This window comes from Kutzneria chonburiensis (assembly GCF_028622115.1).
GTDB lineage: Bacteria > Actinomycetota > Actinomycetes > Mycobacteriales > Pseudonocardiaceae > Kutzneria > Kutzneria chonburiensis.
The window spans coordinates 8,739,030-8,796,700 of sequence record NZ_CP097263.1; the positions used below are offsets into that span (position 1 = coordinate 8,739,030).

Genomic DNA, 57,671 nt, shown 5'->3' on the forward strand with positions numbered 1-57,671 from the left:
TCACCGTGCCCAACCACGAGCTGACCAGCGTGCACAACCTGCGCTCCCTGGTCGCGGCCATCCAGGCGCACGTGTGATGACCGGCCTCGATCGCGTGCTGCTGACCTCGGCGGCGGTGCTCTGCCCGCTCGCCGAGGACCTGGCCGGCTTCGCGGACGCCCTGCTCGCCGGCCGGCGCGGGGCGGCCCCGCTGACCGGCTTCGGCCTGGCGGACTGGACCGCCCGGCACCTGCCCGACGACCCGGACGCGGCCGCGCGGCTGCGCAAGGTCGTCTGGCGGGCGGCGACGCCGGCCCAGACTGCCGCCTGCGTCGCGGTCGAGGCCGTCACCCGCTCCGGCGCCAAGCTCGGTGACCGCAGCGGGCTGATCGTGGCCGGCGGCAACCTGGCGCTGGCCCACCAAGCTCGTACGGCGCTGGACTTCGACGCCAAGCCGGGCGGCCTGCGCGCGTCGTATGCCTTGACCCATATGGATGTCGACGTGGTCGGGGCGGTCAGCGAGCTGACCGGGATCCGCGGCGAGGGCTGGGTTCTGGGCGGTGGATCGGCCAGCGGCACGCTCGCGGTCGTGCAGGCGGCGCGGATGCTCGCGGCCGGGTGGCTCGACCATTGCCTCGTGGTCGCGCCGTTGGCCGAGCTGTCCGCCGCCGAGATCGAGGCGTTCCGGCGTACGGGCGCGATGTCGCCGACTGGCGAGTGTCGGCCGTTCGACGTTGCGCGGCAAGGATTTGTGTACGGCCAGGCGGCCGCTGCCGTATTGTTGGAGCGGGCGAGCGTCGCCGACAAGCGTGGCGCGACGGTGTTGGCCGAGATCGCCGGTTACGGCCAGTGCCTGGATGCCAAGCGTGGCACCGAACCCGACAGCGCGGGCCAGGTGACCGCGATGCGGGCGGCGCTGCGTGTCGCCGGAGTCGAGGCTTCGGCGGTCGACTACGTCAACGCGCATGGCACTGGCTCGGTGCTCGGTGACGAAACCGAGGCACGCTCGATTCGAACGGTGTTCGGGCTGCGGCCGTCGCTGCGCGTCAACTCGACCAAACCCCTTGTCGGGCACTGCCTTTCCGCCGCCGGACTGATCGAGCTGATCGCCACCGTCGCGCAGCAGAAGGCCGGCTCCTGCCACCCCAACCCCAACCTCGACACCCCGCTCGACCCCGAACTGGCCCTGGTCGGCCGGTCGGCCGAGGCCCATCCCATCCGCACCGCGCTGTCCAACAGTTTCGCATTCGGCGGCATCAACGCGTCGGTCCTGGTCCGGGCCGCGTGACCTGGAGGAGAGAAGTCATGAAGCACGTCGGGATCGAAGCCATCAACGCCTACTGCGGCGAGACCTATGTGGACGTGCCGACCCTGTTCGCGGCACGCGGCCTTGACACCAGCCGGCTGGACAACCTGATGATGAGCCGCAAGAGCGTGGCGCTGCACTGCGAGGACGCGGTGTCGTTCGCTGTGAACGCGGCCAAACCCATCGTGGACGCGCTCACGCCGGAGCAGCGGGACTCCATCGAGCTGCTGATCGTCGGCACCGAGTCCGGTGTGGACTTCGGCAAGTCGCTGGCCACCTACGTGCACGACGCGTTGGGACTGAGCCGAAACTGCCGGCTGTTCGAGACCAAGCAGGCCTGCTACAGCGGCACCGCCGCCATGCAGATGGCCGCCGCGGTCGTCGCGGCCAGCCCGTTCGAGGGCGTGCGGGCCCTGGTGATCTCCAGTGACGTCGCCCGCCCGGTGCCGCACACCTACGTCGAGCCCAGCCAGGGCGCCGGCGCGATGGCCATGCTGATCAGCGACAACCCCGTGGTGGCAGCGTTCGACCACGGCGCCAACGGCTACTTCAGCTACGAGGTCATGGACACCTGCCGGCCGACGCCGGAGGCCGAGGCCGGCGACGTCGACCTCTCGCTGCTGACCTACATCGACTGCCTGCGCGGCTCGTTCACCGACTACGCCAGCAAGGTCGACGGCGCCGACATCGTCGACTCCTTCGACCTGCTGGCCATGCACACCCCGTTCCCGGGCATGGTCAAGGGCGCGCACCGCACGGTGCTGCGCCGGCTCAAGAAGATGTCGCCGCAGGCGCTGGAGGACGACTTCAACCGCCGCCTCGGCCCGGCCATCACCTACCCGCGCGAGGTCGGCAACATCTACGCCGGCACGGTTTTCCTGGCCCTGGCCAGCACTATCGACAACGCGCGCATCGACCGCGAGACGCGGCTGGGCATCTTCTCCTATGGTTCCGGCTGCGCCTCGGAGTTCTACAGCGCGGTCGTCACGCCGGAGTCGCAGCGCGCGGTGGCGCAGATGGGCATCACCCAGCGGCTCAACGGCCGCTACCAGCTGGCCATGGAGGAGTACGACGAGCTGCTGGCCGCCACCGCCGAGCTGAAGTTCGGCACCCCTGACTTCACCTTCGACCTCGACCGCTTCCCGCAGATCATGAAGTCACAGCTGGTCAACCGGAAGCTGCTGGTGCTGTCCGAGGTTCGCGGCCACCACCGCGAGTACGTGTGGCTCGGCGGTGAGGGCTGATGCCGCCGTACGCGGGGTATGTGCTGGACCGGCCGGGCCGGCGCAACACTATCGACGAGGCCATGCTGGCCGCCATCGACCGTGCCCTGACCGCCGCCGAGTCCTCTTCGGACAATCGAGTCTTCGTGATCTCGGCTGCGGGCGAGGACTTCTGCGCCGGGATGGACCTGGACACCGCGCCGCCGGCCGGCCCGGTGGTCGGCGAGCTGCCGTACTGGAAGTTGCTGCGACGCCTGACCACCTCGCCGCTCGTCACTGTGTCTGTTGTGGACGGTGCTGCGACCGCCGGCGGCGTGGGACTGGCGGCGGCCTGTGATGTGGTGCTCGCCGGGCGCGACGCCCGTTTCCGGCTCACCGAAACGCTTCTCGGACTGGTGCCGGCGATGGCGCTGCCGTTCGTCGCGCGCCGGACCGGAGAGCAGCGGGCGTTCAACGCCGCCCTGCTTGCTGACGACATCGACGCCGAGGCCGCACTGGGGCTCGGCCTCGTCGATCGGGTCGGCGCGAGCGGGCAGGAGCTGCTGCGCCCGCTGCTCGTCGGTCTGCGTCGCGTGCAACGGGAAACCGTTGCCGCACTGAAGAACTACCGCAACACGGCGTTCGGGTGGCGGGATGATCTCGGCACCGTTGCCGGGCAGGCGTTCCTGGACCGTATGGACTCCGATCTGGTGCGGACGATGGTGAAGGCGGTGGCGTCGTGAGCTCCGTGGTGCACCTGGAGTTCGAGGGTCCGGTGGCCGTGGTCCGGATGGCGGACACGGGCCGTCGCAACACGTTCAGCGCCGACCTCGCCGCTGGTCTGGTGGCGAGGTTCGACGAGGCGGTGGCCCGCGAGGACACCCGGGTCGTGCTCGTCGAGGGTCTGCCGGAGCTGTTCTGTGCCGGCGGTTCGCAGACCGAGCTGCTCAACTTTGCCGAGGGCAATGGGACTTTCGACACCGACGACTTCTTCCGCGTGTTCGCGCACTGCCCGCTTCCGGTCGTCGCGGCCGTGCAGGGGCACGCCATCGGCGGGGGTCTTGTGCTCGCGCTGTACGCGGATATGCTTGTGCTGTCGGAACGTTCCGTCTACGCCGCGAACTTCATGCGGTACGGCTTCACGCCCGGCATGGGCGCGACGCACCTGCTGCCGACTCGGTTCGGGCCGGTGCTGGGGCAGGAGATGCTCTACAGCGCGAAGAACTACCGCGGCGCCGAGCTGGCCGCCCGCGGCGTCAGCGTTCCAGTCGTCCCACACGCCGAAGTCCCTTCGGTGGCAAGGGAACTGGCCGCATCGGTGGCTCGCGCCCCGCGCGTTTCGCTGGAACTGCTCAAGCGGGAACTGTCCCGGCCGCTGCTGGTCGCCAGCGAGGGCGCCATTGCCCGCGAGGTCGACATGCACGGTGTCTCCTTTCATCTGCCGGAAGTGCGCGATCGCATCACCGCCGCCTACGCGAAGGGCGGCGCAGCCCGATGACCACCCCGAACCACGACAGGGCCGAGGAAAAATGGACGCACGCGAGATCCTGAACCGCGTCCGCAGCGGTGAACTGGACCTGGGGTCCGCGTCCGCCCAGCTGCGCGGCACGGAGACCGAGGCGCCGACACGCGAGCCGATCGCCGTGATCGGTTGCAGCGCACGGTTTCCCGGTGCCGAGGATGCCGAGCAGTTCTGGAACCTGCTGCTGGACGGCGCCGACCTGGTCACCGAGGTGCCGGCCGACCGTTGGTCCGCCTCGAGCTACTTCGACGCCGACCCGGCCGCCGCCGGCAAGTCCACGTCCAAGTGGGGCGCTTTCGTGTCCGATGCGGACGCTTTCGACGCCGACTTCTTCCGCATGACGCCGCGCGAGGCCGAGCTCACCGACCCGCAGGCTCGACTGTTCCTTCAGGAGTCCTGGCGGGCCTTGGAGAACGCCGGCCTCGCTCCGGCAACGCTGGCCGGTGCGCGCTGCGGCGTCTACGCCGGCGTGATGCTCAACGACTACCTCCAGCGGATCGAGCGGGGGAGCGAGCACTCTCGGCTGCCGCAGGTGATGCAGGGCAACTCCAACTCGATGCTGGCCGCCCGGCTGGCGTACGAGCTGGACCTGCGCGGGCCGACGGCCACTGTGGACACTGCCTGTTCGTCGTCGCTCGTCGCCCTGCACCTGGCCTGCCAGTCGCTGTGGCTCGGCGAGGCCGACCTGATGGTCGCCGGCGGCGTCACGCTGTACCTGACTGAACTCCCGTATGTTTACATGAGTAAGGCTGGCATGCTGTCGGCGCACGGCCAGGAGCGCGCTTTCGACGCCGCCGCCGACGGCATCGTGCCCGGCGAGGGCTGCGCCGTCGTTGTGCTCAAGCCGTTGGCCAAGGCCCTGGCCGACGGTGACCCCGTGCAGGCGATAATCCGGGCGACCGGTATCAATTCCGACGGGCGCACCAACGGCATCACGGCGCCCAGTGGCCGTTCGCAGGCCGCGCTGATCTCCGACACGTACCAGCGTTTCGGCATCGATCCGTCTACTGTGGACTACGTCGAGTGTCACGGCACCGGCACCCCGCTCGGTGACCCGATCGAGGTCGCCGCGCTGAACGAGGTGTTCGCGCCGGCCGGTCTCGCCGCCGGCAGCGTGCCCATCGGCTCCGTGAAGACCAACGTCGGCCACACCTCGGCCGCGGCCGGGCTGGCCGGCTTGATCAAGGCCATCGGTGTCGTCAGCACCGGTGACGTGCCGCCGACCCTGCATCTGACGTCGCCCAACCCGCGGATTCCCTTCGCCGAGGGGCCTTTCACTCCCGTCACCTCTCGTCGGCGGCTGCCGGCCACCGGCCGTCAGCGTCGGGCTGCCGTCAGTGCCTTCGGTTTCAGTGGTACCAACGCGCACGTTGTCGTCGAGGCCCCGCCGGCCCGTCCGGCTTCGCCTCGGCAGACCGGTCCCTTTGTCGTTGCCCTGTCCGGTCGTCGTCCCGACCGTATTGCCGCCATCGCTCGCGATCTTCGTCGTTGGCTCGATGGTGCCGGCGCCACCAGCTCCGTCGCCGATGTCGCCTACACCCTGGCCGTCGCTCGTAGCCACTACCAGCACCGCGCCGCCCTTGTGGTCAGCGATCTGGCCGAGCTTCGTGCCGGTCTGGACCGCCTGATCGCCGGTTCGCCCGTCGAGGAATCTCATGACGTCGCGCGCCAATACCTTTCCGGTGCGCAGGTCGACTGGGCTTCGGTGTTCGCCGACGGCGGTTTCCGCCGGCTGGCGATGCCCGGTTATGTCTTCGCCAAGGACCGCCACTTCGTGTCCGTTGCGCCGCAGGCAACTCCCGACATCGACGCCCTCGACCTGAACCGCCCGGTATGGGTTCCCGCTTCGCCTTCCTCAGAGGCCTTCGAGGCCGGTATGGTCCGCATTTTCGACCCTTCTGGCGAGCTGACCGGCCTCGGCGTCGAGTCGGATCACCCCGACACTCTCGTGCTCCGCTTCGACCAGGGCACTGTCGCCGAGGCCTTTGAGCTCGCCGCCGCCGTGCTGCGGGCCGCTCCTCGCGACCAGTTGATTCGCGTTGTCGCCGTGTCGACCGACCTGCCCAATGCGTTCGCCGGCAACGCTTTCATCCGTTCCCTCGCTCAGGAGAACCCTCGCGTCTCCGGCGCTTCCCTCTTGGTCGACTCGGGCCCTGCCGGCTTGGCCCAGCTTCGCGCCGAGCTCTCCGTCCGCTCTTCCGGTCTCCTTGACCTCCGTGGCGGCGGGCGTTCCTCTCTCGTGTTGGAGTCTTTCCGCCCCGCCGCTCCCGTTTCGCTGCGTGACGGCGGCGTTTATCTCATCACCGGCGGCATGGGTGGCATCGGCTCCGTTCTCGCCGAGCACCTTGTCTCACAGCACAACGCCCGCGTCGTTCTTTGCGGACGCAGTGCCGTTTCCCTTCCCGACGGCCCCATTCGTTACGTACAGGCCGACGTTTCCGACCCTGCGCAGGTTTCGGCTTTGGTGCGTTCCGTTCTCGCCACCGAGGGCTCGCTGCACGGCGTTTTCCACGCCGCCGGCGTCGTTCGGGACGCTTTCCTCACCCGGAAGCGGGCCTCCGATGTCGAAGCAGTGTTGGCACCCAAGACTTCCGGCGTCGTCGCACTCGATGCCGCCACCGCCGACCTTCCCCTCGACCTGTTCGTGCTGTTCTCTTCCGTCGCCGCCGTGACCGGCAATATCGGGCAGACCGATTACGCCTTCGGCAACGGCTTCCTCGACGGTTTCGCTTTGCAGCGCGCTGAGCTCGTTTCCGCCGGCCGTCGTCATGGCGTCACCCTTTCCGTGGATTGGCCGCTGTGGGACGGCACCGGCATGACCGTGCCCGAGCCGGTGCTGCGGGTTGTCGAGGAGCAGGTCGGCATGACCCCGCTCCCCGCCCCGCTCGCCCTCGCTTCCCTGCCGCACCTGCTCGGCGCCGGCGCCCCCGTCGTCTCTGTCTTCCACGGCAACCGCGACACCTGGCATCGCCACCTGACATCGCACGGCCTGCTCACCGCCGAGGTTGATTCGCCGGCTGCCGCTCAGCCTGATTCGCCGGGCGGCGCTTCGACCAAGGCTGATTCGCCCGGCGGCGCTTCGCTCGCGGCGGCTCAGGCTGGCCCGCTCAGCGGCGCGTCACCCACCACCGCCCCGGCTCGGACTCACTCCACTTCGCCGTCGGTCACCGCTGCGGTCCTGGCTGCCGTCGCTTCCGCTCTCGGTCGATCCGCCGACGAGCTCAGCCTCGGCACTTCGCTCGAGTCCCTCGGCCTCGACTCGCTCATGATCCGGACGCTCGCCGCCGAGCTCAGCCGCCGCGTCGCCCCCGTCGGTCCCGAGGAGCTCTTCGGCCTCCGCGACCTCGCGGAGCTGGCCACACTCCTGGCCCAACGCTCCGCACCTTCACCAGCGCCACACACCCCCGCCGACGCCGCGCCCACCGCCGAACCGCAGCCCCACCTCGGCACAAAAAACGCATCCCCCTCCGCTCCCAGGGGGGCGACCCCGGAGCCATCGTATCGCCGGGAGGGGCGGGTTGATCTTGGTGGCGGGGTGGCTGTGGATAAGTCGGGGGATGTGGACAACGCGGTGTGGGAGGGGGAGCTGAGGGGGAGCGCGGGGGACGTTGCGGTGATCGGGGTGTCGGGGCGGTATCCCGGCGCGTCGGATCTGGATGCCTTCTGGCGCAACCTTTCCGGGCGGGCCGACACCGTGTCGGAGCTGCCTACGGATCGGTGGGCGGATGCGGGCGGGGTGGAGGCAAGGGGTCATTTCCTGCTGGGGATAGACCGCTTCGACCCGGAGTTCTTCGGTCTCTCGGCGCACGACGCGGCGATGACGGACCCGCAGGAACGGCTGTTCCTGGAAGTGGCCTGGGAGGCGCTGGAAGACGCGGGCTACGCGGGCGATCGCCTGAACGAACTGGTGGCCCCGGACGGGGAGAAGCGCAGCCTCGGGGTGTTCGTGGGGGTGACGTCGGGGGACTACCAGCTGCTGGGTGCGCAACAGTGGGCGCACGGAAGCAGGACGATGCCGGCGGCGCACCAGTGGAGCGTGGCGAACCGGCTGTCGTACCTGCTGGACCTGCGAGGCCCGAGCCAACCGGTGGACACGGCGTGCTCGTCGTCGCTGGTGGCGCTGCACCTGGCGGCGGAGAGCATCCGCCGCGGCGAATGCGCGGCGGCGCTGGTCGGCGGGGTGAACCTGTACCTGCACCCGTCCCGGTTCCGCATGCTGCGGCAGTCGGGCTTCCTCGCCGAAGACGGCCGCTGCCGGAGCTTCGGCGCGGGCGGTACGGGCTTCGGCCCGGGCGAAGGCGCGGGCGCGGTGCTGGTGAAGCCGCTGGCCCAGGCGCTGAAGGACGGCGACAACGTGCTGGCGGTGATCAAGGGCAGCGCGGTGGCGCACGGCGGCCGTACGAACGGCTACACCGCGCCGAGCCCGCACGCGCAAGCCCGGGTGATCCGCCAGGCGCTGACGAAGGCGCAGGTCGACCCGGCCTCGGTCACGGTGATCGAGGCCCACGGCACGGGCACGGAGCTGGGCGACCCGGTGGAGCTGGCCGGCCTGATGGCCACGTACGGCAGCACGCGGAACGCGCCGCGCTGCTCGGTGGGCTCGGTGAAGTCGAACATCGGCCACGGCGAGTCGGTCGCCGGCCTGGCGGCGTTGACCAAGGTGCTGCTCCAGCTCAAGCACCGCACGCTGCTGCCGACCCTGCACGCGGAGGAGATCAACCCGAACCTCCGCCTGGCCGACACGCGCTTCGACCTCCAGCGCGAAGCGGCGCCGTGGGTGCCGCTGCTGGACGACGAGGGCCGGCAGCTGCCCCGCCGCGCGGGCGTGAGCTCGTTCGGCGCTGGTGGGGTCAACGCCCACGTGGTGCTCGAAGAATTCATCGACGAACAGCCGAAGACAACGACCGACAAGCCGCAGCTGTTCGTGCTGTCGGCCCCGACCAAGGAGCACCTCAAAGCGTCGGCCCAGCGGCTGGCGGAGTGGGTGCGGGCCAACGCCGACACGATCGACCTGGCCGCAGTGGCCCGGACGCTGCGTGAAGGCCGGGCGGCCAAGGACTGCCGGCTGATCGTGGTCGCGAGCACTGCGGCGGAGTTGGCGGACGGCCTGCTCAACGCCATGATCGGCGAGCGGCCGCGCGGGGAACACGCGCTCGCCGCGGCGCCGGAGACGGCGGCGTTCCTCGCCCAGCTCTGGAACAACGGCCGGCTGAGCCAGGTCGGCCGCCTGTGGCTGGACGGCCTGGACGTGCCGTGGCGGGAGCTCGACGGAAGCACCGGCCGGCTGGTGTCGCTGCCGCCGTCGGCGTTCCTGGACCGGCCGCTGTGGTTCAACGACCGGCAGCCGACCGAGACCATCCCGACAACAGTTGTTGTCGAACGGCAGCCGGTCGTCCCGACAGCGGTCGAAAAGCCTGTTGTGGCCGAGGCGAATCCGGTGCTCGAGCGGCTGCTCGAGTTCGCGGAGGCGACGGCGGTCGGCGTGACCGGCCCGATCGACCCGGCGCGGGCCCTGCCCGAGCTGGGCGTCGACTCGATCAACCTGATGAACCTGCGCTTCGAGATCGACGACCGCTACGGGTTGTCCATCCCGCTCGACGAGCTCGCCGAGCGCACCGTGACCGAACTGGCCGACACCATCCTCGCCGCGGCCGGAGGGGAGACCGATGAGGACGTTGCTCACGCCCGACCCGGAGAACGGCTGGTGGCCGTTCCCGCTCAACGAGATCCAGGAGTCCTTCTACGTCGGCCGCCGCCTCGGCGACGGCACCGGCATCGGCACCCAGGTCCAGGTCGAGTTCGAGGCAGACCTGGACGTGGACCGGCTGGAGTCGAGCTGGAACGAGCTGGTCAACCGCACCGGAATGCTGCGCGCGGTGGTGCTGCCGGACGCCACCCAGGAGATCCGCGACATCGTGCCGTACTACCGGGTCGAGACGGTGGACGTCGCCTCGCCCGAGGACCTGAACAGCCTGCGGGAGGCCAACTCCGGCAGCGGGTTCGACCCGCACACCTGGCCGATGTTCTCGATCAAGGTGGCGCGGCGGCCGGACGGCCGCAGCCGGGTGTTCTTCGCGGTGGACGAGATGATCGCCGACGGCCCGAGTGTGTCGCTGCTGCTGCGCCAGTGGTACGCGCTGTACCGGGGCGAGCAGCCGCAGCTGCCGGAGATCAGCTTCCGGGATTACGTGCTGGGCACGCAGGTGCGGTCCGATCGCCTGAACACGGCGCTGGAGTACTGGCGCGGCAAGCTGGCCGACGCCGATCTGGATCGGCCGGCCCCGCTGCTGGCGGCAAAGCCCGGTGAGGAACGGGCTCGTACCCGGCGCTCGCTGAAGCTGGCCGAGACGCAGTGGTCTACGGTGAAACAGGCCGCGATGGCCGGCCGCGCAACGCCTTCGGCGCTGCTGTTGGCGCTCTACACGGCGGCAGTGTCCATTGAGGACGGCACGAGCGGGCTGCCGGTGGTGCTCACCACGTACAACCGGAACCCGGTGCACCCCGATGTCGCGCACCTGGTCGGGCCGTTCATCTCGACCTCGGTGTTCCTGGCCCCGGCGGCGACCGGCAGCCTCGGCGACCTGCTCGCCGCGGTCCGCAGCCAGCTGTGGCGCGACCTGGAGCACTCGACGGTCGGCGGCGTACGGGCGCAGCGGGAGTGGGCGCGCCGCGATCGGTCGCGGGCCGGCGGCACAATTCCGTTGGTGTACACGAGTTTGCTGGGCAGCCTCACCCAGGCCGGCTCGGACGTGGACCTGGACAGCTGGGCGATGCTGGTCGACGACGAGTCGACCAGCACCTACACCCCGGGGTATATCTGGAGCAAGTCGTCCAGGAACGGGCCGGCGAGCTGACCCTGTCCTGGGACGTGGCGGCCGATGTGCTGGACGACGTCGCGGTGGAGCGGGCCTTCGGCCGGCTGGCCAAGGCGCTCAACCGGATCGCGGAGTCCGGGGCCGACGCGCTCACCCTCGGACTCGCCGAACTCCTTGCGGCACCGGCGGTTCAGCAGGACAAGCTGCCGCTGACCGAGGTGCAGTCGGCCTACCTGGTCGGACGGATCGGGGATCTGGCCGGCACCGCGGAAACCCGGGTGTACCAGGAGTTTCTGCTGCACGGACACGACGTGGACCGAATCGAGGCGGGCTGGCGCCAGCTGATCGGGCACCACCCGATGCTGCGCGGCATCGTGCACGAGGACGGCACGCTGTCGGTGCAGGCCACCACTCCCGACTACGCGATCGCCCGGCACGACCTGAGCGGGCTGGATGCCCCGGGCGTGGAGCGAGAGCTGGCGACGATCGCGGATCGGCTGCGGGCCACGGTGTTCGGCGTCGGGCGCTGGCCGATGTTCGTGATGGAAGCCAGCACGCTGCCGGGCGGCGACGTCATTCTGCACGTGGTGCTGGACGCGCTGATGGCCGATGCGCAGAGCTTCGCGTTGCTGTTCGGGCAGCTGTTCGCCTTGCACGACGGCAAGAACGAGGTGCTGAAGAGCGGTGCGGACGGCCTAGCGCGGCACCTGACGGCCATGGCGGAGCTGGCGGCGAGCCCGGCCGCCGACAAGGTCAGCCAGGAGTGGAAAGCGAAGTTCGAGCAGCTGCCGGCGGGGCCGCCGCTGCCGGACGGCGGGCCCGGCGCCGAACGGGTGCATCGACGGTTCGACCTGGACTCGTGGACAGCGTTGTGCGCCAAGGCGGACGAGGTCGGCGTGCCGGCGGACATGCTCATGCTGACCGCCTACACGGACGCGCTGCGTGAGCAGTTCCCGCAGCCGTTCACCATTGTCGTGGTTTCCTGGGACCGACCGGCTGGCACGGAGCAGATCGTCGGCGACTTCACCGGTCTGTCCTGGCTCGTGGTCGACGACACGCTGCCGACCGGTTTCGAGGACCGTGCAAGGGAAATCTGGGCTCGCGTGCAGCTTGACCTGGAGCGCGCGGCCGTGAAGCCGGGCCTGGCCCAGCTGCGGCAGCGGGTGTTCCGCGCCCGTGGCGCACTCCGTCTGCCGGTGGTGTTCACCCGGATCCCGGATGTGCCGAAGGAACTGCACAGCGACGCGGTCGAGGTGCGGCAGAGCCAGTCGCAGACGGCCCAGGTGGCGCTGGACAACGTGCCGCTGCTGGTCGGTGACACGGTGGTCTGCCAGTGGGACGCGGCGGTCGGCGCACTGCCGGACGACCAGCTCACCAAGATGTTCGCGACCTACGAGCGTCGGATGCGCTCGCTGGTGGCACAAGCGAATCCACAGTGGACTGTCGTCGACCTGTTGGCGCAGAGCTTCAAGTGCAACGGCGACGAGCCGGCGATCCGGTGGAACGGTGAGGTGATCAGCTACGCTGACCTTGACCGGCGCAGTGCGCAGCTGGCCAATCACCTGATCCGCCACGGCCTCAAGCCGGGCGAGCACGTTGCCGTCCACATGGACCGCACGGACAACCTCGTGGTCGCGCTGGTCGCTGTGGTCCGGGCCGGCGCGGTGTACGTGCCGGTGGACCCGGTGAACCCGGCCGACCGTGTGCGGTTCCTCATCGAGGATTCGGGTGCCAAGCTGGTGATCGCCGACGGCGCTCGCGCCGACATCCCGGGTGTCCACGTGGTCTGCCCGGACCGTGATGCGGCAGTGCTGGCGGCCGAATCGGCTACGGCGCCGTCGGTCACGGTGGGTCCGCTCGACCCGGTCTACATGATCTACACCTCTGGCACCACCGGCCTGCCCAAGGGCTGCCGCAACACGCAGCGCGGTGTGGCCAACCGGCTGCTGTGGATGCAGGACACGTTCCCGCTGTCCACAGAGGACCGCGTCCTCCAGAAGACCCCGTACGGCTTCGACGTGTCCGCGTGGGAGTTCTTCTGGCCGCTGCTGGTCGGCGCGTCGATCGTGGTGGCCCGCCCGGGCGGCCACGTCGACACCGCCTACCTGGCCGGCCTGATCCGGGACGAACAGGTCACGATCACCCACTTCGTGCCGTCGGTGCTCGGCATGTTCCTGCGCGACCCGGCGGCGGCCGGCTGCACCAGCCTGCGGTACGTCTTCGCCAGCGGCGAGGCGCTGCCGGTCGGCACCATGCGCACGTTCTTCGACGTGCTGGCCGAGGCCGAGCTGCACAACCTGTACGGCCCGACCGAGGCGGCGATCGACGTCACGCACTGGGCCTGCCGCAGGGACTGGGACGAGCCGACTGTCCCCATTGGACACGCGGTGGCCAACACCCGGATCCACATCGTCGACGAGCAGCTGCGGGACGTGCCGAACGGCACCCCGGGCGAGATCGTCATCGCCGGCCACCAGGTCGCGCTGGGCTACCACAACCGGCCGGAGCTCAACGCCGAGAAGTTCGTCGGTGGCCGCTACCGCACGGGTGATCTCGGTGTCGTCGCCGAGGACGGCGAGATCCGCTACCTGGGGCGCATCGACAACCAGTTCAAGCTGCGTGGCCTTCGCATCGAACCGGAGGAGATCGAAGCCGCGCTGGTGTCGAAGGCCGGCCTGGCCGACGCCCGCGTGCTGCCGGTGACCGCCGCCGACGGCGACGCGAACCTGGCCGCGGTGTGCGTGCCGAACGGCGCGCCACCGGCCGTGTCGGCGATCCGCAAGGCGCTCGGCGAGGCCCTGCCCAAGTACATGGTGCCCAACCTGTACCGGTTCGTGACCGACCTTCCGCTGACCCCCAACGGAAAGCTCGACCGCGGCAAGGCGACCGAGCTGTTCACCGACAAGCCGGCCGAGACCCCGAGCAACACAGCGGTCGGCCTCACGGCCGAGGCGGTGGCGGAGATCGCCGCCGGCCTGCTCGGGGCGGCCGACCTGGCCGTCGATGCCGACCTGTTCGACCTGGGCGCGACCTCGTTCACGATGATCCGGCTGGCCCAGGCCCTGGCCGACAAGCACGGCGTTGACGTGCCGGTGAACATCCTGATCGACAGCCCGACGCCGGCCGGGATCGTCGCCGGCCTCGGCGACAGCGTCCCGGCGACCAAGCCGGCCGACATTCGGATCGCGTTCGACCCGGCGGCCAAGAAAGCGTTCAAGGAAGCCAAGATCGCCCAGCGCGAGCTGGCCGTGGACGCGGAAAGGGTGGCCCTGCCCGAAGGCGGCGCACAGGAGACGGTGGAGCTGTTCGACGCCCGGTCGTTCCGCGACTTCGTCGAGACGCCGATGGACGCCAAGGCGCTGACCGACCTGCTGACGTTGGCCGCGGCCGGTCAGCTGGGCGGCAACGCCAAGCGCCGCTACCCGTCGGCCGGCGGCTTCTACCCGGTGCAGGTCTACCTGTACGCGCGGCACAACCGGATCGCCGGCGTCGAGGGCGGGCTGTACTTCCTGCACCCGGAGGAGCGCAGCCTGGTGCGGCTGGACCCGGAGCTGCGTGTCAGCGCGGAAACCCAGGTGCAGCACAACAAGGCGATCGTCGGAGGCGCGGCGTTCGGCCTGTTCCTGGTCTCGACCCCCGCGGCCATCGCGCCGGCCTACGGCGAGCGGCTGGCCACGCGGTACAGCGGCATCGAGGCCGGGCACATCTCCCAGCTGCTCATGACCGCCGCGCCGGCCAAGGGCCTAGGTCTGTGCCCGGTCGGCGAGATGGACTTCGAGTCGATCAGGCACCACTTCCGACTGGACGAGGACCAGGAGCTGCTGGTCTCGCTGTGGGGCGGCGCGCTCACGGCCACGGATCTGGAGCAGCGGGCCGAGCTGGCGGAATCCGGCGCGAAGGTGCAGGCCGGCGCGAAAACCAATGCGGCGGGTGCCGGGGTGGCGGGTGGCAATGCGGTGGCTGGCGCGGCGGGTGCCGGGGTGCGGAGTGCTGGCGCGGCGGGCGTTGTCGAGCCGATCGCGATCATCGGGTTTGCGGCCAAGCTGCCGGGGGCTGACACCCTTGAGGAGTTCGACGAGCTCCTTTCCGGTGGTGGCACGGCCATCGGGCCGGCGCCGCTCCAGCGCTGGGCGCCGTTGAAGCCGCGGGGTGAGCGGCAAGGGATAGAGGTCGGGGGATACCTGACCGACGTGCACGCGTTCGAGGCCGACGAGTTCCGGATCAGCGAGGGCGACGCCAAGGCGGTCGACCCGCAGGAGCACCTGCTGCTGGCCACGACGCGGAAGTGCCTGGAAGACGCGGGAATCACGGCCGAGCGGCTCAGCGAACAGGGCCAGGTCGGGGTGTTCGTGGGGGCGATGTGGGCGGACCACGCGCTGCACGGGGTGCCGGCGCGGGCACGGGGCGAGGCCGGGACGCACGCGACGCGGGGTGGTCTGGCGCACCGGATCTCCCACACGTTCAACCTGACCGGCCCGAGCGTGGTGCTGGACACGGGGTGTGTCTCCGGTCTGGCGGCGATCGATGCGGCGGTAAGGGCGATCCGCGCCGGACAGTGCACGACGGCCGTCGCGGCGGCCAGCAACCTGGTGCTGCACCCGGATCACCTGGACGTGCTCAGCGAACTCGGCCTGGTGGCGGAGGAAACCGACTCGTGCGCGTTCACCGACCGGGCCAGCGGCTGGATCGTCGGTGAGGGCGTGGGCACGGTGCTGCTGAAGCCGTTGCAGCAGGCCGTCAACGACGGCGACCCGATCCACGCGGTGATCCGCGGCGGCGCAGTGCAGCATTCGGGCACCACGCGACAGTTCGGGCTGCCCAACCGCAAGCGCCAGGAGGAGACGTTCCGTGCGGCGCTGACCGACGCCGGTCTGCCGGCGACGGCGATCGGCTATGTGGAGGCGGCGGCCAGCGGCGCGGCCCTGGCCGACATGCTCGAAGTGGCCGGCCTGAACAAGGTGTTCGCTGACAACAAGAACCCGGTGCTGGTCGGCTCGGTCAAGCCGGTCACCGGCCACCTGGAGGCGGCGTCGGTGTTCGGCCAGCTGGGCAAGCTGATCTGCCAGTTCCGGGCCGGCCATGTGTACGCGACGCGGCTGACCTCGGACCCCAACCCGGGGGTGCTCAGCGCCGATCACGTGGAGCTGGCTCGCCGCACGGTGAAGTGGAAGCGCGAGGCCGACGAGCCGCGTCGCGCCCTGGTCAACGGCTTCGCCGGCGGCGGTTCGTACGGCTGCCTCGTCGTGGAGGAGCCGCCGGAGTTCGAGGCGCGGGACAACGGGGGCCGGCACGTGCTGCCGATCTCCGCTGACACCCCGGAAAACCTGGCGCAACTGGCCGATACGTTGGCCGACGCGATTGATCGTGACCCGGCCCCGGCGCTGTCCTCGGTCGCCAAAACGCTGACCGAGGGCCGGAAGGACCGCCAGGAGCGAGCGGCAGCAGTCACCACGGCGATCGACGCAGCCGAAGCGCTCCGCGAGCTGGCCCGGAACATCAAGGCTGGCCAACGGATTGTGGGCAACGACGAACTGGCCGAGTCCTGGCTCGCCGGCAACACCGTTGCCTGGCCGCAGGAAGACGTGCGCCGGGTGTCGTTGCCGGCCACGCCGCTGAAGGTCACCGGCGAGCGTAAGGCCGAGGTGGCAGCGGATTCCGGCACGGATGCCGAGCCGCTGCAACGGCTGGTGCACATTGTCACCGAGGTCACCGGCATCGCCGCGGCGAAGCTGTCCCCGGGCACGGATCTGCTCGCGCTGGGCGTCACCAGCCGCCAGTTGCAGCGGATCGCGGCCCAGGTGCACGCCGACGGCGGCGCGCAGCTGGCGCTGGAGACGCTGTTCGAAACGGAGAACATGGCCGAGCTGGCCGAGGCGGCCTTCGGAGGACGGCAATGACATCAACCATCGAGGCGCCGGTCCAGGTGCCGTGGTCCGCGGTGCCGCTGTCGGCGGAGCAGCAGGGTCTCCTGTACCTGCACCAGTTGGAGCCGGATTTGGCCCGTTACCACGTGCCGGTGGCGTTCGAGCTGGTCGGCGAGCTGGATGTGCCGGCCCTGGAGCGTGCACTGAAGTCATTGGTGCGGCGGCATCCGCTGCTGGCCGCCCGTACCGGCGCGGACCCGGCGGTGCTGGACGCCGACCCCGAACGCACGATCCCGTTGGAGCGCAAGACCTTCCATGGGGGCTCCACGCAGGCCGTCGAGTTGCTGCAACGGGAATCCGTGAAGCCGTTGGACGTGGAGAACGCGGGTATGACCCGGGCGGTTCTCGTGACGTCCACAGAGGACCGTCATCACCTGATGCTGGTGGTGCACCACGTGGTCCTGGACGGCGAGGCGTCCGGCGTGCTGGTGGCCGACCTCTGGTCGCTCTACACGGCCGAGCGCAACGGAACCGCGGGGCCGGTGAAGCCGGCCGTGCCGGCGCACGCCTACGCCGACCACATCGCGGCCCGCCGCAGCCAGAACGAGCAGGAACTTCGTGCCTACTGGCAGGCAGTCCTCAAGGACGGCTGCGGCCCGGTGGAGTTGCCGAGCGACGGTCCGGCGGACAAGGCCACCGCCGACGTGGTGCTGGAGTTCGACGCCGAGCAGACGGCGGCGGTGAACTCCTTTGCCCGCAAGCAGCGGGTGGGCGTGTTCCCGGTGCTGCTGGCGGCGTTCCAGCGCACGCTGGCCCAGTTCGCACGGCAGCAGCGGGTCGCGGTCGCGGTGCCGGTGAGCACCCGCCACGACCCGGCCCTGGACCGGGCGGTCGGCTGCTTCGTCAACACGGTTCTGGTGCGCTCGCCGGAAAACCCGGAGCTGGACCGGGCGGACTACGTCCGCGCGGTCCGCACCGAGGTGGCCCGGGCGATCGACCACGCCGCGCTGCCGTACCCGCGGATCGCCGAGCTGGCCCCGGGCGTCGACTTCAACTGCGTGTTCACGTACCAGAGCTGGTTCGAGCCGGGCGGTTTCGGCGACAGCGTGCCGGGCCTGCGAATCAAGCTGGTGGAGCAGGTGCACCAGCCGGTGGTCGGCGACCTGACGCTGGAGCTGTTCGCCGACGGCGACCGCATCCGCGGCCGACTCCGTTACGCCACCGACAAGTTCGCCGAGCCGACGGCGACTTCCTTTGCCCGGCAACTGGTGGCCAATGCCTGTGGCGAGCAGGTCGCGGTGCACACCGACGACACGGCGATCGCGTTCGACGAGCAGGACGACATCCACTGGTCGCTTCGCCGTGCGGCGAAGGAGAACGCCGACCGGATCGCCCTCCAGGAAGGCGACCGGAGCTGGACCTATGCCGAGCTCGACGCCGAGACTGCCAAGCGTGCAGCCGGTTTGAGAGCCAACGGCGTCAACATTGGTGACACGGTTGGGTTGTGGCTGCCGCGTAGCGCCGAGCAGGTGATCGCGGTGCTGTCCGTGCTGCGGGCCGGCGCGGTGTTCGTGCCGCTCGACCCGGCGCATCCCGATCACCGTCTGGACGACATCGCCCGTCGGGCCCGGCTGGCCCTGGTCATCCGTGAGGCCAACGACCGGCCCACGCCGGCTGACGTGGTCGGCGTTGAACTGTCCTCATTGGATGGTCCGGCGATCGACGACGTGCCGCCGCGGGCCGACCAGCCGGCGTACGTGCTGTTCACGTCGGGCAGCACCGGCGTACCCAAGGGCGTTGTCGTCGGGCACCGCGCGTTTGTCAACCACCTCGCGTGGAGCAAGCGGTACTTCGACGTAACTTCGGACGACGCCATGGCGTTCTCGGGCACGCTGAGCTTCGATGTCACGCTGCACCAGCTGTTCGTGCCGCTGGTCTGCGGCGCACGGCTGGTCGTCGTGCCGGATGGCGAGCACCGCGACGCCGACAAGATGGCCGCCACGCTCAACCGGCACGGCGTCACGCTGCTGCACGTCGTCCCGGCGCTGCTCAGGCTCCTGGTCGACAGCCCGACCTTCGCTGAGAACCGGTCGCTGCGGGCCGTGGTCAGCGCCGGCGAGGCGCTGACCAACCACCTGCGCCGCGCGTTCAAGGACGTGCAGTCAGCCCGGCTCTACAACGCTTACGGGCCAACGGAAGCCACGGTCTACGCCACGGTTTTCGATGCCACCGACGACAACAACGGCCGCTGGGCCGGGCAGGCCGATGTGCCGATCGGCGAGGCGCTTGACAACATCCGTTGTCACGTCCTGGACGAGCAATTGCGACCTGTGCCGGACGGTGCGCCGGGCGAGCTGTGCCTGTCCGGCGTTGCGCTGGCCGACGGCTACCACGGCGACCCGGAGCGCACGGCCGAGCAGTTCGTCCGCACGGACGAGCGCATCTACCGCACCGGTGACCTGGTCCGGCGACTGCCCGAGGGCGGCCTGTCCTACCTCGGCCGCCTGGACCACCAGGTGAAGCTGAACGGCTTCCGGGTGGAGCTGGGCGAGGTCGAGTCGGCGATGCTGGCCGCGCCGGGCGTCCGTGACGCCGTGGCCATCGTGCGCAAACACGAGGACGGCCACAGCCAGCTGTTGGGTTATGTGGCCCCGGAATGCGACGCCGAGCAGGTCCGTGCCGTTGTGGCGCAACGACTGCCGGGTTACATGGTGCCGGTGCACGTGGTCGCGCTGCCGGAGCTGCCGCGACTGCCCAGCGGCAAGACCGACCGCAAGGCCCTGCCGGAGCCGGTCGTCACGACCACACCGGTCGTCAAGGCCAGCAGGCCGAAGGCCGGTGCTCTGGACCTTGTGCGCAGCATCTGGACAGAGGTGATCGGTCGTGCGCCGGCCGACGACGAGCACTTCTTCGAGGCCGGCGGCGATTCCATCCTGGCCATGCAGCTGGTGTCCAAGCTTCGCCGCGCCGGCTGCACGGTCGACGTCCGCGACCTCCACCGCACGCCGGTGCTGGCCGACCTGGCGGCCAACCTCCAGGCACCCGAGGTGGAAGTTCCCACGGGTGAACGCTTCCTGGCCCCGATCCAGTCCTGGTTCCTCGACACCGTGCACACCGACCGGCACCACTGGAACCAGTCGGTGCTGCTGGAACTGACCCGCCCGATCGACCCGTTGCTGCTGGGCCTGGCCTTGCAGGCCATCGTCAACGCCCACCCGGCGCTGTCCATGCGTTTGGCCGACCGGGACGTCATCGACGCCCAGCCGTTCACCAACCAACGGCCCAAGGATGTGCTCGACTCCGTCGAGCACACGGGCCCAGAGTCCATTGTGGAGTTGCAGCAGAGCCTCGACCCCGAGGCCGGCGTTCTGCTGAAGGCACGACACCTGCGTGACGGCGACCACGAGTCGCTGCTCATCGCGATTCACCACCTCGCGGTGGACGGGGTCTCCTGGCGCATCCTGCTGGACGACCTCGACTCCGCCGTGGCGGCGCTCGAACAGGGCGAGCTGCCACGGTTGCCCGACGAGGGCCAGTCCTACCGGAGCTGGCTCGACGGGCTGCCCGCGCTGGCGGCCGACGCGCCCGCCACCGCCTATTGGCGGGCGGCGGCGCGTCGGCGCCAGACGGCGGACACGTTGGTGCGCCTTGGTTCCACCGGCGTCGAGGGCGACGCGCGGCGAGTCGAGCTGACCCTGGACGAGCCGGCGACCTCGGCCTTGCTGGGCCGTATCCCGGCGGCGCTGGGCATGCCGGTGCACGACGTGCTGACCGGCTTGGTTGCGCTCGCGCTGGGCCGGTGGCGGGGCTGCGGCTCGGTCACCTTCGACGTTGAGACGCACGGACGGCAGACGGCCACCGGTGACGTCTCCCGCACGGTCGGCTGGTTCACCGCGCTCTATCCCGTGGTGACCACAGTGGACCGAACGCTGGCACCGGCCGATCACCTGCGCGCGATCCGCGCGGAGCTGGCCGAGGTGCCCGATGGCGGTGCGGGTTTCGCCGTCTGTGCCGGCACATCCATCGCCGAGCTGCCGGCCGCGCTGGTCAGCTTCAACTACCTGGGTCAGGTCGACCAGCTCGCCGGCAGTTTCTTCCGCGTCAGCGACGGCGCGGTGCCGGGGGAGCGGTCGCCACGGGCCGAGCGTCCGCATTCCGTTGAGCTCTACGGGATTGTCCGTGATGGCGAACTGCGTCTCGGCGCGACCTTCGTTCCGTCCGCTGTGGATGGTGTCGACGAGCATGGCGTCGCGGCCCTGTTGGCCCAGTTGCGCGAACTCGCCGCCTCGCTGGCCGACACGCCGTCGGAGCCGGAGGAGGTGCCGCTGAGCTCGCAGCAGTGCGGCATCCTCATCGACTCCTTGGCGCATCGGGGAACCGGTCGTTACGTCGAGCAGATGGGCTGGGTCTGGCGTGGCCCGCTGGACACCGAACGGTTCGCCGCCGCCTGGCGGCAGACCGTGCGCCGGCACGCCGCCCTGCGTTCCTCCTTCGCGTGGGACGGCCACCCGCGTCTGCTGGTGCACGACCACGTGACGCCGGAAGTCCTTGTCGTCAAGGACAAGTCATGGGAGCAGCTGCTGGCCGACGACCGTCGCCGTGGCTTCGATCTCGACCAGCCGCCGCTCCTGCGGATTGCCGTGCTGGACGACGGGACGCGGCATCGAGTGCTGTTGAGCTTCCACCACGCCCTGCTGGACGGCTGGGGCATGGCCCTGGTGCTGGAGGACTTCTATCTGGCCTACCTGGGCCACCCGCGCCCGATCGAGCCCGGCGAGCCCGATGCCCGCAGCCACGCCCGCTGGCTGGCCGACCAGGACACCACCGACGCCGAGGCGTTCTGGTCGTCCAAGCTCAACGGCGTCGAGCTGTCGACCCAGCCCGGCGTCCTCGCCGACACCACCGGCGAGTCCGGCATCGGCCGAGTCGAGCTGCGATACAACGCCAGCAACCTGTCCGACCTGCTGCGGAGCATCGCCCGCCGCGGTGCGACGGAGAGCACTCTGCTCCAGACTCTGTGGGCAATCCTGTTGCACCGCTTCGGCGGTGGCGATGTCGTCAGCTTCGGCGTGACCCTCTCTGGCCGCGGCATTCCGCTGCCGGGCGCGGAGCGCATCCCCGGCCTGCTCATGACCACGCTCCCGCTGACTGTCCCGGTAAGTAACGGTGACACCGTTAGCGAACTGGTCGACCGGGTGCGCGACGCGGCGCTGGACATGTCCACCTTCGAATGGGTGTCCACCGGCCAGGTGCACGACTGGAGCGGCCGGCGCGGCACCACACCGCTGTTCGAGAGCCTGCTGGTGGTGGAGAACTACCCGAGCACGCTGGGCGAGGTGGGCCGGCTGCTGGGCGAGGCCGGCATCACCGTCGAGCAGCCGAACGTGATCGGCGCACAGACCGCGTACCCGTGCACGCTGCTGACCCACCGGGACGGCGACGACCTCGTGCTGACCATCGTGCACGACAAGGCGCAGGTCGGAACCGCTGCGGCGGAACGAATCGCCGAGCTGTGGCAGCGCGCACTGGCCAACGTGTCGTTGACAACACCTGTTGTCGAGCTCCTTGGCGACGTCGAACTCCCGCAGTTCAGCCGGCCACAGCCGGTCGAGGCCGCGGCCGTGATCACCGAGTGGCCGGATGACGAGATCGTGGACGTGGTGCGGGAGGTGTGGCGGCACGTGCTCGGCGTCCCGGCCGTCCAGCCGACCGACCACTTCTTCGCCAGCGGCGGCCATTCCCTGCTGGCCACCCGGTTCCTGCGTGAGCTGAGCGAGCGCTGCGGCCGCACGGCCCGCCTGGATGATCTGCTGGCCAACCCCACCGCCGCCGCGTTTGCCGTGGCCTTCACCGCCGGCACGGATGGTCCGCGCAGCCCGCTGGTTCCGCTTTGCCCGGGCCTGGATCCCGTGCTGTACCTCATTCATCCGCCCGGCGGCCAGGTCGCCTGCTACGCCGAGTTCGCCCGGCACTACCCGGGACCCGAGGCGCTGTTCGGCATCCGCGACCCGCGGGTCGACGAGCCCGGCCGCCCGCGCGATCTCTCCGTCACCGACCTGGCCCGGCAGTACCACGACCTGTTGCTGCCGCGCATGAACGGCGGTCCGGTCGTGCTCGGCGGCTTCTCCGGCGGCGGCGTCATCGCCCAGGAACTGGCCTGCCAGCTGCACGAATCCACCGGCACGCGACCGCTCGTGCTGGCCATCGATTCGGCCGCGCCGACCGGCGAGGTCACCGACACCGGGGCGGAAGGCAGCTTCCTACGCCAACTTGTCGAGCACGACCGATCGCAGGCCGTTGCCGGCAAGAACATCGAGTCCGGGGCCGACTACCTGGACGAGCTGGCCGCGGTGTCGGAGTGGATGAGCGGCACCGGCCAGGCCGATCCGTACCAGCTGCTCGCCGGCACCCTCGCCGCCGTCGAACGCCACCAACCTCGCCGCTACGACGGACCTGTCGCCGTCTTGCGGGCCGAGGAGACCGATTTCGGTTCACAGACCGAGTTCGGCGCGGCCGACACGTACTACCGCACACCGGGTCTTGGCTGGGAGGACCACTGCGCCGACGTGTCGGCGCAGGTCGTCGCCGGCAACCACGTGACCCTGATGACCGGCGACAACGTGCGCCGGCTCGCCACCACCGTCGCCGACCTGGTGCGGCGCCAGCACACGAGGGGAGACGACGTCGATGCCTAGGATCTATCTGTTCGCCGGGCAGGGGGCCCAGAAGGTGGGCATGGGCCGGGAGGAGTTCGAGCGCTTCCCGGAGCTGGAGCGCGAGGCCAGCGAGGTGCTGGGCTACTCGGTGCGCACCCTCTGCTTGGAGGACCCGGACCTGTTGCTGGGCAACACCCGCTACACGCAGCCCGCGATGTTCGTGGTCAATGCCTTGGCGTACCGAGCGAAGGTGGAAGAGAGGGGTCGGCCGGAGCTGGCCCTCGGCCACAGCCTCGGCGAGTACAACGCCCTTGAGGCGGCCGGCGCGTTCAGTTTCGCCGACGGCCTGCGGCTGGTCGCCGCGCGGGCGGCGGCGATGGCCCGGATCACCGGCGGCGGCATGACCGTTGTCGCCGGCCTCGGCGAGACCCAGATCCGATTCCTGTTGCTACGCGCCGGTTTTGACACCGTCGAGCTGGCCAACCTCAACACGCCGCAGCAGACCGTCCTGGCCGGCCCGGTCGACGACTTGGAGGAGTTCGCGCCGATCCTGGAGGACGCCGGCGCGCGCATGGTGCGCCGACTCCCGGTCAGCGGCCCGTTCCACTCCCGGCACATGACCCCGGCGGCCCAGGAACTCGCCCCGCTGCTGCGGGCCACGACGTTCAACCCGTTGGCGTTCCCGGTGATCGCCAACCTGACCGCGCAGCCGTACACAGTGGACACTGCCGCCGAGTTGCTCATCGGGCAGATCGACGGCGCGGTGCGGTGGAGCGAGTCCCTGCTGCCCCTGGTGGATTCCGAATTCGTCGAGGTGGGCGGCACGATGTTGACCAGCATGGTCCGTCAGATCAAGCGAGCGGCGGTGGCGGCATGAGCTCCGTGGTCATCCCCAAACCCGTGCCCGACGCCCGGATGCGCGTGTTCCTGTTCCACCACGCCGGCGGTTCGCACCTGCTCTACCGCGACTGGGTCCCGCATTTCCCGGCCGACTGGGAGATCTGTCTGGTCGAGGCGCCCGGCCGCGGGCGGCTCTCGCACCTGGACCCGCTGGACGACGTGGCCGCCATCGTCTCGTTCCTGCTGCCGGATATCCGTCAGCTGCTGGACAAGCCGTTCGTCCTCTTCGGACACAGCATGGGCGCGATGATCGCGTACGAGCTGACACACCGGCTGCTGGCCGCCGGCCTGCCGCTGCCGTCCTGGCTCGGTCTCAGCGCTCGGGCCGCCCCTCGCCCGGACGGGGGACTTGACGTCCGCAACCGTCACCTGATGCCGGCCGACGCCTTGAGGCGCTCGATCGCCGACATGGGTGGCACCCCGTGGTCCGTGTTGTCGGACCCGGACTGGTGGGCGTTCCTGGAGCCGCTGCTGCGCGCCGACCTCAAGGCCGTCGAGACCTGGCGACCCCGGCCGGGCACGCCCGTGCTGCCGGTGCCGCTGTCGGTGTTCGGCGGCGAGCACGACGTCGTGGTTCGACCGGAACGGCTGCTTGCCTGGCAGGAGCGAACCGAGTACTTCCGAGGGATGCACGTCTTCGACGGCGACCATTTCTACTTCAAGGGGCGGTTGCCCGACTTCGTCGACCGGATCGTGGCGGACGTGGGGGTGTTCAGTGTCCGTTGAGGTGTGGCTGTGCCGGGACGAGGACCTGCCGGCCGAGCGCGCGGCCGAGCTGGCCGACCGCTGGCTCGACGACCAGGAGCACGCGACCGCCGACCGGTTCGTGTTCGACCGCGACCGGCGCCAGTACCTGGCCTCGCACGTGCTGGTGCGCCGGGTGTTGTCGCTGCGTACGGACGTGCCGGAGGCGCAGCTTCGGTTCTGGCGCAGCCACCGCGGCCGGCCGTTCCTGGAACCCCCGGTCGGCGGTTGGCCGCTCGGCGATCAGGGCCTCGACTTCAACCTGTCGCACACGCACGGGGCCAACGTCGTCGGTGTGTCGTCGCACCGACGCATCGGCGTCGACGTGGAGATGGTCGACCGGGAGGACATGCGCTCGGTCGACCGCGTCGCCGAGGCCTTTTCCGCTGGTGAGCGCGAGTGGCTGGCCGGGCTGCCGGAGGAGTCGCGGCGTCGGGAGGTGCTGCGGCTCTGGGTGCTCAAGGAGGCGTACGCCAAGGCCCGCGGCCTCGGCCTGGCGCTGCCGTTCGACTCCTTCGCGTTCGACCTCGATCTGAACGGGCCGGTACACGGCTTCCACCCGCCGCGCGACGACCCCGACGGCAACTGGCAGTTCGTCGAGCTCGATGCCGGCGACTCGATCCAGCTGGCGGTGGCCGTCGAACGGCTCGGAACCGAGCTCTGCTCGGTCCGGCTGCATCGGGGATTTCCCGCTCTCGAGCCAGTCTTGAGTTCTTGACGGGGTCACTGCGCGTCGCGGCTGCCACACTCGGGGTTCACTCTCGTTCGGAAGGGTTGCTTTCATGACTGAGACCCTGGGGGCGGCGACTCAGCGGGCGGCAGCGCACCGCTGGAAGATCCTCGCCGTGGTCTGCCTGGTGCAGTTCATGCTGATGGTGGACGACACCGTCGTGAACGTGGCGCTGCCCAGCATCCAGGACGCGCTCGGCTTCACGCCGGCGCAGCTGCCGTGGGTGGTCAACGCCTACATCCTGGCGTTCGGCGGCCTGCTGGTGGCTGCCGGCCGGCTCGGCGACCGGCTCGGTCTGCTGCGCACGTTCACCGTCGGCACCGCGTTGTTCGCGCTAGCGTCGCTAGCCTGCGGGCTCGCGCACGCCCCGTGGCAGCTGATCGCCGCGCGGTTCGTGCAGGGCATCGGGGCGGCGTTGACCTCGCCGACCGTGCTCGGGCTGATCACCACCGTGTTCACCGAGCCGTCCGAGCGGGGCAAGGCGTTCGGCACGTGGGGCGCGGTGGCGATCACCGGCGGCCTGTCCGGCGTGATCCTGTCCGGCCTGATCACCGGTCTGCTGTCGTGGCAGTGGGTGTTCTTCATCAACCTGCCCGTCGCCGCGTGCGCGTTGATCTTGCTGCCGATGTACGCGCGTGGGGTGGCTCTTGGCCGGCGCGAGACCAAGATCGGCCTGCTCGGGGCCGTGCTGCTCACTCTGGCCGTCGCCGCCACCGTCTATGCCCTGCTCGACCTGCGGTTCTGGCTGTTGGCCGTGGCCGCGGTGCTGTTCGGCGGCTTTGTGTTGAGCGAGCGTCTCGGGTCGAGTCCGTTGATCCCGTCCGGGCTGCTCGCCGCCCGGCCCCGGGTGTTCGCGTTGACGGCCGGCATCCTGGCCACCGGCGCGCTGTTCGGCACCTTCTTCACGTTGACCTTGCAGCTCCAACACACTCTGCACTTCGGCGCTCTGCTGGCCGGTTTGGCGTACATCCCGTTCGCCGCCGGGTCGTTCGCCAGCATCCGGCTCGGCCCCAAGTTCGGTTCCCGGTTCGCCCCGCAGCGCCTGCTCCAGCTGGCCTTGGCCGTAGTAACGGTTGGTGCGTTACTGCTGGCCGGTGGTGTCATCGTCGGCGGTTATCCCGCGTTGCTGCCCGGCCTGGTGGTGTTCGCCTTCGGCATCGGGCTCGTGCTGCCGGGGACGGCCGCGTTGGCCGTCTCCGGCGTCGCCCCCGAGAACGCCGGTGTCGCCGGCGGGCTCGTGACCAGCGCCCAGCAGCTCGGCGGGGCCGTCGGCCTGGCCGTCGCGTCCATCTTGCTCGGACCCGCCGGTGACCAGCACGCCGCGTCTTTGGCCGCTGCTGCCGTGCTCGCGTTCGGCGCGTTCCTGGCCGCGTTCGGCACTCGCCCGGCGGAATGACACGATCATCGCCGGAGGTGTCCGGATGCTCGTGCTCAATCGGTCGCAGGTCGAGGACCTGCTCGACCTGGACGAACTGATCGACGCATTGGCGCCGGCGATGGCCGACCTGAGCGCCGGGCGCGCGTATGCGCCCGACCGGGTCGGCTCGCCGGTGCCCGAGCACGGTGGCTTGTTGGCCGCCATGCCCGGTTATGTGCCGTCGACCGGTTCGCTCGTGACCAAGCTCGTGACCTTGTTCCCTGGCAATGCCGGTACGGCGTTGCCGACGCACCAGGCCGTGATCGTCGCTTTCGCCCCCGAGACCGGTGAGCCCACCGCGTTCTTGGACGGCGAGGCCATCACCGCCATACGCACCGCCGCCTGCTCGGCGTTGTCCGCGCGGCTGCTTTCTCGCCCGGAATCGTCGGTGCTAGCGGTGCTAGGCACCGGCGTTCAGGCCCGTGCCCACGCCGAGGCGATGCTCCGGGTCCGCCCCATCACGTCGATCCGCGTCGCCGGCCGTGACCTGGCGAAGTCGCAGGCCCTGGCCGCTGACCTGCCTAACGCCCTAGCCGTTACTTCGTACGAGGAGGCAGTGACCGGGGCCGACATCGTCTGTGCCGCCACCCATGCCACGTCTCCCGTTGTTCGGCGTTCGTGGTTGTCCCCAGGCACCCATGTCACTTCCGTCGGCTTCAACGGCGATGGCACCGAGGTAGACGCCGACACCGTCCGCGACGCCTTGGTGTGTGTCGAGGCCCGTGCCGGTGCCACCGCCGGGTACCCGGTCGGCAGCCGCGAGCTGGAAGGCATGCCCGGCGACTCCCTGGTGGAGCTCGGCGAGATCGTCACCGGAGCCGCCCCCGGCCGCGCTTCCGCCGACCAGATCACCCTGTACAAGTCCGTCGGCGTCGCCGTCCAGGACGCCGTCGCCGCCGGCCTGGTCATCGCCGCCGCGGTCAAGCGCGGCGTCGGCACCCAGCTTCAGTAGCGGGTGCTGTGGTGGCGGCCTGTCGGCGTGGTCCAGTGGGTGGTGCCGTCTGAATCCCGGGTGACGGTGTAGTCGTCGTGCTTGCGATGGTGGTGCCAGGTGCAGAGGCCTTGAAGGTTGGCCGCTTCGGTCGGGCCCGCCGGCCAGGGCGTGATGTGGTCCAGCTCTTGGACGGGTCGCGCGCAGCCCGGGGCGGTGCAGGTCCCGCCTGCCCGGGCAAGGGTGGCTTCTTTCAGCAGGGCGGTCGGCCGGTAGGTGCCCGTGCTGATCGCGGAGATCTGGCGGTACTCGTCGAGGAGCAGCCCTCGGAACGGCCCCTGCATGGCCAGTTCCCGCGCCGCGTCAGCAGCGATCGGTCCGTAACCGGCCAGCTGACCGGGATCGCTGGTCAGCCCCAGCAGCGTCTCCATCGAGATGGTGACGAAGGTGCGGACGTTCCAGTTGTCCCGCTGACCCAGTAGTCGGTCCAGCAGCACATCCGACCGTTTCTGGTCGGTGGTGCGGTCGTCCTTGGGCAGCGACTTGGCATCGACGCAGATCTGCTGGAACAGCCGGTGCGCTTCAGGAGCCGGCAGGATCCACACCAGCTCGGCCAGGCCATCGGGTAGCGGAGAGAACTCGACCCGCCTGCACGCCTTGGCTTTCTGACAGCGCTGCTCATAGCCCCCGGGGTCGGCTTTGGCGACCGCGGCGGTGGCCTTGCGGCACAGCTGGGTCCGGGTGAGTCCGCCGGCGATCTCCGCCAGAGCCTGGTCGACTTCGGCAACCTGGGCCGGATCGACCAGGTGACACGTGCGTTCCTGGACAGCGGCAAAGCGAGCCAGATCGATCTCACCTCGGCGGAACTGTTCGGCCAGCGCCGGATGGGTAGCCAGCGCGGCAGCGGTCTCCCGCGACCGAGCCAGCGCCGCCTCCGCCACCTTGGTCGCCATCGCGAGCTCGGTGACGTCCCGGATGCGGGCGATAGCCTGAAGCTCAGCGTATTCGAGGCAGGACTTGATCTTCCGAACAAGAATCGCATAGGTGACGAGCTGTTCTTGGGTGAGACTGGTCAGATCCACACCCATGATCAGGTCGAGCATGGCCCCATCAGGCCCCATGCTCTCCATTTCACGGGTAAGTTCCATACCTCTAAGAATACTAGCCCGTAAGATCCAACGCGAACCACCAACGGGTGATAAATGCCAACAGAAAAGCTTTTCTTCTCCACCGCCACACCCAATCCGGCAACAACAAGAATAAGCGTGGATTTTGTGTGGAGGGGCGCGATGGCGTACAATTGACAGGCCAAGGGCAGGCCCACCTGCCCGCTTTTAGCCCTTGGGCCATCGCGCAGAGGCTCCACACAAAATCCACGCGACCCAGCGCGAATTCTCATCCAACCGGCAGCTCAGGCCATCCAGCAGACAGGCCTCACCCCGTAACCCCGGCGATCCCCCACCGCTTCTCCGGAACCCCCGTCAACGTGATCCACGTGGCCGCCCGAATCTCATCCCCGAAAACCTCAGCCACCGCGTCGGTCAACCGAGCTACCAGCTCCTTCTCGCTGGCCTCGTTCAGCCGACCCTCATAGATCCGGACATCGATGTACGGCATGCGTTCTCCTTGCTCAAACTCGTGGCAACGGCATCAACCAGATGGTCGACCTGTAGATCGGTAAGCCCCGGGTGACACGGCAAATTCATGTGCGAGGTGAACCACGACCGCTCAGCTTCAGGGCATTCCCCGGCCCGGTGTCCCCGCCACCGCCACTCCGGCGTCAGATGCAGCGGGAAATACCGAAGCTGGACCTCAACCCCCAGCCCGTGCAGCGAGCGAACCAGGTCATCCCGACCGTCTTCGACGAAGAACGTGTACAGGTGCCGGGCATGCGTGCTACCCACCGGGGTTTGGTGCAGCCGAGTCCCCTCGAACGACCCGATCACCTCATCCAACCTTGCGGCGATCTCCTGCCGCCGAGCCACCATCGAGTCGAGCTTGTCCAGCTGCGCCAGTCCCGCCGCCGCAGCAGCCTCCGACAGCGTCGCGTTCGTGCCGGACCGACGCACGCCGACACACGCCATCCGATACACGTCCGCCGAGAACTTCATCCACGGCAGCAGGAACGGCTCACCATCATTCGCCTGAGACACGAAGATGCCGTCGACCTCGTTCGACCGACGGCGCTCCACCCGCTCCGCCCAGTCATCCCGGTTGAACGTCAGCATCCCACCTTCGCCCAGCGTGGTGATGTTCTTGGTGGAGTGAAAGCTGAAGCACCCGATGTCAGCCAGATTCCCCGGCCGCCGCCCCAGGTACTCCGACCCCAACGCGTGCGCACAGTCCTCGATGACGATGATCCCGTGCTTCCGCGCGATCGCCATGATCTCGTCCATCTGCGCCGGGTAGCCGGCGTAGTGGACGAGCAGGATCGCCTTGGTCCGCTCAGTGATCAGGGTCCGCAGCACAACGGGATCCATGTTGAGCGACAACGGATCCACATCGCAGAACCGGACCTGGACATCGTGGTCGAGCAGCGGCTGCAACGTGGCCTGGAAGGTCTGCGGGGTGGCGATCACCTCATCACCCGGAGCCAGGTCCAGCAGTTGGATGGCCAGCTCCAGGGCCACCGTGCCACTGGTCACCGACATCGCGTGCTTCGCACCGACATGCTCCGCGAACCGCCGCTCGAACCGGTCCCGCCACTCCCCGGCCGACAGCGTGCCAGCCTCCGACACCAGCCGTGCCACGGCGGCAACATCACTGTCGTCGACCAGGCTTCCCCTACGCGCGAACGGAACCGCGAAACTCATGACGCACCTGCCATCCGGGCCGCCAACGTCTTCTTGTCCACCTTGCCCAACCCGGTGAGCGGGAACTTCTCCACCACCACAACCCGGTCCGGCAGCTTGTAGTCCGCCAGTCCCCGCTCCCGCAGCAACTTCCTCAGCTGCGGCAGCTTCGGCGCCACCCCTTCCGCGATGATCACCGCGCACGTCTTCTCGCCGAGCACCAGGTCCGGCACCGGCACCACCGCCGCCTGCACCACGTTCGGATGCGCCGTGATGTGCCCTTCGATCTCCGTCGCCGAGATCTTGTCCCCGCCTCGGTTGATCACGTCCTTGACGCGACCTTCCACCACCAGCTTCCCACTCGCGGTGATCCGAACCAGATCACCGCTGCGATAGAAACCGTCGGCAGTGAACGCCTTCGCGTTGTGCTCCGGCGCGTTGTAGTACCCCCGCAAGGTATAAGGTCCCCGCGTCAGCAGCTCACCGGCCTCGCCCTCAGCCACCGGGTTCCCGGCCTCGTCAACCACCAGGATCTCATCCGCCGGCGAAACAGCCGTCCCCTGCGTCGACACGATCGTCTCGTTGTCGTCGTCGTAGCGGGTGAAGCACAGCAGCCCCTCGGCCATCCCGAACACCTGCTGCAGCCGGCAGTCGAACGTCGGCTCGATCCGCTCCGCGACAAGGCGATGCAGCTTCGCACTCCCGATCTGGATCACCTCGAGGCTGGACAGATCGCGCTCGTTCCACTCCGTCGCCTCAAGCCACATGTGCGCGATCGTCGGCACGATCGACGTGATCGTGACGCCTTCCTCCTCGATCAGCCGGAAGCACTCCACCGGATTCGGTGTCCGAGCCATCACGGCCGTCCCGCCGACCCCGAGAATGCCGATCACCCCCGGGCAGCCCCACGGGAAGTTGAACTCGATCGGCAGCACCGTCAGGTACACGCTGTCCGGTCCGAGCTCGCAGATGTCCGCGGTGATGCGGGTCATGTACTCGTAGTCCACGTGCGTGCGGGGAATCAGCTTCGGCAGCGCCGTCGTCCCGCCGGACAGCAGGAAAAAGGCGACGTCATGGGCATCGGGCTCCGCCAGCTCAACCGGCTCAGCCTCGATCTCGGCCAACCCGAGGAACCCGTCACCCTCCCCGGCAACGAAAACGTGCTTCAGAGCCGGAATCTCCTCCACTACCTGCCGGGCCAGTCCGCGGTAGTCGAAGTCCAGGTGCTCGTCCGGCACCACATACCCGATCGCCCCCGACAGCTCACACAGGTGCCGGATCTCCAACGACCGGAACGCCGGCAGCGCAAAAACCGGCAGCGCCCCCAGCCGGAACATCGCGAAGCACAGCGCCACGAACTCCGCCGAGTTCGGCAGCTGCACCACGATCCGGTCCCGCGACCGAATCCCCTGCGCATGCAGCCCAGCCGCCAGCCGATCCGCCCAGGCATCCAACTCCGCGTACGTGAAACGACGATCGCCGTCCACGAGCGCGGTGCGGTCGGCGTGGGCAGCAGCCCACTGCCGCAGCAGGCGGCCCAGCGGCTCGCCCCGCCAGTAGCCGGCCTCGGTGTACCGGTCCGCCACCTCCGGCGGATAGGGCACGCATCCGTCGAGCATGGAATGTCCTTTCCTACAGTGTCTACAGGCCCGCGACCGCGGCCGTGCCGGCGACCATGCGCATCAGCTGCTCCTGCCTGCGCGCCAATGTGTTCATCCGCCGTTGCAGGTGCGCCAGCTCCTGGTTGAGGTCCCCGATGCTGGTGATCGACAATCCGTCCACATCAGACTCTTCCGACGCGGGCAGCAGCAACGACGGCGAGTGCGCAAGAATCGCCTGCATCCGCCCCCGTAGCGCCGGCCCCGGCTCAACCCCCAGCTCCCGCAACAGCTTTCGCCGCGCCCGGTCATACACGCCGATGGCTTCAGACTGCCGGTGACACCGGTACAACGCCACCATCAGCTGGTCGTAGAACCGCTCCCGCAACGGATGCGCCGCGATGGTCTCCTCGATCTCGCCGACCACCTCACGGTGCCGCCCGATCCGCAACGACGCGTCATACAGCGATTCCAACGTCGCCAGCCGATTCTCGGTCAGCAGCTCAGCCTCGGTAGCCAGGATCTCCCCGGTCGTGTTCCCGTCGAACGCCGGGCCCCGCCACAGATCCAACGCCGCACGCAGCAACTCGATCGCCCGCTCCGGCCGATCAGCCAGCACCTCACGCGCCTGCGCCGACAGCCGATTGAACTCATCCACGTCCGTCTGCCCGGGCTCCAGATCCAGGCTATAGCCCGAGGACTGGGTCACGATCTGGTCCGGGCTCCCGCCCGCCACCGACAGCAGCTTCCGCAGCCGCGCGACATGCGCCTGTAGCGCGTTGACCGCGTTGGCCGGCGGCCGTTCCCCCCACAGCTCTTCGGTCAGCCGGTGCAGGGAGATCGTCTGGCCCTGCCGGACCACCAGTGTGGCCAGCAGGGCGCGTCGCTTAGCCCCGGTCAGGTCGATCCGCCGGCCGTTGACCTCGTCGAAGATGTCGACCGGTCCCAGCAAACGCAGTCGCACGGCTTGCCCCTCCACCCCGTGGTACTACAGGAACCTGTTGGGATCGGTGAATCCCAGCGGGCTGCCGGTCGGCCGCCCGAGCGTGATGTCGGCGAGCGCCTCGCCGATGCCGGTCGCGTGTTTGAAGCCGTGTCCGGCGCAGCCCGCCCCGACCACCAGCGCGCGGCTGCCGCGCGGCCGGCCCAGCAGGAACTGCCGGTCCGGCGTCTTGGTGATCATGCACGTGGTCACGGCCGACGGGAGTGCTCCCAGGCCTGGCACGGCCGTCGCCAGCAGGCCGGTCAGCGTGTGCCAGTCCGCCGGCGTCACACCGCGATCCGTAGTGTCCGGGTCGATCGGCTTGAAGTTGCCGCCGCCGTCTTCCAGTCCCAGCTTGACATCCGGGCCGTCCTGGAAACCGTGGCCCCAGATTGCCTTGCCGTGCCCCAGTTCTCGGATGAACGAAGGGAAGTTCTTCAGCGCGAACGGTTCCACGTCACCAGTCGGCCGGAACCACGTCGTCGGCATGCGCACCGGCTCCAGCGGCAGCTCCGGCAGCAGCTTGGCCACCCACGGCCCAGCGGTCACCACCACCTGCTCCACCCGGAAATCCCGGGTAGGCGTACGAACCACGGCCCCGTCATCCAGCACATCGATCTCGGTGACCCGCGTGTTCTCATACACCACAGCACCGGCAGTCCGCGCAGTCGCCACAGCAGCACGAATCGCCGCCTCCGGCCGAATCAACCCACCGGTCGGCTCCCACACGCCAACATGATCGGCCGGAAGCCCTTGGTGCGCCGGGAACCTCGCTCCCAACTGATCCGCCGACAGCTCCTCGACCGGAATACCGTGAACCCGCGCCGCCGCCAACGTCCCAGCCACCACGTGACCATCACGCGGCCCGATCAGCAGCCCACCGCTGTTGTCGAACAGCGCCTCACCGCTGGCGTCCTCGAGCTCCCGCCACAGCGTCAGCGACCGCTGCGCCAGCGGCACGAGGTCGTTGTGCTCCAGACAGGCCGTGCGGAACATGCGGCTGCCGCCGTGCGAGGAACCGTTGGCGTGCCCCGGGGTGAACTGCTCGAAGCCGATCACCTTGACGCCGGCGGCGGCCAGCCGCCACAGCGTCGACGAGCCCCAGGCGCCCAGCCCGATGACGGCGACGGTCACCGGACCTCCTGCAACGCACCGACAGCCGTGAAGTGCGGCATGACCTCACGCCCGAACAACTCGATGGCGTTGAGCGACTGCGAGAACGGCATCGCGCCCGGGTTAAACTGGAGGCTCACACACAGGTCGTCGCCGAACCAGCCACGGATGGTCTCCAGCTGCGCGCGGATGTCGGAAGCCGTACCGGCAAGAACCTTGTTGTCCTGAAGGGACTTCTTGAAGTCGAAGGCCCGCACCTTGTCGATGAACTTCTCGTAGCCCGGGTAGGCGTCGCTGCGCGTGCTGGCCCAGGAGGCAATGGCCTCGGCCATCTTGTCGATGTAGTTCTGCTCGTAGTGCGCGCCGGCGACCAGGGCCTCGCTGCGATCCTCGGACAGGTAACACGTGTACTTGATCTGGATCCGCGGCGCGCCAGGGTGTCCGGCGGCGGCGTAGGCGGCGCGGTAGCCGGCGATGTTCTCCTGCAACGCTTCCCGCGAGGTCACCGACGGCACGACCTGGAGGTGGTGGCCCGCGGTGCCGGCGGCGGCGCAGGATTCGGCGCTGGTCGCCGAGGCGACGAAGATCGGCGGGTGCGGCTGCTGGTACGGGCGAGGCAGCATGGACACCGGGCCGAACTGGTGGAACTGCCCGTCCCACAACACGTTCTCCTCCGTCCACAAGCGACGGACGGCCTCGATGGTCTCGGCGAAGCGGGCCTTGCTGGAGTCCATCGGCACCTGGAACGCCTCGAACTCGTCGGGCAGGAAGCCCCGGCCGAAGCCGACATCGAGGCGGCCGTGCGAGAGGTGGTCGAGCATGGCCAGCTTGCCGGCCAGCTTGAGCGGATGGGTGAACGCGGCGATCACGGCCCCGGTCGCCACCCGGATCCGGGTGGTCTGCGCGGCCACCGCGGCCAGGAACGTGACCGGGTCGGGGCTGTAGCCGCCGTAGGCCGAGAAATAGTGCTCTACGGTCTGCACGTGTTCGAATCCGAGGGTCTCCGCGACCTTCGTCAGCCGCAGGCTCTCGTCGTAGTACTGCGTTGCGCTCTTTTCCGCCGGGTCGACCACCGGGAAGAAGTTGACGCCGAATTCCATGGTTGGCTCCGTGGGGTCGCGATGACCATTTGCGGCCAACGTAGCCCGGCGAACCGAATTCCGGCGGAAAAGTCGAGTCCTGTTCGAGCGAGCGCCGACCCGTGGTCAGGCGGCCGGGGCCAGCAGCTGCCACCATCCGTCCACGGTGACCGTCCTGAGCAGCACCTTCTCGTCGACGTCGGCCCCGGCGCGGCGCCAGGTGTTGGCCAGGCCCATGATCGTCACGGAATCGAGCCCCCACTCGATCAGGTCCTCGCCGTCGGCGATCTCGGCCGCGTCGACCTCGATTTTGGCGGCAATGAGAGTGCGCAGTTCTTCCTTGTCGGCCGGCAGTCGCGGCGTCGTGTCATCGGTCATGAAATGCATGCTAACGACGGTTCGCCCACGCGCGAAGATCGCCGAACGGCGGTGTCAACACGATGTCAGCGCCGTGTCAACGGCGGCCAGCAGCATTCGGGCGGTACCCGTGTCCAGCACACGATCGGAGGTTTGTGTCCCGCGCCGGAGCTGTGCCATACTCGCTGACGTGATCTTTTGAGGTCGGTAGTCAGCGAGCTCCCCTGAGGGAGCCTCTTCTTCGTGGCCCGCGTCCGGTGTACTACGCCGTCTGACCGCCGGCCCCGACTCCCTTTTCGCATGCCCACGGCGTGTCGTTCCACGCGCTTGTCCACGCCCTCGGGCCGACGCGCGTGCTTCCGGCGACCCCGTTCGCCGCCGCTCGCTTGTCTCACACACGTTTTTCGGGAGCTTCACTGTGCAAACGACTCAGCGCCATCCCCAGCGGTGGTGGATTCTCGGCGTGCTCTGTCTCGCGCTGCTGACGGTGGTGCTGGACAACACGGTGCTCAACGTCGCGGTGCCGTCGCTGGTCTCCGGGCTCGGCGCCAGCACGCCGGACATCCAGTGGATGATCAACGCGTATTCGCTCGCCATGGCCGGCCTGCTGGTCGCCGCGGGCAGCCTGTCCGACCGCTACGGCCGCAAGCGCGGCCTGCTGCTCGGCCTGGCCCTGTTCGGCATCGGCTCGGGCGTCGCCGCGTTCGCCGGCTCGCCGATCGAGCTGATCGTCGCCCGCGCCGGCATGGGCGTCGGCGCCGCGCTGCTCACCCCGGGCACGCTCGCGGTGCTGGTGCGGGTGTTCGACAACGAGGAACGCGGCAAGGCGATCGGCATCTGGGCGGCGGTGTCCTCGGCCGGCATCGCGCTCGGCCCGGTGCTCGGCGGTTTCCTGCTGGCCCACTTCTGGTGGGGCTCGGTGTTCCTGATCAACGTGCCGGTGGCGCTGATCGGCTTCATCGGGGTGGCCGTGCTCGTGCCGGAGTCGAAGGACCCGGCCGGCAAATACCCGGACGTGCTCGGCGGCGTGCTGTCGGCGATCGGCATGGCCGCGCTGGTGTGGGCGGTCATCTCCGGCCCGGAGGACGGCTGGGGCTCGCTGCCGGTGCTCGGTGCGATCGGCCTGGGCGTGATTGCCCTGGTGGCCTTCGTGATCTGGCAGCTCAAGGCCGAGAACCCGATGCTCGACCTGTCGCTGTTCGCCAACCGACGGTTCAACGGCGCCGCGGCCGGCGGCATCCTGGCCGCGTTCGGCATGGGCGGCTCGCTGTTCCTGCTGACCCAGCACCTCCAGTTCGTGCTCGGTTTTTCCGCGCTGGAGGCCGGTTTCCGGATCGCGCCGCTGGCCATCTGCACGATGATCGCGAGCAGCCTGCTGTCCGCGCGCATCGGCAAGCGGCTCGGCCAGGGGCCGACGATCATCGTCGGCATGACGCTGGCCGCGGCCGGCCTGGCCTGCATCGCGCTGATCCCGATCTCCGCCGGCTACCTGGCCACGCTGCTGGGCCTGGCGTTGATCGGTTTCGGTGTCGGCATGTCGATGCCGATCGCGGCGCACGCCCTGATGAGCGCCATCCCGCCGGAGCGGGCCAGTACCGGTTCCGGTGTCAGCCAGACGTTGCAGGAGCTGGGCAGCTCGTTCGGTGTGGCCGTGCTCGGTGCCGTGTTGACGGCACGGTTCGCGTCGCAGCTGCCGTCCGGTCTCGGTACTGACGCCAGCAAGTCGCTGCCGGCAGCTTTGCAGGCGGCGCAAGGGAAGCCGGACGTCATCGCGGCGACGCGCGACGCCTTCGCCGCCGGTATGTCCAGCAGCCAGCTGATCGGCGCGGTGGCCGTGCTGGCCGGCGGTCTGCTGGCCGGATTCCTGTTGCTGCGGGCCGACAAGCCCGCTGTCGTGGCCGAGCCGCTGCCCGTGGCCGGCGAGCCGGAGAGGAGCAACGCGTGACCCAGCAACTCGTGTCGGCCAAGCCGTCCACTCAGGACGGTGGTGCGGCCCTGCTGTCGTGGCTGAAGACCATGCGCGACAACCAGCCGGTGTGGCGTGACGAGTACGGCGTGTTCCACGTCTTCCGGCACGCCGACGTGGTCGCCGTGACCTCGGACTTCACCACGTACTCGTCGGACATCAGCCGGATCATGCCCGACGCGGACCCGCTCTCCCGGGACATCCTGTCGGTGATCGACCCGCCGCTGCACCGCAAGCTGCGGCGGCTGGTCAGCACCGCGTTCACGCCGCGCACGGTAACCCAGCTGGAGCCCCGGGTGGCCGAGCTCGGTCGGGAACTGCTCGACGGCATCGAAAGCGACCAGTTCGACCTGATCACCGAGTTCGCCTACACCCTGCCGGTGATCGTGATCGCCGAGCTGCTCGGCGTGCCGGCCGGCGACCGGGAGCTGTTCCGCGGCTGGTCGGAGCGCATGCTGTCCAAGGAGTTCGACGACCCGGTGTCGATGCAGTTCGAGAGCGACGACGCCGAGTTCCGCGAGCTGGTCGGCACGCCGATGCAGCAGATGCGGGACTACCTCGGCGCACACTGCGCGGACCGGCGGACCAAGCCCCGTGAGGACCTGCTGACCAAGCTGGTGCAGGCCGAGGTGGACGGAGACCGGCTGACCGACAAGCAGGTCGTGGACTTCGCGTGCCTGCTGCTGATGGCCGGCCACGTGTCCACCACCATGCTGCTCGGCAACACCGTGCTGTGCATGGAGGACAACCCGGACATCCAGCCGGCGCTGCGGGCCGACCGGTCGCTGATCCCGCAGGCCGTCGAGGAGGTGCTGCGGACAAGGACGCCGATCACCATCGCCAGCCGGATCACCACCACCGACGTGGTCATCGGGGACGTGGCGATCCCGGCGAACAGCATGGTGATGCCGTCGCTGCTGTCGGCCAACCACGACGAGCGGGCCTTCCCCGACCCGGAGCGCTTCGACCTGCACCGCAATTCGGCGCAGCAGCTGGCCTTCGGGCACGGCATCCACTTCTGCCTCGGCGCGCCGCTGGCCCGTACCGAGGGTCGAATCGCGCTCGAGCTGGTGCTGGACCGGTTCTCCGACATTCGGGTCACGCCCGGCGCCGAGGTCGTATACCACCGAGAAGGCCTGTACGGCACCAAGAACCTCCCCGTATCCGTGATCCGCGGCTAACCCCCTCAACCGCAGAGTTCCGGCAACAGCGCCCCCGCCACGCGGGGGCGCTGTTGTTGTCCGGGTTCGCGTCAGGCGCGCATCAGGGCCGTGTCAAGGGCGGCCGGCACAGTGGAGCCAACGACCCACGATCCGGAGGGAACGAGATGCCCGGCCTGGAGCCAACTCTGCGCCCGCTGACCGCGGCCCAGCTCGGTGTCTGGTACGCGACGCGCATCGACCCGGCCAACCCCAGCCACAACACCGGCGACCACGTCGAGATCCGGGGCCGGCTGGACGTCGAGCAGTTCCGCGCCGCGCTGCGGATCGTGGCCGCCGAGACCGAGGCGCTGCGCACCCGCTTCGTGGACGGCCCGGCCCAGCTGGTGCTGGACAAGCCGGACTGGGAGCTGACGGTTGTCGACGCCGACCCGTACCAGTGGATGCAGGCGGATCTCGCCACTCCCGTCGATCTGACGGCCGATTCCCTTGTTGCGCAGGCCCTTTTCGTTCTCGTCGAGGATCACTTCCTGTGGTACCAGCGGGTGCACCACATCCTCCTGGACGGCACCGGCAGCGGGCTGGTGATGCGCCGCGTGGCCGAGGTCTACAGCGCCCTGGTCATGAGCGCTGACATCCCGCCCGCGACGTTCGGCGACATCGGCGTACTGGCTGAGGATGAGGCGGTCTACCGGGAGACTGCTGCCTTTGAGCGTGATCGGGCGTACTGGGCGTCGGCACGGCCGGAGCCGGTCACGCTGGCCGGTCGTGGCGCGCCGGTGAGCAACACCTTCCACCGCAGCGCCCACTCAGTTTCACAGTCCACTGTGGACCTACTTGCTGATCTTCCCGGTGGTTGGCCGACGGCGGTGGTCGCGGCGACGGCACTGTACCTGAGCCGGATGACCGGGACCGCCGAGGTGGTGCTGGGCTTCCCGGCTGCCGCCCGCGTGAGTCGGGCGAGCCGGACGGTCCCGGGCATGGTGGCCAACGTGCTGCCGCTGGCCGTTGGCGTCACGCCGGCCACGACCGTGGGTGAGCTCCTGGCCCATACGGCTGACCAGACGTCGAAGGCGTTGCGGCACCAGCGTTACCGCTTCGAGGACCTGCGCCGCGACGCCAAGCGTGCCGGCGGCGACGGCCGGCTGTACGGCCCGGTGGTCAACATCATGCCGTTCGGCGACGACCTTCGGTTCGGCGAGCTGCCGGGCGTGGTGCACCGGATGTCCACCGGCCCGGTCGACGACGTCAAGGTGTCGGTGTACCCGGCGGCCGACGGCGGCCTGCGGCTGGACGTCGATGCCAACCCGGCCCTGTACGACGCGGAAACCACGGTGGCGCACGGCCGTCGCATTCTCTCCCTGCTCACCGCCCTCGCCGAGACGGGCCTGACCACGCCGACCGGTCGCCTGGACATTCGGGTCGCCGACGAGCGCGTGACCCTGGACCCCGCACCGGCCGCCGAGGTCGAGCGCTGCCTGCCCGCGGTATTCGAGGAGCAGGCGCGGCGCGCCCCCGAGGCCCCGGCCGTGACGTTCGACGGCGTGACCCTGACTTACGGCGAGCTCAACGAACGCTCGAATCGCCTGGCGCACCTGCTGATCGGCTCCGGTGTGGGGGCCGAGGACCTGGTGGCCATCGCGCTGCCCCGGTCGCTGGACATGATCGTCGCGATGCTGGCTGTCGTGAAGGCCGGCGCGGCCTACCTGCCCGTCGACCCGCAGTACCCGCCGGCCCGCATCGCCTACCTGCTGAACGACGCCGACCCGGTGTGCGTGATCACCAACTCCGAGGTCGGCACCGTGCTGCCGGCCGAGGTGGACCGGGTCGTGCTGGACGAGGAGGCCACCGCACAGAAGCTGGCCCAGGTGTCGGGGGAGAATCCGACCGACGCCGACCGGTTCAGCCCGCTGGACCCGGCGCACCCGGCCTACGTGATCTACACCTCCGGCTCCACCGGCCGCCCCAAGGGCGTGCTGGTGACGCACGCCAACGTGGTGCGGCTCTTCACCTCCACCGAGCGTTGGTTCCACTTCGGACCGATGGACGTGTGGACCCTGTTCCACTCCTTCTCGTTCGACTTCTCGGTGTGGGAGAGCTGGGGCCCGCTGCTGTACGGCGGCCGGCTGGTGATCGTGCCGCACGCGATCACCCGTTCCCCCAACGACTTCCTCCGGCTGCTGTCGGACGAGCGCGTCACCGTGCTGAACCAGACGCCGTCGGCCTTCTACCAGCTGATGGAGGCCGACCGCGAGGACCCGAGGCCGCTTTCCCTGCGGTACGTGGTGTTCGGTGGCGAGGCGCTCGACCCGCATCGGCTGATGGAGTGGTACGAGCGGCACGCCGACGACGCGCCGCGCCTGGTCAACATGTACGGCATCACCGAGACCACGGTGCACGTCACCCACCGCGAGCTCGGTCGCGACAGCGCTCGTCCCGGTGCCGCGAGCGACATCGGCGTCGGCATTCCCGATCTCCGCGTGCACGTCCTCGATGACGCCCTGCGGCCGCTGCCCGACGGCGTGGCCGGCGAGATCTACGTTTCCGGCGCCGGTCTGGCGCGCGGCTACCTCGGCCGCCCCGACCTGAGCTCGGAGCGTTTCGTCGCCGACCCCAATGGCCTGGCCGGCAGCCGGATGTACCGCACCGGCGACGTCGCCCGTCGTCGCCCCGACGGCTCGCTGGAGTACGTGGGCCGGGCCGATCACCAGGTCAAGATCCGTGGTTTCCGGATCGAGCTGGGCGAGATCGAGGCCACCCTCGCCGCCTACCCCGGCGTCGGCAACGTGGCCGTGGTGGCTCGCGAGGACCGGCCAGGCCACAAGATGCTCGTCGCCTACGTGGTCCCGGCTTCGGGCGCCGAGGTCAACGCCGTCGCGCTGCGCCGGCACGCCGCTGACACCATGCCCGAACACTACGTGCCGGCGGCTTTCGTCGTCCTGGACAAGATTCCCCTGACCGCCAACGGGAAGCTGGACCGCAAGGCGTTGCCCGAGCCGGTGTTGGCTGGCGGCGACGCCCAGCCGGCCAGCCAGCGTGAGATGGTCCTGAGTGGACTATTCGCTGATGTGCTGCGGGTCTCGAACGTCGGCGTGGACGACGACTTCTTCCGCCTGGGCGGCGATTCCCTGCTGGCGGATCAGCTGGCCCGGTTGGTGCGGGCCGAGCTCGGCGTTGAGCTGACCATCGGCCAGGTCTTCGACTCGCCGACCGTCGCGGGCGTCGCCCGCCTGCTCGATGACGCTGCGACCGGCCGTCCGCCGCTGCGCGCGGTCGAGCACGAAGGCGCGGTCCCGCTGTCGTATTCGCAGATGCGGCTGTGGTTCCTGGACCGCCTTGAAGGCCCGGGCCCGACGTACAACATCCCGGTCGGGGTGCGGCTGCGCGGCCGTTTGGACCGCGAGGCACTCACCGCCGCACTGGCCGATCTGGTGCAGCGCCACGAGATCCTGCGCACGGTGTATCCCGAGGTCGACGGCGCGCCGAGCCAGGTGGTCATCGACGCCGCCCCACAGATCGTGGTGGAAAATCTGACGGATACCGCTTTCCGCGAGGCTGCCCGCAAGGGCTTCGACCTGGCCACCGAGATTCCACTCCGCGTCCACCTCTTCGAGGCCGGGTCGGACGACCATGTCCTGCTTCTGTTGATTCACCACATCGCGGGCGACGGCTGGTCGCTGGCGCCGCTGGGGCGCGATCTTTCGCTGGCCTACGAGGCCCGAATCAACGGGAATGCGCCGGAGTTCGAGCCGCTGCCGGTGCAGTACAAGGACTTCGCGGTCTGGCAGCGGGGGCTGCCGCTGGACGAGCAGTTGGCGTACTGGCGCAACCAGCTGGCCGACCTGCCGGAGTGGCTGGAGCTGCCGACGGATCATCCGCGACCGGCGGTCACGAGCTACCAGGGCGAGACGGTGCCGCTGGCCATCGACCCGGAGCTGCACGTGGGCCTGCTGCGGCTGGCCCGTGACCACAAGGTCACGCTGTTCATGGTGCTTCAGGCCGGCCTTGCGGCGTTGCTGAGCGGTCTCGGGGCCGGCACGGACATTCCGATCGGCACGCCGGTGGCGGGTAGGAGCGACCGGGCGACCGACGAGCTCGTGGGCTGCTTCATCAACACGTTGGTGCTGCGTAACGACCTGGCTGGCGACCCGACGTTCGCGGAACTGCTACGCCGGGTGCGGGCCACCGACCTGGCGGCGTTTGCCCATCAGGACGTGCCGTTCGAGCAGCTGGTGGAGATGATCAGCCCCGATCGGTCGCTGTCCAAGCAGCCGCTGTTCCAGGTGATGCTGGTGCTCCAGAACACCCCGGAGTCCATGGTGGACTTCGGCGGCACGGCGGGCGAGCTGGCACCGGTGCACTGCGGCGTGGCGAAGTTTGATCTCACCGTCGAGCTGACCGAGCGCCGCGACGGCCAGGGCATTCACGGTTTCCTGGAGTACAGCAGCGATCTGTTCGAGGCCGAGACGGCTCAGGACATCGGGAAGCGCCTGGTCACGCTGCTGACGGCGGCGGTGGCCAAGCCGAACAAGCCGGTCAGCCGCATCGATCTGCTGGCCGCCGACGAGCGCGAGACCGTGCTGCGGACCTGGAACGACACGGCGACCGAGATACCCGGCCAGGGTATTGCTGAGCTGTTCGAGCAGCAGGTGGCTCGCACCCCGGACGCCGTGGCGCTGATCCCCGGTGACATCACGTATGCCGAGCTGAACGAGCGGGCCAACCGGTTCGCCCGCAAGCTGATCGACGAAGGAGCCGGTCCCGAGACCGGCGTGGCGATCCTGATGGATCGTGGCGTCGAGCTCGTGGTGGCGATCCTGGCGGTGCTCAAGACCGGCGCGTTCTATGTGCCGCTGCACCCGCGCTACCCCGAGCCCCGGATGCGGCTGATGGTCGCCGAGACCGGCTGCTCGATCCTGATCACGGACCGCTCGACCACACTGGACCTCCGGGTCGTTCAGGAGCCGGCCGTCGGCGACGGCGAGAACCTCGGTGTGGCAACGCATCCGGAGCAGCTGGCGTACGTGATGTACACCTCGGGCTCCACCGGCCGCCCCAAGGGCGTGGCCGTCACGCAGCGGGATGTTGTTGCCCTTGCTGGTGATCGTGCCTTCCAGGGCGGCGCGCACCGCCGGATCCTGGTGCACTCCCCGCATTCCTTCGACGCCTCCACGTACGAGCTGTGGGTGCCGTTGCTGTCCGGCGGTCAGCTGGTGATCGCCCCGGCCGGCGAGACCGACACCGCGGAGCTGGCCAAGCTGATCACCGAGCACGGCGTCACAGCGCTCTGGTTGACCGCCGGCCTGTTCGGGCTGATGGCCGAAGAACACGCCGACTGCTTCGCCGACGTCCGCCAGGTCTGGGCCGGCGGCGACGTCCTGCCGCCCGACGCGGTACGGAAGGTCCTGGCCGCGGCTCCGAACACGGTGGTGGTCAACGGTTACGGCCCGACCGAGACCACGACGTTCGCCGCGAACCGGCCGACCAAGGCCGGCACGGACATCGGCGCGAAGATCCCGATCGGCCGGCCGCTGGACAACATGCAGCTGTACGTGCTGGACGACGGCCTGCGCCCGGTGCCGCCCGGCAGCGTCGGCGAGCTGTACATCGCCGGTGCCGGTCTCGCTCGCGGCTACGTCGGCCAGCCCGGCGCCACGGCTGAGCGGTTCGTGGCCAATCCCTTTGACGGCAGCCGGATGTACCACACCGGAGACCTGGTCCGCTGGTCGCGCCACGGCGAGCTGGAGTTCGTCGGCCGTGCTGACGGACAGGCCAAGCTGCGCGGCTACCGGATCGAGCTCGGCGAGATCGAGACGGCGCTGGCCAAGCACCCGGACGTCAGCCAGGCGTCGGTGATCATCCGTGAGGACCGGCCCGGCGACAAGCGTCTCGTCGGCTACATCGTCGGCACGGCAACGAATCTGGGCGACTGGCTGTCCCGCGAGCTGCCCGACTACATGGTGCCGGCCACGTTCGTCGCGCTGGACGCGCTGCCGCTGACCACCAACGGCAAGGTCGACCGCAAGGCGCTGCCCGCGCCCGACTACGAGGTCGAGCCGGCCGGCCGGCAGCCCCGTGGCCAGCGAGAAGAGCTGATGTGCGGGCTGTTCTGCGAGGTACTGGGCCTGTCGCAGGTCGGCGTGGACAACGGGTTCTTCGACCTCGGCGGCGACAGCATCATGTCGATCCAGCTCGTCAGCCGGGCCCGCAAGGCCGGCTTGGTGATCACGCCGAGGGACGTCTTCGAGCACCGCACCCTGGTGCGCTGGCCCGCGCCGCGCGGGACCTCGACACCGCTGCCGCACCGGTGCGGGACGACGCTATCGGCCCCTTCGAGCCGACGCCGATCATGCGCTGGCTGCTGGAACGCGGCGGCCCGATCGACGCTTTCAGCCAGTCCATGCTGGTCACAGCACCTAAAGATGCAGACGCCGACCGGCTCGGACATGCGTTGAAGGCGGTGATCGCGCACCACGACACGCTGCGGATGCGGCTCACCACCGACGGTCCGCTGATCGACGATGCCGCCGACTACGACATCCTGCGCGTCGCGACGGGCAGCCTCGCGGAGGAAGCCGCCGCGGCTCGAAGCCGTCTCAATCCCGCTACCGGCACCATGGTTCAAGCCGTATGGTTCCAGGAGACGGCCAAGCTCCTGATCACCATTCACCACCTGGTCGTCGACGGTGTCTCCTGGCGGATCCTGCTTCCGGATCTGGCCGCGGCATGGGACGGGCAACCGTTGCAGCCCAACGGAACCTCGTTCCGCCGCTGGTCGCAGGTCCTCGCAAAGACTGACCGCAGCAACGAGCTCCAGCACTGGCGGGACACGCTGAGCCGCCCGGACACCACGCTCACGAACACCCCACTGGACCCGGCGAAGGACGTGGCCGGCACGGCGGAGCACCTGACCGTCACCCTGCCGGCCAAGTTCACCCAGCCGCTGCTCGGCACGGTGCCGGCCAAGTTCCACGGCAACGTCAACGACGTGCTGCTGACCGCCTTCGCCTTCGCGGTGGCGGACTGGCGTCGGCGACGTGGCCTGGGCAACGCGACGGATGTGCTGCTGGACCTGGAAAGCCACGGTCGGGAGCAGCTGGCCGACGACATCGACCTTTCCCGCACGGTCGGCTGGTTCACCAGCATGTACCCGGTGCGGATCGGCGTCGATCAGACCATTGTGGACGGTCAACTGGTGAAGAAGGTCAAGGAACAGCTGCGGGCGGTGCCCGGCAACGGCATCGGCTTCGGCCTGCTGCGCGACGAGGTCGAGGATCTGCCGAAGCCGCAGCTGGCCTTCAACTACCTGGGCCGGTTCACCGCCGAATCCGGTGTCTGGACGGCAACTCCGGACGCCGAGACGCTGGGCGACGGCACCGACGCCGCCCTGCCGCTGGCCCACCTGATCGAGCTCAACGCGGTCGCCAACGACGGACCGGACGGGCCGACGCTGGCCGCCACCTGGTCCTGGGCGGCGCGACTGCTGTCCCGTGACGCCGTCGACGACCTGGCCCGGACGTTCACCAGGGCCCTGGAGAACGTCGTCACCGAGTCCGACCGGCAGGACGCCGGCGGCCACACGCCTTCCGACCTGCCGCTGGTCTCGCTGAGCCAGGAGCAGATCGACCTACTGGAAGCCGCATGGAGGGTTTCGCGATGACGAGCACGCAATCGGGACTCGCGGACGTCCTGCCGCTCTCGCCGTTGCAGGAAGGGCTGCTGTTCCACGCCACCTACGACGAGCAGGCGGTCGACGTCTATGCCGTGCAGCTGGTGTTCGAGCTGGCCGGCCGGGTCGACGGGGAGCGGCTCCGCCAGGCGGTGGACGCGCTGCTGCGCCGGCATCCCAACCTGCGCGCGGCGTTCTGGCAGCAGGGCCTGGACCGTGCGGTACAGGTGGTGCCGCATCAGGTGTCCGTTCCGTTCACGGAACTGGCCGACGACAAGGACTTGGACCGGATCCTCGAAGAGGACCGGGCCACGCCGTTCGACTTCGCCCGGCCGCCGCTGCTGCGCTGCATGCTGGTCAAGCGGTCGGACGAGCACTACACGTTCGTCTTCACCACGCACCACATTCTCATCGACGGGTGGTCGATGCCGTTGCTGGTGCAGGAGTTGTTCCACCTCTACGGCTCGTACGGCGACGACTCGGGCCTGCCGGCCGCGACCCCGTACCGCAACTACCTGAGCTGGCTCGCCGGCCAGGATCCGGCTGTCGCCAAGGCGGCCTGGGCCGATGCGTTGCACGGCCTCGAGGAGCCGACCCTGCTGGCCCCGGCCGATCCCGGCCGCCCCAACCTGTTCCCCGAGCAGATCAGCGTTGTCCTGCCGGCCGAGTTGACGTCCAAGCTGCGCAGCGCCGCCCGCGGCGCCGGCCTGACGGTGAACACGCTGGTCCAGGGCGCGTGGGCGATGGTCATCGGCTACCTGTCCGGCCGCGACGACGTCGTCTTCGGCGCGACCATGGCCGGCCGCCCGCCGGAGGTGCCGGGCATCGAGTCCATGCTCGGCCTGTTCATCAACACCCTCCCGGTGCGCGTTCGCCTCCAGCCCGGCGACAGCCTGCGGAACGCCTTGAGCCGCGTGCAGGACGAGCAGTCCCGGCTGATCAGCCACCAGCACCTCGGCCTGACCGAGATCCAGCGGGCCGCCGGGCACCGCGAGCTGTTCGACGCCGTGGTGGTGTTCGAGAACTACCCGCTGGACCGCGGTGTGCTGACCTCCGAGGCCGGCGGCATGCGGATGACCGGCATCTCGGTCAACGACGCCACCCACTACCCGTTGAGCCTGCTGGTCATTCCTGGCGAAACCACGACCCTGCGCCTGGACTACCGGCCCGACCTGTTCGACAGCACCGCGGCTCAGTCCATTGTGGACCGCTTTGCGGCCTTGCTGGCGACGATCGCCGACGACATCGACGTGCCGATCGGCCGGATCAACCTGCTGTCACCACGAGAAAAGCTGGCTTTGGTCGCCACCGCCGGACCGACCGAAGACGTGCCGGCGGACTCGCTGGCCGACCTGTTCGAGGAGCAGGTTCGCCGCGCCCCCGAGGCCACGGCCGTTCGCTTCGAGAACGAATCCCTGACTTACGCCGAGCTGAACGAACGCGCGAACCGTTTGGCGCACAACCTGATCGCCCAAGGCGTCGGCCCGGAGAGCGTGGTCGCGCTGCAACTGCCGCGGTCCACCGAGATGATCGTGGCCCTGGTCGCGATCCTCAAGGCCGGCGGCGCCTACCTGCCGATCGACCCCGAGTACCCGCCGGCCCGCATCGAGTACATGCTCTCCGACGCCGCCCCGGACCTCGTGCTCGACCTCGAGACGGTGCAAGGCGATGGCCCGAGCACCAACCCGGTGGTGCGGCGGAAGCCGAGCAACCCCGTCTACGTCATCTACACCTCGGGCTCCACCGGCACCCCCAAGGGCATCGTCATGCCCCAGTCCGTGCTGGTGAACCTGGTCTGCTGGCACCAAAGGGAAATCGGCGGCGGCGTCGGCACGGTCACCGCCCAGTTCACCACCATCAGCTTTGACGTCGCCGCGCAGGAGATCCTGTCCGCCCTGCTGTTCGGCAAGACCCTGGCGATCCCGACCGACGAGACCCGGCGCAGCGCCGAGCTGTTCGCGCAGTGGTTGCGGGACAACGAGGTCAACGAGCTGTTCGCGCCCAACCTGGTGATCGAAGCGGTCTGTCAGGCCGCGCTGGAGCAGGACATCCAGCTGCCGGCGCTGACCCACATCGCGCAGGCCGGCGAGGCCATGACGCTGGGCGAGCAGATCCGCGGCTTCCACCGCGCCGGCTCGACTCCCCAGCTGCACAACCACTACGGCCCGGCCGAGACCCACGTGGTCACCGCTTCCACCGTGCCGTCGGACATCGAGCAGTGGCCGCACCACCCGCCGATCGGCCGCTCCATCGCCAACTCCCGCGTCTACGTGCTCGACGCCGCCCTGAGGCCGGTCCCGCAAGGTGTTGTCGGTGAGCTGTACATCGCCGGCGACGCGCTGGCCCGTGGCTACCTCGGCCGGCCTGACCTGTCGGCCACCAGGTTCGTCGCGGATCCGTTCGGGGACAACGGTTCCCGTATGTACCGTACGGGCGACCTGACCCGCTGGTCGGCGCTGGGCGAGCTGGAGTTCGTCGGCCGCGTCGACCACCAGGTCAAACTGCGCGGCTTCCGCGTCGAGCTCGGCGAGGTCGAAGCCGTCGTCGCCGCCTGCCCCGGCGTGACCCGCGCGGCCGTCATCGCCCGCGACGCCTCGCTCGTGGCCTATGTGGTTGGCACGGTTGAACCCGCTGCTATCAGGGCTTTTGTCGCCGATCGGCTGCCGGACTACATGGTCCCGTCGGCCGTGATGGTGCTGGACGACCTGCCGCTCAACGCGAACGGCAAGCTCGACCGGGCCGCGCTGCCCGAGCCGGTGGCCGAGGCCAAGGGCCGCGAGCCGCGGTCGGTCGTCGAAGAGGTGCTGTGCTCGCTGTTCGCCGAAGTCCTTGGCGTGCCGCAGGTCGGCGTGGACGACGGCTTCTTCGAGCTCGGCGGCCACTCCCTGCTGGCCACCCGCCTGGTCTCCCGGATCCGGACCGTGCTCGGCGCCGAGCTGACCGTACGGAGCCTGTTCGAGGCCCCGACCGTCGCCGGCCTGGCGCAGGCAGTCGACGGTCGCGACGGCGAGCGCCGCCCGGCGCTGGTCCCGGCCGTGCGCGGCGAGCGTGTCCCGCTTTCCTCGGCGCAGCGCCGACTGTGGTTCCTGCACCGCATCGAGGGCCCGAGCGCGACGTACAACATCCCCATCGGCCTGCGCATGTCCGGCGAGCTGAACCTCACCGCGCTGCGCGCCGCCGTACGGACATCGTGGCCCGCCACGAAACCCTGCGCACGGTGCTCCCCGAGGCCGATGGCGTACCGTACCAGCACGTTCTGCCGGAGGCGATCCCGGTTTTCGCCACGGTTCGCGTGACCGAGGACGAGCTGCCCCAGGCCATCGCCGAGGCCGGCCGCTACACCTTCGACCTGGCCACCGAACTGCCGCTGCGGGTCACGCTTTTCCAGTTGTCCGAACAGGAACATGTGCTGTGCCTGCTACTGCACCACATCGCCGGTGACGGCTGGTCGCTCGCGCCGCTGGTCCGCGACCTCGGCATGGCCTACGCCGCCCGCCGCGACGGCGGCCGTCCGGCCTGGCCGGACCTGCCCGTGCAGTATGTGGACTACACGCTCTGGCAGCAGGATCTGTTGGGCTCCGAGGACGATCCGAACAGCCTTGCAGCCAAGCAACTTCAGCACTGGACTACCGAGCTGGCCGGTGCGCCGCAGCAGTTGGACCTGCCGGCCGACCACCGTCGCCCAGCGGTGGCCCGCTTCCGCGGCCAGACCGTGCCGTTCGAGCTGGACGAGCACGTGCACGCCGCGCTGTCGAAGTTGGCGCGGGACAACCAGGTCACGCTGTTCATGGTGTTCCAGGCGGCGTTCGCCACACTGCTGACCCGTATGGGGGCCGGCACGGACATCCCGATCGGCAGCCCGATCGCCGGCCGCACCGACGAGGCCATGGACAACCTGGTCGGCTTCTTCGTCAACACGTTGGTGCTGCGCACCGACACGTCCGGCGACCCGAGCTTCCGTGACCTGCTGTCCCGGGTGCGCAAGGCCGGCCTGGCCGCGTTCGCCCACCAGGACCTGCCGTTCGAGAAGCTGGTCGAGCACCTCCAGCCGGAGCGCTCGCTGTCCCGCAACCCGCTGTTCCAGGTGCTGCTGGCCTTCCAGAACATGCCCGGCGGGCTGACCGAGTTCCCCGGACTGACCATCACCACCGAGCCGGTGCGGGTCGACTTCGCCAAGTTCGACCTGGCCCTGGCCGTGCGCGAACGGTTCGAGGGCGGCATCGAAGGCGACTTCGAGTTCAACACCGACCTGTTCGAGCGCGGCACGGTCGAGGCCTTCGGCCAGCGGCTCGTTGGGGTCCTCGCGGCCGTCGCGGCCGACCCGAAGCGGCCGATCAGCCAGCTCGACGTGATGGTGCCGGGGGAGCGGGATCGCCTGGTCATCGAGCACAACGCCACGCCGACGGCCGGCGACGCGGACACCGTGCCGGCGCTGTTCCGGCAGCGCGTGGCCGAGGCCCCGGACGCGACCGCGGTGGTGTTCGAGGGCGAGCAGCTGACGTATGCCGAGCTGGACGACCGGTCAAATCGGTTGGCACGGCTGCTGATCGCCAGCGGGGCCGGCGCGGAACGGCTGGTGGCGCTGGGTTTGCCGCGCTCGATCGACCTGGTCGTGGCCCAGCTGGCGGTGCTCAAGGCCGGCGCGGCATACCTGCCCGTCGACCCGGATTACCCGTCTGAGCGCATCGCGTACATGCTGGGCGACGCCAAACCGGCGCTGCTGCTCACGCACACCGACCTGGCCTCACGCTGGCCCGATCTGCCCACGATCTTCCTGGATGGCCTTGAGCTGGACCGATATTCGGCGCAGGCGCCGGAAGTGTCGGTCTCGGTGGCGCACCCGGCCTACGTCATCTACACCTCGGGCTCCACCGGCCGCCCCAAGGGCGTTGTGGCGTCGCACTTCGGCGCGAAAGCCCTGGTCAGCTCGCAGCGGGAACGGCTCGGCGTCGGCGCCGGCAGCCGCGTGCTCCAGTTCGCGTCGACGAGCTTCGACGCGGCGTTCTGGGAGCTGTGCATGGGCCTGCTCTCCGGGGCGACCCTGGTGCTGGCCCCGGCCGACCGGCTGCTGCCCGGAAACGCCCTGGTCACGCTGCTGACGCAGCAGCGGATCACGCACGTCACGCTGCCGCCGGCCGCGCTGCCGGTGATGGCCCCGCAGGAGTGGCCGACCGGCGTCACGCTGGTCGTGGCCGGTGAGGCCACCGCGCCTGACCTGGTCGAACGCTGGTCCGAGGGCCGCGTGATGATCAACGCGTACGGCCCGACCGAGACCACGGTCTGCGCCACCATGAGTACCCCGCTGACCGGTGCGGTCGTGCCGCCGATCGGCTCGCCGATCATGGACGCCCGGATGTACGTGCTGGACGACCAGCTGCGGCCGGTGCCGACCGGCGCGGTCGGCGAGCTCTACCTGGCCGGCGCGGGCCTGGCCCGCGGTTACCTCAACCGGCCAGACCTGTCGGCGACCCGGTTCCTGGCCGATCCGTTCGGCCCGGCCGGCGCGCGGATGTACCGATCCGGCGACCTCGGGCGGTGGCGCGCCGACGGCACGCTGGAGTTCGTCGGCCGCGTCGACGACCAGGTCAAGGTGCGCGGTTTCCGGATCGAGCTGGGCGAGGTCGAGGCGGCGCTGTCCGAGTGCCCCGAGGTGTCGCAGGCCGCCGTGATCGCCCGTGACGGGCAGCTCGTCGGGTACATCGTGCCGGCTGAGGACAGTGAGCAGCTCGACGTCGAGCATGTGGACGAGTGGCAGCGGACGTACGAGTCGGTGTACGAGAATGCCGGCAGCGGTGAGTTCGGCCAGAACTTCGAGGGCTGGAACTCGAGCTACGACGGCACGCCGATCCCGCTGGAGCAGATGCGGGAGTGGCGCGACGCCACCGTGCAGCGAATCCTTGCCCTGCAACCCAAGCGCGTTCTGGAGCTGGGCGTCGGCAGCGGTCTGATCATGGCCGAGGTGGCCCCGCACTGCGAGGCGTACTGGGGCTCGGACTTCTCCACCGCCGTGATCGACGCCTTGCAGGCGCAGATCGCGGAGCGGCCCGACTACGCGGCGAAGGTGCAGCTCAAGGCGGCCGCCGCGCACGAGCTCGACGGCTTCCCGACCGGCCACTTCGACGTGGTCGTGATCAACTCGGTCAGCCAGTACTTCCCGAACGCCGCCTACCTCCACGACGTGATCACCGGCGCGCTGGCGCTGCTGGCCCCGGGCGGCACGGTGTTCGTCGGCGACGTCCGCAACCTGCGCACGCTGCCGGCCCTGCACGCCGCCATGGAGCACGGCCGTACTGAGCGGGAACTTGTTGTCGCGCCCGAGTTCTTCGCCTCGATCCCGGGTGTGGCCGCGGTCGACATCCAGCTGGAGCGCGGTTCGTTCCACAACGAGCTGACCCGGCACCGCTACCACGTCGCCCTGCACAAGGACACTGCTCAGGTCGTTGATGTGGCGGATGCGCCGGTTCTCGAGTGGACCGACCTGGACGCGCTGCGGGTGGCGTTGGTCGGCGAGCAGCTGCGGGTGGTCAACGTCCCGAACAGCCGGTTGTTCACCGAGCGCGGCGGGTCGACGCCGGTGGACGTGGAGGAATTCCACGCGCTGGGCGAGGAGCTGGGTTACCGCGTGGCGGTGACCTGGGCCGCGGACGACCTGGTCGACGTTGTTTTCACTACAGCCGACGGTGTACTGGATGGTGTATACCGTCCACTGGAAGACGGTAGTCCGTCGACCAACGAGCCCAGCCGGATCCAGCACAAGCCGGCCCTGGCGGCCTCGATCCGTACCCGGCTGGGCAACTGGCTGCCCAAGCACATGGTGCCGGCGTTCGTCGTCGTGCTGGACGAGATGCCGCTGACCCCCAACGGAAAGGTCGACCGCAAGGCGCTGCCCGCGCCCGACCTGGCCGCCGGCTCCACCGGCCGGGCCCCGCGCAACTCCCGCGAGCAGGTGCTGTGCACGCTGTTCGCCGAGGTGCTTGGCGTGCCCGAGGTCGGCATCGAGGACAACTTCTTCGACATGGGCGGGCATTCGCTGCTGGCCACCCGCCTGGTCAGCCGGATCCGCGCCACGCTGGCGGCGGAGATCGGCGTGCGGGACCTGTTCGAGGCCCCGACCGTGGAGTCCCTCGCGCTGGCCCTGGACACCGCCGACCAGGCCCGGCCGCCGCTGGTCGCCGGCCCGCGGCCGGAGCTGGTGCCGCTGTCCTTCGCCCAGCGCCGGCTGTGGTTCCTCAACCAGCTGGAGGGGCCGAGCCCGACGTACAACATCCCGCTGCCGCTGCGGCTGGCCGGACCGATCGACCAGGACGCCATGCGATTGGCGCTGTCCGACCTGGTGGCCCGGCACGAGAGCCTGCGCACGGTCTTCCCGGCCCACAACGGCGTGCCGTACCAGGAGATTCTCGCCGACGCGACGCCGGTGCTGGAGGTCGCGGAGTTCACCGACGACGCCGTGGCCAATGCCGCGCGGCACTGCTTCGACCTGGCCGGCGAGCTGCCGATCCGGGCCTGGCTGTTCGAGAACGGCCCCGAGGACCACGTGCTTCTCGTGCTGCTGCACCACATCGCGGCCGACGGCTGGTCGTGGTCCCCGCTGGCCCGCGACCTGGCCACGGCCTACGCCGCCCGGCGTGACGGAGCCGCCCCGACCTGGGCCCCGCTGCCCGTGCAGTACGCGGATTACACGCTGTGGCAACAGGATCTGCTCGACGGTCTGATGGACGAGCAGCTGGCGTACTGGGAGCGGGCCCTGGCCGGCATTCCGGAGCAGCTGGAGCTGCCGACCGACCGGCCGCGGCCGGCGGTGGCCGGGCACGACGGCGACGCGGTGCCGTTCCGTATCGAGAACCGGCTCTACCGTGGCCTGCTCGACCTGGCCAAGGACTCGCAGGCGACCGTGTTCATGGTGCTACAGGCCGCTTTCGCCGCGTTGCTGACGCGGATGGGTGCTGGCACGGACATTCCGATCGGCAGCCCGATCGCCGGTCGTACCGATGAGGCGTTGGACGATCTGGTCGGGTTCTTCGTGAACACGTTGGTGCTGCGCACCGACACGTCCGGCGACCCGAGCTTCCGTGAGCTGCTGGACCGGGTTCGCGCCACCAGCCTCTCCGCGTATGCCAACCAGGACCTGCCGTTCGAGAAGCTGGTCGAGCACCTCCAGCCCGAGCGTTCGCTGTCGCGGCACCCGCTGTTCCAGGTCATGGTGGCCTTCCAGAACAGCGTCTCGGCCGATCTCGACCTGCCCGGCCTGGACGCCAAGCTGGAGACGACCGGCGTCGGCATCGCCAAGTTCGACCTGCACCTGAGCATCGCCGAGCGGGCGCGGGTGATCGACTGCGCGCTGGAGTACCGCAGCGACCTGTTCGACCGGTCGACCGTGGCGGCCATGACCGATCGCCTGTACCGGTTGCTGGAGTTCGCCGTCGCCTCGCCGGACCGTCCTATCGGGACGTTCGACCTGGTGACCGCCGACGAGCGTGAAGCCTTGCTCGCCGCCGGCACCGGTGTGACTCTGCCGGCGCCGGAGGTTTCGGTGCCGGAGCTGTTCGAGGCTGCGGTGGCTAAGACCCCGGACGCACGGGCGGTGCTGTTCGAAGGCGAGAGCGTCACGTTCGCCGAGCTCAACGCCCGGGCCAACCGCGTGGCGCACGCCCTGATCGCCCGGGGCGTGCGGCCGGAAACCGTGGTGGCGCTGGCCATGCCGCGGTCGATCGAGATGGTCGTGGCGCTGGTCGGCATCCTCAAGGCCGGCGCGGCGTACCTGCCGATCGACCCCGACTACCCGGCCAGCCGCGTCGAGTTCATGCTCGCCGACGCCGCCCCGGCGCTCGTGCTGACGCCGGAAGTGGTGTCCGAGCTGGACGGCCCCGACTCGAACCCGGAAGTCGCCATCGCCCAGGGGAATCCGGCGTACCTCGTCTACACCTCGGGGTCCACCGGCCGGCCCAAGGCGGTCGTGATGCCGACATCCGGTCTGGTCAACCTGCTGACCTGGCACCAGTGGCGGTTCGCCGACCGACCGGGCACGGTCACCGCGCAGTTCACCGCGATCGGCTTCGACTTCTCCGTGCAGGAGATCCTGGCGACGCTGGTCACCGGCCGCACGCTGGCCGTGCCGACCGAGGACGTGCGGCGGTCGGCCGAGCTGCTGGTGGGGTGGCTGGACGCCAATGCCGTCAGCGAGCTCTACGCGCCGAACCTGGTCATCGAGGCCATGGTCGAGGCCGCCGCCGAGCAGGGCACCGAGCTGCCGGCGCTGACCGACGTGCTTCAGGGCGGCGAGGCGCTGACCCTGAGCCCCCGGGTTCGCGCGTTCTTCGACCGCCCCGGCCGCCGGCTGCACAACGTGTACGGCCCGGCCGAGACCCACGCCTGCACCACGGATTCGTTGCCGGAGAACGTGGTCGACTGGCCTGCGATCGCATCCATCGGCGACACCGTGGCCAATGACCGGGTGTACGTGCTGGACAACGCGTTGCGGCTGGTGCCGCGCGGGGTCGTCGGCGAGCTGTACGTCGCCGGCAACGGCCTGGCCCGCGGCTACTTCAACCGCCCCGACATCTCGTCCACCCGGTTTGTCGCGGATCCGTTCAGCGCTGGCCGCATGTACCGCACCGGCGACCTCGTGCGCTGGTCGTCCACCGGCGCGCTGGAGTTCGTCGGCCGGGCCGACGACCAGGTCAAGATCCGGGGCTTCCGGGTCGAGCTGGGCGAGGTCGAGGCCGTCGTGGCCTGCTGCCCGGGTGTGAGCCGCGCGGCGGTTCTGGTGCGGGACAAGGCGTTGGTGGCCTACGTGACCGGCGCCGACCTGGTGCCGGCGACCGTCCGGGAGTACGTCGCCGGCCGACTGCCCGACTACATGGTGCCGACCTCGGTCGTGGTGCTGGACGAATTCCCGTTGACCGTCAACGGAAAGCTCGACCGCAAGGCGCTGCCGGCCCCGGTGCTGGACAGCAGCCAGCGTGAGCCGCGGACGGTGGTCGAGGAGGTGCTCTGCTCGCTGTTCGCCGAGGTCCTCAACCGACCGCAGGTCGGCGTGGACGACGGCTTCTTCGAGCTGGGCGGGCACTCGCTGCTGGCCACCCGGCTGGTGTCGCGGGTCCGGTCGGTGCTGGGCGTCGAGCTCTCGGTGCGCAGCCTGTTCGAGGCCCCGACCGTGGCCGGGCTGGCCCGGGTCGTCGGCGACATCGGCGACGACGCCCGGCCGACGCTGGCCCCGTACGAGCGCGGCGACCGGTTGCCGCTGTCCTTTGCCCAGCAGCGGTTGTGGTTCCTGCACCGGGTCGAGGGTCCGAGCCCGACCTACAACCTGCCGTTCGCGCTGCGCCTGACCGGGGCCCTGAACGAGGCCGCGTTGCAGGCGGCGGTGGACGCCCTGGTGGCTCGGCACGAGAGCCTGCGCACGATCTTCCCGGACGAGGATGGTGTGCCCTACCAGGAGATTCTCGACGACGTCAGCGTGGCGATCAAGGTCGTGCCGACCACGCCGGACGATCTGCCGGAGCTGTTGGCGGCCTCGGTTCGTGAGGGCATCGACCTGGCCTCCGAGCTGCCGCTGCGGGTCACGCTGTTCCGCCTGTCGGCCCACGAGCACGTGCTCTGCCTGCTGCTGCACCACATCGCGGGTGACGGCTGGTCACTCGCGCCGCTGGTGCGGGACCTGACCACGGCCTACGCGGCTCGGCGCAACGGAGTTGCGCCGAGGTGGCAGCCGTTGCCCGTGCAGTACGCGGATTACACGCTGTGGCAGCAGGAACTGCTTGGCACCGATGATGACCCGGACAGTGTGGTGTCCAAGCAGATCGAGTTCTGGCGGGGAGCCCTGGCCGGCGCCCCGGACGAGATCGACCTGCCGACCGACTACCCGCGGCCGGCGGTCAGCGCCAGTG

General features: G+C 69.6%; 27 protein-coding genes and 1 pseudogene (2 of these 28 cut by a window edge). 20 read left to right on the forward strand and 8 right to left on the reverse strand.

Annotated features, from left to right (window positions below; genetic code table 11):
- From M3Q35_RS40730 to M3Q35_RS40795, 14 genes and pseudogenes are all read left to right on the forward strand, one after another.
- Positions 1–77, forward strand: partial view of a phosphopantetheine-binding protein gene (locus M3Q35_RS40730; protein WP_273937903.1) — the 3' portion only. 163 nt of this gene lie to the left of the window's left edge; the window shows 77 of its 240 coding nt (coding positions 164–240); its start codon lies off the left edge, out of view; it ends in the stop codon at positions 75–77.
- Positions 77–1,267: a beta-ketoacyl synthase N-terminal-like domain-containing protein gene (locus tag M3Q35_RS40735; RefSeq protein ID WP_273937904.1), complete on the forward strand. Its 1,191-nt coding sequence runs from the start codon at positions 77–79 to the stop codon at positions 1,265–1,267. Before M3Q35_RS40730 ends, M3Q35_RS40735 begins: the two co-directional genes overlap by 1 nt.
- A gap of 17 nt (positions 1,268–1,284) precedes the next feature.
- Positions 1,285–2,529 (forward strand): hydroxymethylglutaryl-CoA synthase family protein, encoded by a 1,245-nt coding sequence (locus M3Q35_RS40740; protein WP_273937905.1) that lies wholly within the window; start codon positions 1,285–1,287, stop codon positions 2,527–2,529.
- Positions 2,529–3,230, forward strand: a complete 702-nt coding sequence (locus M3Q35_RS40745) for an enoyl-CoA hydratase-related protein (RefSeq protein WP_273937906.1) — start codon at positions 2,529–2,531, stop codon at positions 3,228–3,230. Before M3Q35_RS40740 ends, M3Q35_RS40745 begins: the two co-directional genes overlap by 1 nt.
- Positions 3,227–3,985: a polyketide synthase gene (locus M3Q35_RS40750; protein WP_273937907.1), complete on the forward strand. Its 759-nt coding sequence runs from the start codon at positions 3,227–3,229 to the stop codon at positions 3,983–3,985. The genes M3Q35_RS40745 and M3Q35_RS40750 overlap by 4 nt, the downstream gene beginning before the upstream one ends.
- 31 nt (positions 3,986–4,016) lie before the next feature.
- Positions 4,017–9,638, forward strand: a pseudogene (locus M3Q35_RS40755) (SDR family NAD(P)-dependent oxidoreductase); the annotation flags it as partial.
- Positions 9,639–9,675: 37 nt separating this feature from the next.
- Complete coding sequence (locus tag M3Q35_RS40760) at positions 9,676–10,863, forward strand: condensation domain-containing protein (RefSeq protein WP_273937908.1); 1,188 nt, start codon at positions 9,676–9,678, stop codon at positions 10,861–10,863.
- A gap of 14 nt (positions 10,864–10,877) precedes the next feature.
- The gene (locus M3Q35_RS40765) at positions 10,878–16,721 is read left to right on the forward strand and encodes an amino acid adenylation domain-containing protein (RefSeq protein ID WP_273937909.1); all 5,844 of its coding nucleotides are present in this window, start codon (positions 10,878–10,880) and stop codon (positions 16,719–16,721) included.
- Positions 16,718–23,383, forward strand: a complete 6,666-nt coding sequence (locus M3Q35_RS40770) for a non-ribosomal peptide synthetase (protein WP_273937910.1) — start codon at positions 16,718–16,720, stop codon at positions 23,381–23,383. The genes M3Q35_RS40765 and M3Q35_RS40770 overlap by 4 nt, the downstream gene beginning before the upstream one ends.
- Positions 23,376–24,221, forward strand: a complete 846-nt coding sequence (fabD, locus tag M3Q35_RS40775; protein WP_273937912.1) for an ACP S-malonyltransferase — start codon at positions 23,376–23,378, stop codon at positions 24,219–24,221. The genes M3Q35_RS40770 and fabD overlap by 8 nt, the downstream gene beginning before the upstream one ends.
- Positions 24,218–24,970: a thioesterase II family protein gene (locus M3Q35_RS40780; RefSeq protein WP_273937913.1), complete on the forward strand. Its 753-nt coding sequence runs from the start codon at positions 24,218–24,220 to the stop codon at positions 24,968–24,970. The genes fabD and M3Q35_RS40780 overlap by 4 nt, the downstream gene beginning before the upstream one ends.
- A complete protein-coding gene (locus tag M3Q35_RS40785) occupies positions 24,960–25,706 on the forward strand; it encodes a 4'-phosphopantetheinyl transferase family protein (RefSeq protein ID WP_273937914.1) in 747 nt (248 codons plus the stop codon). Before M3Q35_RS40780 ends, M3Q35_RS40785 begins: the two co-directional genes overlap by 11 nt.
- Positions 25,707–25,770: 64 nt before the next feature.
- Positions 25,771–27,114: an MFS transporter gene (locus tag M3Q35_RS40790; RefSeq protein ID WP_273937915.1), complete on the forward strand. Its 1,344-nt coding sequence runs from the start codon at positions 25,771–25,773 to the stop codon at positions 27,112–27,114.
- Positions 27,115–27,139: 25 nt separating this feature from the next.
- Positions 27,140–28,087: an ornithine cyclodeaminase family protein gene (locus M3Q35_RS40795; RefSeq protein ID WP_273937916.1), complete on the forward strand. Its 948-nt coding sequence runs from the start codon at positions 27,140–27,142 to the stop codon at positions 28,085–28,087.
- Here the strand turns inward: M3Q35_RS40795 and M3Q35_RS40800 are convergent.
- The 8 genes from M3Q35_RS40800 to M3Q35_RS40835 all read right to left on the reverse strand — a co-directional run bounded on the left by M3Q35_RS40800 (position 28,081) and on the right by M3Q35_RS40835 (position 36,008).
- Complete coding sequence (locus M3Q35_RS40800; RefSeq protein WP_273937917.1) at positions 28,081–29,169, reverse strand: HNH endonuclease signature motif containing protein; 1,089 nt, start codon at positions 29,167–29,169, stop codon at positions 28,081–28,083. The two genes, M3Q35_RS40795 and M3Q35_RS40800, sit on opposite strands and share 7 nt — an antisense overlap.
- 331 nt (positions 29,170–29,500) lie before the next feature.
- The gene (locus tag M3Q35_RS40805) at positions 29,501–29,683 is read right to left on the reverse strand and encodes a tautomerase family protein (RefSeq protein ID WP_273937918.1); all 183 of its coding nucleotides are present in this window, start codon (positions 29,681–29,683) and stop codon (positions 29,501–29,503) included.
- The gene (locus M3Q35_RS40810; protein ID WP_273937919.1) at positions 29,644–30,879 is read right to left on the reverse strand and encodes a DegT/DnrJ/EryC1/StrS family aminotransferase; all 1,236 of its coding nucleotides are present in this window, start codon (positions 30,877–30,879) and stop codon (positions 29,644–29,646) included. Before M3Q35_RS40810 ends, M3Q35_RS40805 begins: the two co-directional genes overlap by 40 nt.
- Complete coding sequence (locus M3Q35_RS40815) at positions 30,876–32,477, reverse strand: (2,3-dihydroxybenzoyl)adenylate synthase (protein WP_273937921.1); 1,602 nt, start codon at positions 32,475–32,477, stop codon at positions 30,876–30,878. Before M3Q35_RS40815 ends, M3Q35_RS40810 begins: the two co-directional genes overlap by 4 nt.
- A gap of 22 nt (positions 32,478–32,499) precedes the next feature.
- The gene (locus M3Q35_RS40820; RefSeq protein ID WP_273937922.1) at positions 32,500–33,420 is read right to left on the reverse strand and encodes an AfsR/SARP family transcriptional regulator; all 921 of its coding nucleotides are present in this window, start codon (positions 33,418–33,420) and stop codon (positions 32,500–32,502) included.
- A gap of 24 nt (positions 33,421–33,444) precedes the next feature.
- Positions 33,445–34,572 carry an N-methyl-L-tryptophan oxidase gene (gene solA, locus M3Q35_RS40825; protein WP_273937923.1) on the reverse strand — a complete coding sequence of 376 codons (1,128 nt, stop codon included), beginning with the start codon at positions 34,570–34,572 and terminating at the stop codon, positions 33,445–33,447.
- On the reverse strand, positions 34,569–35,651 hold the full coding sequence (locus tag M3Q35_RS40830; protein ID WP_273937925.1) for an LLM class flavin-dependent oxidoreductase: 1,083 nt from the start codon (positions 35,649–35,651) through the stop codon (positions 34,569–34,571). Before M3Q35_RS40830 ends, solA begins: the two co-directional genes overlap by 4 nt.
- 105 nt (positions 35,652–35,756) lie before the next feature.
- Positions 35,757–36,008, reverse strand: coding sequence for a phosphopantetheine-binding protein (locus M3Q35_RS40835; protein WP_273937927.1), 252 nt, complete (start codon positions 36,006–36,008; stop codon positions 35,757–35,759).
- Between the two features lie 397 nt (positions 36,009–36,405).
- Between M3Q35_RS40835 and M3Q35_RS40840 the strand changes: the two genes are divergently transcribed.
- The 6 genes from M3Q35_RS40840 to M3Q35_RS40865 form a co-directional block, all read left to right on the forward strand.
- Positions 36,406–37,932: an MFS transporter gene (locus M3Q35_RS40840; RefSeq protein ID WP_273937929.1), complete on the forward strand. Its 1,527-nt coding sequence runs from the start codon at positions 36,406–36,408 to the stop codon at positions 37,930–37,932.
- A complete protein-coding gene (locus tag M3Q35_RS40845; protein ID WP_273937930.1) occupies positions 37,929–39,134 on the forward strand; it encodes a cytochrome P450 in 1,206 nt (401 codons plus the stop codon). Before M3Q35_RS40840 ends, M3Q35_RS40845 begins: the two co-directional genes overlap by 4 nt.
- Before the next feature lie 146 nt (positions 39,135–39,280).
- A complete protein-coding gene (locus tag M3Q35_RS40850) occupies positions 39,281–45,568 on the forward strand; it encodes a non-ribosomal peptide synthetase (protein WP_273937932.1) in 6,288 nt (2,095 codons plus the stop codon).
- Complete coding sequence (locus M3Q35_RS40855; RefSeq protein ID WP_273944665.1) at positions 45,514–46,773, forward strand: condensation domain-containing protein; 1,260 nt, start codon at positions 45,514–45,516, stop codon at positions 46,771–46,773. The genes M3Q35_RS40850 and M3Q35_RS40855 overlap by 55 nt, the downstream gene beginning before the upstream one ends.
- Positions 46,770–50,078 (forward strand): amino acid adenylation domain-containing protein, encoded by a 3,309-nt coding sequence (locus tag M3Q35_RS40860; protein WP_273937933.1) that lies wholly within the window; start codon positions 46,770–46,772, stop codon positions 50,076–50,078. Before M3Q35_RS40855 ends, M3Q35_RS40860 begins: the two co-directional genes overlap by 4 nt.
- Positions 49,973–57,671: the 5' portion of a non-ribosomal peptide synthetase gene (locus tag M3Q35_RS40865; protein ID WP_273937934.1), read on the forward strand. It continues 1,370 nt past the right edge of the window; 7,699 of the gene's 9,069 nt are visible here — the first part of the coding sequence; it begins with the start codon at positions 49,973–49,975; the stop codon falls past the right edge of the window. The genes M3Q35_RS40860 and M3Q35_RS40865 overlap by 106 nt, the downstream gene beginning before the upstream one ends.

Excerpts from the sequence above, each read along its gene's own strand:
- M3Q35_RS40735 (WP_273937904.1), top strand. The coding sequence starts at position 77 with ATGACCGGCCTCGATCGCGTGCTGCTGACCTCGGCGGCGGTGCTCTGC.
- M3Q35_RS40740 (WP_273937905.1), top strand. The coding sequence starts at position 1,285 with ATGAAGCACGTCGGGATCGAAGCCATCAACGCCTACTGCGGCGAGACC.
- M3Q35_RS40745 (WP_273937906.1), top strand. The coding sequence starts at position 2,529 with ATGCCGCCGTACGCGGGGTATGTGCTGGACCGGCCGGGCCGGCGCAAC.
- M3Q35_RS40760 (WP_273937908.1), top strand. The coding sequence starts at position 9,676 with ATGAGGACGTTGCTCACGCCCGACCCGGAGAACGGCTGGTGGCCGTTC.
- M3Q35_RS40770 (WP_273937910.1), top strand. The coding sequence starts at position 16,718 with ATGACATCAACCATCGAGGCGCCGGTCCAGGTGCCGTGGTCCGCGGTG.
- fabD (WP_273937912.1), top strand. The coding sequence starts at position 23,376 with ATGCCTAGGATCTATCTGTTCGCCGGGCAGGGGGCCCAGAAGGTGGGC.
- M3Q35_RS40780 (WP_273937913.1), top strand. The coding sequence starts at position 24,218 with ATGAGCTCCGTGGTCATCCCCAAACCCGTGCCCGACGCCCGGATGCGC.
- M3Q35_RS40790 (WP_273937915.1), top strand. The coding sequence starts at position 25,771 with ATGACTGAGACCCTGGGGGCGGCGACTCAGCGGGCGGCAGCGCACCGC.
- M3Q35_RS40795 (WP_273937916.1), top strand. The coding sequence starts at position 27,140 with ATGCTCGTGCTCAATCGGTCGCAGGTCGAGGACCTGCTCGACCTGGAC.
- M3Q35_RS40800 (WP_273937917.1), bottom strand. The coding sequence starts at position 29,169 with ATGCTCGACCTGATCATGGGTGTGGATCTGACCAGTCTCACCCAAGAA.
- M3Q35_RS40805 (WP_273937918.1), bottom strand. The coding sequence starts at position 29,683 with ATGCCGTACATCGATGTCCGGATCTATGAGGGTCGGCTGAACGAGGCC.
- M3Q35_RS40810 (WP_273937919.1), bottom strand. The coding sequence starts at position 30,879 with ATGAGTTTCGCGGTTCCGTTCGCGCGTAGGGGAAGCCTGGTCGACGAC.
- M3Q35_RS40815 (WP_273937921.1), bottom strand. The coding sequence starts at position 32,477 with ATGCTCGACGGATGCGTGCCCTATCCGCCGGAGGTGGCGGACCGGTAC.
- M3Q35_RS40830 (WP_273937925.1), bottom strand. The coding sequence starts at position 35,651 with ATGGAATTCGGCGTCAACTTCTTCCCGGTGGTCGACCCGGCGGAAAAG.
- M3Q35_RS40835 (WP_273937927.1), bottom strand. The coding sequence starts at position 36,008 with ATGACCGATGACACGACGCCGCGACTGCCGGCCGACAAGGAAGAACTG.
- M3Q35_RS40850 (WP_273937932.1), top strand. The coding sequence starts at position 39,281 with ATGCCCGGCCTGGAGCCAACTCTGCGCCCGCTGACCGCGGCCCAGCTC.
- M3Q35_RS40855 (WP_273944665.1), top strand. The coding sequence starts at position 45,514 with ATGCTGGTCACAGCACCTAAAGATGCAGACGCCGACCGGCTCGGACAT.
- M3Q35_RS40860 (WP_273937933.1), top strand. The coding sequence starts at position 46,770 with ATGACGAGCACGCAATCGGGACTCGCGGACGTCCTGCCGCTCTCGCCG.